At 60.2% G+C, this 54782-nt stretch carries 54 protein-coding genes and 2 pseudogenes (1 of these 56 running past the window's edge); 26 read left to right on the forward strand and 30 right to left on the reverse strand.

Translation table 11 applies throughout. The features are described 5' to 3' along the window. Positions 1-1004 carry the 3' portion of a diguanylate cyclase domain-containing protein gene (locus AB4O01_RS08610; protein ID WP_460091360.1) on the forward strand. Its footprint begins 88 nt before the window's first position, so the window shows 1004 of its 1092 coding nt (coding positions 89-1092); its start codon lies off the left edge, out of view; its stop codon occupies positions 1002-1004. Here AB4O01_RS08610 and AB4O01_RS08615 read toward each other — a convergent pair. Further along, complete coding sequence (locus tag AB4O01_RS08615; protein ID WP_242209642.1) at positions 1001-1306, reverse strand: RcnB family protein; 306 nt, start codon at positions 1304-1306, stop codon at positions 1001-1003. The two genes, AB4O01_RS08610 and AB4O01_RS08615, sit on opposite strands and share 4 nt — an antisense overlap. 578 nt (positions 1307-1884) lie before the next feature. Between AB4O01_RS08615 and tcuC the strand changes: the two genes are divergently transcribed. Next, entirely contained in the window at positions 1885-3177 is a 1293-nt protein-coding gene (gene tcuC / locus AB4O01_RS08620) for an MFS transporter (protein ID WP_108226972.1), read from the forward strand. 12 nt (positions 3178-3189) lie between these two features. Next, a complete protein-coding gene (locus AB4O01_RS08625) occupies positions 3190-3960 on the forward strand; it encodes a substrate-binding domain-containing protein (RefSeq protein ID WP_099756596.1) in 771 nt (256 codons plus the stop codon). Here AB4O01_RS08625 and AB4O01_RS08630 read toward each other — a convergent pair. Continuing rightward, positions 3950-4864 (reverse strand): LysR family transcriptional regulator, encoded by a 915-nt coding sequence (locus AB4O01_RS08630; RefSeq protein ID WP_150693967.1) that lies wholly within the window; start codon positions 4862-4864, stop codon positions 3950-3952. The two genes, AB4O01_RS08625 and AB4O01_RS08630, sit on opposite strands and share 11 nt — an antisense overlap. A gap of 251 nt (positions 4865-5115) precedes the next feature. Here AB4O01_RS08630 and AB4O01_RS08635 point away from each other — a divergent pair, with 251 nt between their 5' ends. After that, positions 5116-6924 carry a monovalent cation:proton antiporter-2 (CPA2) family protein gene (locus AB4O01_RS08635; RefSeq protein WP_460091362.1) on the forward strand — a complete coding sequence of 603 codons (1809 nt, stop codon included), beginning with the start codon at positions 5116-5118 and terminating at the stop codon, positions 6922-6924. 135 nt (positions 6925-7059) lie between these two features. Here AB4O01_RS08635 and hcnC read toward each other — a convergent pair whose 3' ends face one another. The 4 genes from hcnC to AB4O01_RS08655 all read right to left on the reverse strand — a co-directional run bounded on the left by hcnC (position 7060) and on the right by AB4O01_RS08655 (position 10815). Then, a complete protein-coding gene (gene hcnC, locus AB4O01_RS08640; RefSeq protein WP_093441061.1) occupies positions 7060-8319 on the reverse strand; it encodes a cyanide-forming glycine dehydrogenase subunit HcnC in 1260 nt (419 codons plus the stop codon). Further along, entirely contained in the window at positions 8312-9721 is a 1410-nt protein-coding gene (gene hcnB, locus AB4O01_RS08645; protein WP_460091363.1) for a cyanide-forming glycine dehydrogenase subunit HcnB, read from the reverse strand. Before hcnB ends, hcnC begins: the two co-directional genes overlap by 8 nt. Beyond that, positions 9718-10035 (reverse strand): cyanide-forming glycine dehydrogenase subunit HcnA, encoded by a 318-nt coding sequence (gene hcnA / locus AB4O01_RS08650; RefSeq protein ID WP_257355479.1) that lies wholly within the window; start codon positions 10033-10035, stop codon positions 9718-9720. Before hcnA ends, hcnB begins: the two co-directional genes overlap by 4 nt. 240 nt (positions 10036-10275) lie before the next feature. After that, positions 10276-10815, reverse strand: a complete 540-nt coding sequence (locus AB4O01_RS08655; protein WP_116254982.1) for a hypothetical protein — start codon at positions 10813-10815, stop codon at positions 10276-10278. On the opposite strand from AB4O01_RS08655, the gene AB4O01_RS08660 reads away from it, so the two are divergent. Further along, positions 10808-11017 (forward strand): hypothetical protein, encoded by a 210-nt coding sequence (locus tag AB4O01_RS08660; protein WP_147307379.1) that lies wholly within the window; start codon positions 10808-10810, stop codon positions 11015-11017. The two genes, AB4O01_RS08655 and AB4O01_RS08660, sit on opposite strands and share 8 nt — an antisense overlap. Before the next feature lie 24 nt (positions 11018-11041). Here AB4O01_RS08660 and AB4O01_RS08665 read toward each other — a convergent pair whose 3' ends face one another. After that, on the reverse strand, positions 11042-11971 hold the full coding sequence (locus AB4O01_RS08665; protein ID WP_460091364.1) for a hypothetical protein: 930 nt from the start codon (positions 11969-11971) through the stop codon (positions 11042-11044). Between the two features lie 307 nt (positions 11972-12278). Here AB4O01_RS08665 and AB4O01_RS08670 point away from each other — a divergent pair, with 307 nt between their 5' ends. After that, positions 12279-12962 carry a response regulator transcription factor gene (locus AB4O01_RS08670; protein WP_007914996.1) on the forward strand — a complete coding sequence of 228 codons (684 nt, stop codon included), beginning with the start codon at positions 12279-12281 and terminating at the stop codon, positions 12960-12962. Further along, positions 12940-14334 carry a sensor histidine kinase gene (locus AB4O01_RS08675; protein ID WP_460091367.1) on the forward strand — a complete coding sequence of 465 codons (1395 nt, stop codon included), beginning with the start codon at positions 12940-12942 and terminating at the stop codon, positions 14332-14334. The genes AB4O01_RS08670 and AB4O01_RS08675 overlap by 23 nt, the downstream gene beginning before the upstream one ends. A gap of 129 nt (positions 14335-14463) precedes the next feature. Here the strand turns inward: AB4O01_RS08675 and AB4O01_RS08680 are convergent, their stop codons facing one another. Genes AB4O01_RS08680 through AB4O01_RS08690 form a run of 3 tightly spaced genes read right to left on the reverse strand, consistent with a single transcriptional unit; the run spans position 14464 to position 16712 of the window. After that, on the reverse strand, positions 14464-14874 hold the full coding sequence (locus AB4O01_RS08680) for an SRPBCC family protein (RefSeq protein WP_034156162.1): 411 nt from the start codon (positions 14872-14874) through the stop codon (positions 14464-14466). Positions 14875-14895: 21 nt separating this feature from the next. Beyond that, entirely contained in the window at positions 14896-15693 is a 798-nt protein-coding gene (locus AB4O01_RS08685) for an SDR family NAD(P)-dependent oxidoreductase (protein WP_099756603.1), read from the reverse strand. After that, positions 15690-16712: an aldo/keto reductase gene (locus AB4O01_RS08690; protein WP_460091369.1), complete on the reverse strand. Its 1023-nt coding sequence runs from the start codon at positions 16710-16712 to the stop codon at positions 15690-15692. Before AB4O01_RS08690 ends, AB4O01_RS08685 begins: the two co-directional genes overlap by 4 nt. A 112-nt stretch (positions 16713-16824) precedes the next feature. On the opposite strand from AB4O01_RS08690, the gene AB4O01_RS08695 reads away from it, so the two are divergent. Together AB4O01_RS08695 and AB4O01_RS08700 are read left to right on the forward strand one after the other, a co-directional pair. Then, complete coding sequence (locus tag AB4O01_RS08695; RefSeq protein WP_186625289.1) at positions 16825-17721, forward strand: LysR substrate-binding domain-containing protein; 897 nt, start codon at positions 16825-16827, stop codon at positions 17719-17721. Positions 17722-17939: 218 nt separating this feature from the next. Beyond that, positions 17940-18599: a methyltransferase family protein gene (locus tag AB4O01_RS08700; protein WP_460091371.1), complete on the forward strand. Its 660-nt coding sequence runs from the start codon at positions 17940-17942 to the stop codon at positions 18597-18599. Positions 18600-18725: 126 nt separating this feature from the next. Here AB4O01_RS08700 and AB4O01_RS08705 read toward each other — a convergent pair whose 3' ends face one another. Then, positions 18726-19394: an HAD family hydrolase gene (locus AB4O01_RS08705; protein WP_460091372.1), complete on the reverse strand. Its 669-nt coding sequence runs from the start codon at positions 19392-19394 to the stop codon at positions 18726-18728. 78 nt (positions 19395-19472) lie between these two features. After that, entirely contained in the window at positions 19473-19886 is a 414-nt protein-coding gene (locus AB4O01_RS08710; protein ID WP_093441112.1) for a response regulator, read from the reverse strand. Between the two features lie 199 nt (positions 19887-20085). On the opposite strand from AB4O01_RS08710, the gene AB4O01_RS08715 reads away from it, so the two are divergent. After that, complete coding sequence (locus AB4O01_RS08715; RefSeq protein WP_460091374.1) at positions 20086-21027, forward strand: class I SAM-dependent methyltransferase; 942 nt, start codon at positions 20086-20088, stop codon at positions 21025-21027. Between the two features lie 149 nt (positions 21028-21176). Here AB4O01_RS08715 and AB4O01_RS08720 read toward each other — a convergent pair whose 3' ends face one another. After that, complete coding sequence (locus AB4O01_RS08720) at positions 21177-21950, reverse strand: helix-turn-helix transcriptional regulator (protein WP_093441120.1); 774 nt, start codon at positions 21948-21950, stop codon at positions 21177-21179. A 110-nt stretch (positions 21951-22060) separates the two neighbouring features. On the opposite strand from AB4O01_RS08720, the gene AB4O01_RS08725 reads away from it, so the two are divergent. Continuing rightward, positions 22061-23176: an extracellular solute-binding protein gene (locus tag AB4O01_RS08725; RefSeq protein ID WP_460091375.1), complete on the forward strand. Its 1116-nt coding sequence runs from the start codon at positions 22061-22063 to the stop codon at positions 23174-23176. Between the two features lie 159 nt (positions 23177-23335). Beyond that, on the forward strand, positions 23336-24454 hold the full coding sequence (locus tag AB4O01_RS08730; RefSeq protein WP_460091378.1) for a DmpA family aminopeptidase: 1119 nt from the start codon (positions 23336-23338) through the stop codon (positions 24452-24454). A gap of 349 nt (positions 24455-24803) precedes the next feature. On the opposite strand, the gene AB4O01_RS08735 is transcribed toward AB4O01_RS08730, so the two are convergent. Then, complete coding sequence (locus AB4O01_RS08735; RefSeq protein WP_099756610.1) at positions 24804-25436, reverse strand: TetR/AcrR family transcriptional regulator; 633 nt, start codon at positions 25434-25436, stop codon at positions 24804-24806. A 163-nt stretch (positions 25437-25599) separates the two neighbouring features. Here AB4O01_RS08735 and AB4O01_RS08740 point away from each other — a divergent pair, with 163 nt between their 5' ends. Further along, a complete protein-coding gene (locus tag AB4O01_RS08740; RefSeq protein WP_099756611.1) occupies positions 25600-26040 on the forward strand; it encodes a hotdog fold domain-containing protein in 441 nt (146 codons plus the stop codon). A gap of 64 nt (positions 26041-26104) precedes the next feature. Here AB4O01_RS08740 and AB4O01_RS08745 read toward each other — a convergent pair whose 3' ends face one another. Then, a complete protein-coding gene (locus tag AB4O01_RS08745) occupies positions 26105-26791 on the reverse strand; it encodes a GNAT family N-acetyltransferase (protein ID WP_460091379.1) in 687 nt (228 codons plus the stop codon). Positions 26792-26941: 150 nt separating this feature from the next. Here AB4O01_RS08745 and AB4O01_RS08750 point away from each other — a divergent pair, with 150 nt between their 5' ends. The 3 genes from AB4O01_RS08750 to AB4O01_RS08760 all read left to right on the forward strand — a co-directional run bounded on the left by AB4O01_RS08750 (position 26942) and on the right by AB4O01_RS08760 (position 28187). Beyond that, entirely contained in the window at positions 26942-27427 is a 486-nt protein-coding gene (locus AB4O01_RS08750; RefSeq protein WP_186625274.1) for a DUF3592 domain-containing protein, read from the forward strand. 181 nt (positions 27428-27608) lie between these two features. After that, positions 27609-27932: a YXWGXW repeat-containing protein gene (locus AB4O01_RS08755; protein WP_007908150.1), complete on the forward strand. Its 324-nt coding sequence runs from the start codon at positions 27609-27611 to the stop codon at positions 27930-27932. Positions 27933-27974: 42 nt separating this feature from the next. Further along, complete coding sequence (locus tag AB4O01_RS08760) at positions 27975-28187, forward strand: YXWGXW repeat-containing protein (RefSeq protein WP_007908149.1); 213 nt, start codon at positions 27975-27977, stop codon at positions 28185-28187. Between the two features lie 15 nt (positions 28188-28202). Here the strand turns inward: AB4O01_RS08760 and AB4O01_RS08765 are convergent, their stop codons facing one another. Then, positions 28203-28760, reverse strand: coding sequence for a YceI family protein (locus AB4O01_RS08765; RefSeq protein WP_093441142.1), 558 nt, complete (start codon positions 28758-28760; stop codon positions 28203-28205). Between the two features lie 74 nt (positions 28761-28834). Further along, on the reverse strand, positions 28835-30190 hold the full coding sequence (locus AB4O01_RS08770) for an MATE family efflux transporter (RefSeq protein WP_460091383.1): 1356 nt from the start codon (positions 30188-30190) through the stop codon (positions 28835-28837). Between the two features lie 199 nt (positions 30191-30389). Here AB4O01_RS08770 and AB4O01_RS08775 point away from each other — a divergent pair, with 199 nt between their 5' ends. The 3 genes from AB4O01_RS08775 to AB4O01_RS08785 all read left to right on the forward strand — a co-directional run bounded on the left by AB4O01_RS08775 (position 30390) and on the right by AB4O01_RS08785 (position 33348). Next, positions 30390-30953 (forward strand): chorismate mutase, encoded by a 564-nt coding sequence (locus tag AB4O01_RS08775; RefSeq protein WP_093441152.1) that lies wholly within the window; start codon positions 30390-30392, stop codon positions 30951-30953. A 166-nt stretch (positions 30954-31119) separates the two neighbouring features. Next, positions 31120-31560, forward strand: a complete 441-nt coding sequence (locus AB4O01_RS08780; RefSeq protein ID WP_460091386.1) for a phage infection protein — start codon at positions 31120-31122, stop codon at positions 31558-31560. A 147-nt stretch (positions 31561-31707) separates the two neighbouring features. Further along, a complete protein-coding gene (locus AB4O01_RS08785; protein ID WP_460091387.1) occupies positions 31708-33348 on the forward strand; it encodes a sensor domain-containing diguanylate cyclase in 1641 nt (546 codons plus the stop codon). Here AB4O01_RS08785 and AB4O01_RS08790 read toward each other — a convergent pair whose 3' ends face one another. The 4 genes from AB4O01_RS08790 to AB4O01_RS08805 form a co-directional block, all read right to left on the reverse strand. Then, positions 33349-33642, reverse strand: a complete 294-nt coding sequence (locus AB4O01_RS08790) for a hypothetical protein (protein ID WP_099756616.1) — start codon at positions 33640-33642, stop codon at positions 33349-33351. It abuts the gene before it with no gap. A 112-nt stretch (positions 33643-33754) separates the two neighbouring features. Next, complete coding sequence (locus tag AB4O01_RS08795; RefSeq protein ID WP_093441166.1) at positions 33755-34450, reverse strand: hypothetical protein; 696 nt, start codon at positions 34448-34450, stop codon at positions 33755-33757. A 197-nt stretch (positions 34451-34647) separates the two neighbouring features. Then, entirely contained in the window at positions 34648-35034 is a 387-nt protein-coding gene (locus tag AB4O01_RS08800; RefSeq protein ID WP_093441176.1) for a c-type cytochrome, read from the reverse strand. Positions 35035-35086: 52 nt separating this feature from the next. Beyond that, on the reverse strand, positions 35087-36418 hold the full coding sequence (locus AB4O01_RS08805) for an aminotransferase-like domain-containing protein (protein WP_460092241.1): 1332 nt from the start codon (positions 36416-36418) through the stop codon (positions 35087-35089). A gap of 89 nt (positions 36419-36507) precedes the next feature. On the opposite strand from AB4O01_RS08805, the gene AB4O01_RS08810 reads away from it, so the two are divergent. Further along, entirely contained in the window at positions 36508-37401 is an 894-nt protein-coding gene (locus AB4O01_RS08810; RefSeq protein WP_320337612.1) for a DMT family transporter, read from the forward strand. 3 nt (positions 37402-37404) lie between these two features. On the opposite strand, the pseudogene AB4O01_RS08815 reads toward AB4O01_RS08810, so the two are convergent. Next, a pseudogene (locus tag AB4O01_RS08815) lies at positions 37405-38219 on the reverse strand (cupin domain-containing protein). Between the two features lie 131 nt (positions 38220-38350). On the opposite strand from AB4O01_RS08815, the gene AB4O01_RS08820 reads away from it, so the two are divergent. After that, on the forward strand, positions 38351-38863 hold the full coding sequence (locus AB4O01_RS08820) for a carboxymuconolactone decarboxylase family protein (protein ID WP_116254999.1): 513 nt from the start codon (positions 38351-38353) through the stop codon (positions 38861-38863). 568 nt (positions 38864-39431) lie between these two features. Here AB4O01_RS08820 and AB4O01_RS08825 read toward each other — a convergent pair. After that, positions 39432-40877, reverse strand: a complete 1446-nt coding sequence (locus tag AB4O01_RS08825; RefSeq protein ID WP_093441205.1) for a SulP family inorganic anion transporter — start codon at positions 40875-40877, stop codon at positions 39432-39434. 156 nt (positions 40878-41033) lie between these two features. On the opposite strand from AB4O01_RS08825, the gene AB4O01_RS08830 reads away from it, so the two are divergent. Further along, positions 41034-41342 carry a DUF7693 family protein gene (locus AB4O01_RS08830; RefSeq protein ID WP_320337610.1) on the forward strand — a complete coding sequence of 103 codons (309 nt, stop codon included), beginning with the start codon at positions 41034-41036 and terminating at the stop codon, positions 41340-41342. On the opposite strand, the gene AB4O01_RS08835 is transcribed toward AB4O01_RS08830, so the two are convergent. Beyond that, positions 41333-41791, reverse strand: coding sequence for an N-acetyltransferase family protein (locus AB4O01_RS08835; protein ID WP_460091392.1), 459 nt, complete (start codon positions 41789-41791; stop codon positions 41333-41335). The genes AB4O01_RS08830 and AB4O01_RS08835 overlap by 10 nt on opposite strands. A 143-nt stretch (positions 41792-41934) precedes the next feature. Between AB4O01_RS08835 and AB4O01_RS08840 the strand changes: the two genes are divergently transcribed. After that, the gene (locus AB4O01_RS08840) at positions 41935-42579 is read left to right on the forward strand and encodes a TetR family transcriptional regulator C-terminal domain-containing protein (protein WP_460091394.1); all 645 of its coding nucleotides are present in this window, start codon (positions 41935-41937) and stop codon (positions 42577-42579) included. Between the two features lie 19 nt (positions 42580-42598). Here the strand turns inward: AB4O01_RS08840 and AB4O01_RS08845 are convergent, their stop codons facing one another. The 3 genes from AB4O01_RS08845 to ggt all read right to left on the reverse strand — a co-directional run bounded on the left by AB4O01_RS08845 (position 42599) and on the right by ggt (position 46136). Then, entirely contained in the window at positions 42599-43612 is a 1014-nt protein-coding gene (locus tag AB4O01_RS08845) for a lysozyme inhibitor LprI family protein (RefSeq protein WP_460091396.1), read from the reverse strand. A gap of 196 nt (positions 43613-43808) precedes the next feature. Further along, positions 43809-44342 carry a cysteine hydrolase family protein gene (locus AB4O01_RS08850; RefSeq protein WP_460091397.1) on the reverse strand — a complete coding sequence of 178 codons (534 nt, stop codon included), beginning with the start codon at positions 44340-44342 and terminating at the stop codon, positions 43809-43811. Positions 44343-44408: 66 nt separating this feature from the next. Further along, positions 44409-46136, reverse strand: a complete 1728-nt coding sequence (gene ggt, locus AB4O01_RS08855) for a gamma-glutamyltransferase (RefSeq protein ID WP_093441230.1) — start codon at positions 46134-46136, stop codon at positions 44409-44411. 153 nt (positions 46137-46289) lie between these two features. Here ggt and AB4O01_RS08860 point away from each other — a divergent pair, with 153 nt between their 5' ends. Beyond that, on the forward strand, positions 46290-46805 hold the full coding sequence (locus tag AB4O01_RS08860; RefSeq protein WP_460091399.1) for a methylated-DNA--[protein]-cysteine S-methyltransferase: 516 nt from the start codon (positions 46290-46292) through the stop codon (positions 46803-46805). A 1-nt stretch (position 46806) separates the two neighbouring features. On the opposite strand, the gene AB4O01_RS08865 is transcribed toward AB4O01_RS08860, so the two are convergent. Next, positions 46807-47397: an NUDIX domain-containing protein gene (locus tag AB4O01_RS08865; RefSeq protein WP_460091402.1), complete on the reverse strand. Its 591-nt coding sequence runs from the start codon at positions 47395-47397 to the stop codon at positions 46807-46809. 195 nt (positions 47398-47592) lie between these two features. Between AB4O01_RS08865 and AB4O01_RS08870 the strand changes: the two genes are divergently transcribed. Then, positions 47593-52371: an RHS repeat-associated core domain-containing protein gene (locus tag AB4O01_RS08870; protein WP_460091403.1), complete on the forward strand. Its 4779-nt coding sequence runs from the start codon at positions 47593-47595 to the stop codon at positions 52369-52371. 124 nt (positions 52372-52495) lie between these two features. Continuing rightward, on the forward strand, positions 52496-52786 hold the full coding sequence (locus AB4O01_RS08875; protein ID WP_460092242.1) for a DUF6896 domain-containing protein: 291 nt from the start codon (positions 52496-52498) through the stop codon (positions 52784-52786). A gap of 126 nt (positions 52787-52912) precedes the next feature. Here AB4O01_RS08875 and AB4O01_RS08880 read toward each other — a convergent pair. Then, positions 52913-53914, reverse strand: a pseudogene (locus tag AB4O01_RS08880) (chitinase); the annotation flags it as partial. A 43-nt stretch (positions 53915-53957) separates the two neighbouring features. Further along, positions 53958-54593: a lytic polysaccharide monooxygenase auxiliary activity family 9 protein gene (locus AB4O01_RS08885; RefSeq protein WP_099756632.1), complete on the reverse strand. Its 636-nt coding sequence runs from the start codon at positions 54591-54593 to the stop codon at positions 53958-53960. Positions 54594-54782: the final 189 nt, after the last annotated feature.

The raw sequence follows: 54782 nt of genomic DNA on the forward strand, positions 1-54782 counted from the left end.
GGCAGCTTGCGCAGTACCGGGATTTGCTGACGCGGGCCGCCGATGGCCAACGCATTCAGCAGGACGGCGACGTCGAGCGTTTCAAACGCAGCCAGTACTTTGCGCGCATCGGCACTTGGGATTGGGAAGTCGACACGGATCGGCTGTACTGGTCGGACGCGATTTACGGCATGTTCGGGTTCAAGATCGGCGAGATTACGCCGTCCTATGCGCTGTTCTGCTCCTGCGTCCATCCGGACGACCGCACCAAAGTGCGCGAAGGTGAGTTGCGCTGTCTTGAAACCGGCGAAAACCATGATGAGGAATACCGCGTGGTCTGGCCCGACGGCACGATTCGCTGGCTGCGGGAAACCGGCAACGTGGTGCACAACGACCACGACGCTGTGGTGAAAATGATGGGTGTGGTGCGCGACATCACCGAAGAAAAAGCCTCGGCCAGCTACCTGCAACACCTCGCTCACTTCGATCCGCTGACCGGCCTGCCCAATCGTCTGGTGCTGGAACAACGCTTGTCGGAAGCGCTGGATCACGCGCGGCAGACCGAGACCCGCGTCGCACTGGTATTCATCGACCTCAACGGTTTCAAAACCATCAACGACCGCTACGGCCATGCCGCCGGCGACCGCGTGCTGATCACCACGGCCACGCGGCTGAAACGCATCCTGCGCGCCACCGATACGGTCGCGCGCATTGGCGGCGATGAGTTTGTGGTGATCCTGCAAGACCTGGCGCCGAGCCTGAGTTTGCAGGACGAAGCGCGCAGCATTTGCCAGAAAATCTTCATCGAACTGTCGCCCCCGATCAGCATCGGCAACGACCAGCGCCACATCGGCACCAGCCTTGGCGTGGCGGTGTTTCCGGACCATGCGACAGCCATGGATCGCTTGCTGCACGTCGCAGATCTGGCGATGTATGAGGCCAAGCGCAGTGGCAATAATCAGTATCGGTTGGGTGGAGAAAGCCCCGCGCGTGTGCAGGCGCAGGGCTTTGAGATCCGCTCTTAACGCTCGACCGGTTTCATCTCGACAATCGTCCCGTTGGTGATCATCACCATGACGTACTGGTCATTGATCTGTACCCACTGCGCCTGCTCAACAGGTTTTTTCAGGCCCTTGGTTTTCCAGTCGATGGCTTTTTCACTGCGCTGATAAATATCCGGGGCGCGGTCGTTGACCTTCAGTTCGCGGTCGCTGGTCGGGGATTGAACGGCCTGTTCATTTGAGGTTTGCGCCGCTTGAACAAGTGGGCTGATCCCGGCAATGCCGGCGACGAGGGCCAGGCTGGCGATTAGGGTTTTGCTGTTCATCGGTGAACCTCCTGAGATGTGTGCTACCTGAACTCGGACTGCCGGGTTCGGGAATCATTCCTTTTTTTGCCGGGATGGGCGCTAGAGGTCATTGGAGTTTGGGTGTCCTGTAAACAAAAGCAAAATCAAGAGCCCCTCACCCTAGCCCTCTCCCGGAGGGAGAGGGGACTGACCGAGGTGTTTGGCAGAAGTGCGCCGATGTGCGATACCGAGTCGAATGCACGTTTCAAAACCAACCGAAATCGGCTCCCTCTCCCTCGGGAGAGGGCTGGGGTGAGGGGTAGCCACCTCACCAAACCAAAGCCATGCGCCCGCTTTTAACCACTCATTACAATGAGCGCCAGCTCGAGTGCCCTTGATCTTTTCTCACCGGCGACGTCGCCGTCAGTCGAAACCATAAGCAGCCGTTACCGCTGCAATGGATTTGTACCCCAAAAAACCATTGATCCGCCCTGAACATCAATCCATGCCAATAATGCAATTAACATCCTGTTACACCTGCGCCACCATCCACCTCAATAAAAACCGTGCGCCGCCCTCCCGTCGCGCACGTCATAAAAGCGGTGGAGTACTTTTCTATGACAGCCTCAATCCCTCACAACGGCTCGCGGGCCGGCGCCATTTTCCGGGTGACCTCGGGCAACTTCCTCGAACAGTTCGACTTCTTCCTGTTCGGCTTCTATGCCACGCAGATCGCGGCGGTGTTCTTTCCGGCGAGCAGTGAGTTCGCCTCCCTGATGATGACCTTTGCGGTGTTCGGCGCAGGCTTTTTGATGCGTCCGCTGGGCGCCATCGTGCTCGGTGCATACATCGATGATGTCGGTCGGCGTAAAGGTTTGATCGTCACCCTGTCGATCATGGCCAGCGGCACGATATTGATCGTGCTGGTGCCCGGTTACGAAAGCATCGGCCTATTTGCGCCGGCACTGGTGTTGATCGGGCGCTTGCTGCAGGGCTTCTCGGCTGGGGCGGAATTGGGCGGTGTGTCGGTGTATCTCGCCGAAATCGCCACGCCGGGCCGCAAAGGTTTCTTCACCGCTTGGCAGTCGGCCAGTCAGCAAGTGGCGATCATCGTCGCCGCCGCTTTGGGCTATGCGCTGAACGCGTGGATGGCGCCGGATGTGATTGCCGATTGGGGCTGGCGGATTCCGTTTTTCGTCGGTTGCATGATCGTGCCGTTTATCTTTTTCCTGCGCCGTAACCTGGCGGAAACCGAAGAGTTCGCCGCACGCAAACACCGCCCGAGCATGGGCGAAGTGTTCCGCACCCTCGGCCAGAACTGGGGCGTGGTACTCGGCGGCATGTTGATGGTCGCGCTGACCACCACCGCGTTTTACCTGATCACCGTGTACGCGCCGACCTTCGGCAAAACCGTGCTGCACCTGAGCACCTCCGATGCACTGTTGGTGACGCTGCTGGTCGGTGTGTCGAACTTCTTCTGGTTGCCGATTGGCGGCCTGTTGTCCGACCGTATCGGCCGTCGTCCGGTGCTGATCGCCATGTCGCTGCTGGCCCTGGCCACGACCTATCCGGCGCTGTCGTACCTGGTGCAGGCGCCGAGCTTCAGCCACATGTTGCTGTCGCTGTTGTGGCTGTCGTTTATCTACGGCTTGTACAACGGCGCAATGATTCCGGCGCTGACCGAGATCATGCCAGTTGAGGTGCGCGTTGCCGGTTTCTCTCTCGCCTACAGCCTGGCCACCGCCATTTTCGGCGGTTTCACCCCGGCGATGTCGACCTTCCTGATTCAGTACACCGGCGACAAAGCCGCGCCGGGTTACTGGATGAGCATCGGTGCGCTATGTGCCTTGTGCGCCACTCTTTATCTGTACCGCCGTGCCGGTGGTCGTCTGCAACCTGTCGCGGCCTGAGGAAAACTCGCCATGAAAAAACTGTTTACTGTCACCGCCCTGCTCGCCGGTCTCGCGTTCAACCTCGCGGCGCAGGCCGAAGAATTGAGCGTGATGACCTCCGGCGGCTTCACTGCCGCCTACAAGATTCTCGGGCCGAAATTCGCTGCCGCCAGCGGCAACACCCTGACCACCAGCCTCGGCCCGTCGATGGGCAAAGCCCCCGAAGCGATCCCCAATCGCCTCGCCCGCGGTGAACACGCCGACGTGGTGATCATGGTCGGCTATGCCCTCGATGACCTGATCAAGCAAGGCAAAGTCGACCCGGCCTCGCGCGTTGAGCTGGCCGATTCGCGGATCGGCCTGGTGGTGCGCGAAGGCGCGCCGAAACCGGACATCAGCAGTGTCGACGGCCTGAAGAAAACCCTGCTCGACGCGCAGTCAGTGGCCTACTCCGACAGCGCCAGCGGCGTCTACATCGAGCAGCAGTTGTTCAAGAAACTGGGGATCGAAGATCAGCTGAAGCCGAAGGCAAAAATGATCCCGAAAATCCCGGTCGGCTCGGTGGTTGCCACTGGCGACTATCAACTGGGCTTCCAGCAGGTCAGCGAATTGCTGCCGGTGCCGGGCGTGAGTTTCGTGGCGAAGATTCCGGAATCGGTACAGTCGGTGACGCGTTTTGCCGCCGGGATTCCGGTCGGCGCACAGCATCCTGAAGAAGCCAAAGCCCTGCTCGCCTACCTCGCCGCGCCGGCCGCACAAGCTGACGTGCAGGCCACCGGACTGGACTCGGTCAAGCGCTGACAATTGGCGGCTGGACTTTCATTTCCACCACCAGCCGCTCCAGTTCCAGTGCCGCCGGGGTCAGCGTACGACCCCGGCGCTTGATGATGCCGACACTGCGCATCACTTGCGGGTCGGTCAACGGCACCCGCGTCAGGATCGGATGATCCGGCCCCGGCATCGCCATGAGCGGCACCGCCGCCACCCCCAACCCCGCCTCCACCAGACCGATCATCGTTGTCACATGACGGGTTTCGCAGATGCTCGAACGCTGCGGCACTACGCTGCTCAACGCCTGATCGAGCAGAAAGCGGTTGCCGGAGGTCTTGTCGAGCGAGATGTAATCCTGCTGATAGAACTCGTCCCAGCTCACACTGCTGCGCCCAGCCAGCGGGTGATCGCGGCGACAAGCGACGACGTAGCACTCCTGCACAAGCGGTTCGAACTCGACTTTGGCATCCTGCGTGCCGAGGAAACTCAAGCCGAAATCCGCCTCGCCGTTGACCACCGCACTCAAGACATCGTGCGCACTGGAGTCGAGCACTTTGACTTTGATCCGTGGGAATTGCTGGTGATAGCGCGCAACCACGCGGGGCATGAAGTAGTACGCCGCCGAAGGCACGCAGGCGACGGTGACATGGCCCAAACGGGTCGATGCGACTTCGCTGATGCCCAATAAAGCCACGTCGAGATCATCGAGCAAACGCTCGACACTAGGCATGAATCCGCGCCCGGCCTGGGTCAGGCTGACCTTGCGTGTGGTGCGTTCGAAGAGTTTCACGCCGAGGGCGTCTTCGAGCTTTTCGATGCGCCGGCTTAGCGCCGGTTGCGACAGGCGCACGGTGTCGGCGGCCTTGCGAAAACTGCCCTGCTCGACCACGGCGCGAAAGGCTTGCAGGTCGTTGAGGTCGAAGTTGATGGCCATGGCGGGACTCGGGGGATTGATTCGTAGAGGTTATGAATGTAACCAATTGATGCCAATTATTATAGAAACGATGAAAATCCCCTGTGGGAGCGAGCTTGCTCGCGAATGCGATCTACCAGTGACAAACCTGTTGACTGACACTTCGCTTTCGCGAGCAAGCTCGCTCCCACATTGGATCTCCAGTGGCCTATAGGTCTTGGTAGCCCTTATCCTTGTCACCCCCGCCTTACCGTTGTCAGGAGTAACCCCCCATGCCCCATGAAGGCAATCTGTTGCAAGCCGCTGTCGTCTTTCTGTTCGCGGCCGTGCTCACCGTGCCTTTGGCCAAACGTCTGCAACTGGGCGCCGTGCTCGGTTATCTGTTTGCCGGGGTGATCATCGGCCCGTCGGTTTTGGGTCTGATCGGCAACCCGCAAAGCGTCGCGCATATTTCCGAACTGGGCGTGGTGTTGCTGCTGTTCATCATTGGGCTTGAGCTGTCGCCGCGACGCTTGTGGGTGATGCGCAAATCGGTGTTCGGCGTTGGTCTGGCGCAGGTGTTGCTGACGGCTTCGGTGATCGGCGTGCTGGCGCTGTCGGTGTTTGGCCAACCGCTGAACAGTGCGATCGTCCTCGGCCTTGGTCTGGCGCTGTCCTCGACGGCATTCGGTCTGCAAAGTCTGGCCGAGCGCAAGGAACTGACCAGCCCCCATGGGCGACTGGCGTTTGCGATTCTGTTGTTCCAGGACATCGCCGCGATCCCGTTGATCGCACTGGTGCCGATGCTGGCGGGTGGTGCTCACGACACCAGCAACGCCGAGAGTCTGAACCATGCGTTGCAGGTGCTCGGCGGTATCGCCGTGGTCGTGGTTGGTGGGCGTTATCTGTTGCGTCCGGTGTTCCGCGTGGTGGCGAAAACCGGTCTGCCGGAAGTGTCGACGGCTACGGCGTTGCTGGTGGTGATCGGCACGGCGTGGTTGATGGATCTGGTCGGTGTGTCGATGGCGCTGGGGGCGTTTCTCGCCGGTTTGCTGTTGGCGGATTCGGAATATCGCCATGAGCTGGAAGCGCAGATCGAGCCGTTCAAAGGTCTGCTGCTCGGGCTGTTTTTCATCAGTGTCGGCATGGGCGCCAACCTCAGCTTGCTGCTCAGCGCGCCGATCACCGTGTTGGGGCTGACGCTGCTGTTGATCGGGCTGAAATTACCGCTGCTGTTCATCGTCGGACGCCTGGCCGGGGGCTTGAACAAGGTCAGTGCGATTCGCCTCGGTATCGTCTTGGCGGCGGGTGGTGAATTCGCCTTTGTGGTGTTCAAGATCGGTCGCGATCAGGGCCTGTTTGAGCCGCGCCTGTACGACCTGCTGGTGCTGACCATCACCCTGTCGATGGCGGTGACGCCGTTGTTGCTGTTGATCTGCGCGCGGCTGGTCAGCCCGAAAGTGCAGCCGGTGGAAGTGCCGGAAAAATACCGCGAGATCGACACCGACACTCCGCGTGTGGTGATCGCCGGCATGGGCCGGATGGGCCAGATCGTCGCGCGGATTCTGCGGGCGCAGAACATCAAGTTCGTTGCGCTGGACACCTCGGTGGAGACCATTGAACTGTCGCGCAGCTTCGGCGGTGTGCCGGTGTTCTACGGCGACCCGATGCGCCCGGAAATTCTCAATGCGGCCAAGGTGGGCGAGGCGGAGTATTTCGTGATTGCCACGGACGATCCGGAGACCAACATCAAGACCGCCGAGGTGGTGCGCAAGCTGTATCCGCACATGAAGATCATCGCTCGGGCACGTAACCGTCAGCACGTGCACCGCTTGGTCGATGTTGGCGCGGAGGCGATTCGAGAGACGTATTACTCAAGTCTGGAGATGAGTCGGCGCACATTGGTCGGACTTGGTTTGACTCAGGCCCAGGCCGATGCGCGGATCAAACGCTTCAAGCATCACGACGAACAGGTGCTGGAGGCGCAACACGCGATCTACGACGACGCAGCGAAAGTTCTGCAAACCGCCCAGGAAGCCCGGGCGGAACTGGCGCGGTTGTTCGAATCCGACCAGCTGGAAGAAGAATCCCGCAACACCTGAGCCACACCCGATTGTTCCCACGCTCCGCGTGGGAATACAGCCCGGGACGCTCTGCGTTCCAATTCGCGAGCTGGAACGCGGAGCGTCCCTTGAGGCATTCCCACGCGGAGCGTGGGAACGATCATCTTGCCAAGGTCAGACCAGTTCCAGTTCCAGCACTTGCTTGACCGGCGCCACCTCAAACCGGTCCGCCAGAAACGGCGTGATATCCAACGGCAGCGGTTCATCGTTGACCAGTTTGTCCAGCAGCACGCCGGTAATCGCCGAGGTCAGAATCCCGGTACGGAAGTGGCCGCAGGCATTCAAATACCCTTCCACCCCGCGCATCGGCCCGAGAATCGGCAACTCATCCGGCGAACCCGGACGCAAACCCGCCCAGGTGCGTTTCAGATTGACGTCCTTGAGTTCCGGCAGGCAGCGCACCGCCCCCTGCACCAGCCCGGCGATTTCCGGGTAGGTGGTGGTGACGTCAAAACCTTTGTCTTCGGTGGTGCTGCCAATCAGGATCTCGCCGTTGTCCTTCTGCGCCACGTAGCAGTCGCTGGTGGTCAGGCAGCCGTTGAGAATCTTCGGCATGCGCTCGGTGAGCAGAATCTGGCCCTTCACCGGTTTCACCGGGATGCGAATACCCGTGGCCCATTCGCTCAAGTCCGCCGCCCAGGCACCGCCGGCGTTGATCAGCGTCTTGCAGTGGAACACGCCCTCCTCGGCCGTTTGCACACCGGTGACGCGACTGCCGTGATGCAACACACCGGTGACGTTGGTGTTGACGAAGATGTCGACGCCGTTCTGCCGTGCACCTTCCATGTAGGCATCGGCGAGGCGGAACGGGCTGACCTGATGGTCGCAGAGAAACTCCAGCGCCCCGCGTGCTTCGTGGCTGACGCTCGGTTCAGACTCGCGTAGCGCCGCTTGGTCGAGCCAGCGCACCTGATCGGCCAGGTGCGGAATGCAGCCGACGATGTGCTCGGCGTAGAGCCGGTCTTCATCGTCGTAAATGACGAATTTCAACCCGGTCTTTTCGAACTTGAAATCCATCCCGTGGTTGTCTTTCAGCTCTCGGTGCAATGCCGGGTACAGCGCGTTGGACTGCAGGGCAAAATCGAAGAAAGACTCCGGCAGAATGTGCGGCGTGCTCGCGTCCACCGCCACCGCCGCGCCTTGGGTTTCGCGCTTGCGGTTGGCCGACATCATGCGGAAGAAAATCACCCCGCAGCCGAGGCCGACCGACTCACCGATCGCCCACAAACCGCCGGCCGAAGCACGGGTAGCGTTGCCAGGGCGCTTGGCATCGATCAGCGCCACTTTGAGGTTTTTGCGCTTGGACAATTGATAGGCGCAGGACGCCCCGATCACGCCGCCGCCGGCAATGATCACGTCGTAGAACTTACTCATGGGCAGCGGCCTCCGTGCCGACAGACTGGAACGCGGAAAAAGGAATCGGATCAATCGGGAATCGCGGGCGCAGCCAACCGACTTCCTTGCGCCCGGTCGCCTGACGCAAGCGATCGCTGCAGTAGCCGACGCACATCCGGCCCTGACAATCGCCCATGCTCACGCGGGTGCGCATTTTCAGGCTGGCGATGTCTTGCACGCCCTGCTCCAGCGCCAGGTCGATGTCGGCGCGGGTCGCGTGTTCACAGCGACAGATCACCGTGTCAGCGGCGGGCAATGCGGTCTGGCCGACGCCGCGTTCGGTGTAACGATCGACGGCAGCGCGAAAGCGCACGATGGCTTTGAGTTTGCTCAAGTAACGGTCGCGGCGCACACGCGCCAATTCCTCTTCGAGCACGCCGCGTTGCAGCAGAATCGAGGTCGCCGCGATCTTGCCAGCGAGCATCGCCGCTTCTCCACCGCGAATCCCGCCCATGTCACCGGCCAGGTGCACGTGCGGTTCGTTGCTTTGCTGCCAGACGTTGGCGTTGGCGCGCAGGTAACCGTCGTCGCTGAAGCCGTGATCCAGGCCCATCTGCTGGCTCAGTTGGGTGCGCGGAATGAAACCGTAACCGACCGCGAGGGTCTTGGCTTCGAAGCGCTCGACGCGGCTCATGTCCGGTTCCCACGTGGCCGAGTAAGGCGCGACGCTGACGCTTTTCAGCTCGCCCTCGCCATGCGCCTCGACCACGCCCCAACCGTAGTTCATCGAGATACCGTGCAGTTTCAGGTAGGCGAGCATGCTCAAACCGTCGAGGAACAATTGCGGCTTGTTCAGCAGCGCCAGACTTTCGCGGGCAATCTTGCCGAACGCACACGCCTCATACACGCCCGCGACGCTGACGCCCGACGCATGCAACTGCGTCGCCACCAGCGGCAGCAACGGCCCGGTGCCGGCGATGATCACCGGCCCTTGCGGCTTGACCACGCCACTTTTGATTTGCAGTTGCAGACCGCCGAGCATGATCACCCCCGGCAAGGTCCAGCCGGGAAACGGCACGCTGCGTTCATGACAACCGGCAGCCAGGAGCAATTGCGGATACTCGATTTCGTGTAACTGCTCGTCGCCATCGAGCACCACCAGCGCGCGGGTGCCTTCGGCGCCGACCACGCGATGGTTGAGGCGCACGTCGATCAGCCCGGCCTGCTCCTGAAAATCACCGTGCAGTTTGCCCAGTGCTTCGGAGTAACGCGGGCCGAGATAATCCAGTTGCACGCCATCACGCAACGGCCCGCGATAGACCACACCGCCGAGGCGCGAAGCTTCTTCGAGCAAGGTGCAGCGCACGCCGTGGCGCGCCAGTTCGATGGCCGCCGCCATCCCCGCCGGGCCGCCGCCGACGATGACCGGTTGCTGGCTCATACGATCACCTCTTGCGTGGTGATGCGGTTGACCTGGGTTTCAATCTCCATGCCGTCGCGCACCACGGTCTGACAGGCACGGCGTTTGTGCCGGCCATTGATTTTCACCAGGCAGCACTGGCACACGCCCATGCCGCAATAGGCGCCGGTGATCTGGTCGTGATCGTTGCGCGCGATCTGGCGAACGCCGAGTGATTGAATAACGCTGAGGACGGTTTCGCCGATGGCGGCGGTGACCGCTTGACCGTTGATGTGGACGGTCATATCCGCCTGCGCCAACGGCTGAATATCGAAGGTTCTTTCTTGGCAGTGCATTGCTATGTTCATCCGTGAGAGTTCGGTTGAGGTGGTGTCAGCTCCTTGCTGCACTACACCGGGTCGACGCGTTTATTGTGGCTGTGAGGGGCGTCGACGCAGCTACTTCGTCAGCGCAACAAGGTGCGCGTGAAGCACTGTAGTTCATGCCTCAGCAAAGGCCTGGATCATTTACGTTAGGCGATATCGCCCGGCGAAATATTGATCCAGGCCAGTGAAAGCGGCTGGATTGTCGAACGATCAGTTGGAGAAGACGTACTGCCCTTTGATCTTCCTTGTACCGACCAAAGCGAGGTCCGGAAACAGCAGCGATTTGACCCAGGCGGCGTAGAACACCATGGCCAGAATGAACGCCACGCCGAGCAGAGTCGACACGGGTTCTTCACTGAAGCCGTAGAATTCACGAGGAATCTGGCTGATCGTGAAGGTGACATAGATTGTGTAAACCACCGCGATGCCCTTGTAAAAGCCCCACGCAAACAAGAGCGGAATCACGCCAATAATCAAGACCATGGTCAATGCCATAGCGGTGCCACCGTCATTGATTTGAAGCAGCCCGGCTATCGCCCCGAGAAGTCCCCAGATACCCATCAGTGCGACCAGAATGTTGACTTTAACGGCGTGTCGTTTTCTCAGGGCGGGATCCGGATGCGCCCCGATCCAGCCCGCCAGCACTCGATCCTTGACCTTGCCACCCGAAAGCGCCTTGAAGGTTGCGGCCCTGGAATGCCCGCTATCGAGCATTTCGACGACTTTTCGTTTGATTGCTTGCTTGTTCAACGTATTCATCCTTAAACGTGCGCGCAACGGCCGCCCCGTTGCCGATGCGGATTCTCCCCTTGTTCCCCGTCAGAAAGCAAAAAGCCGCTTCCACCCGAAGGTGGAAGCGGCCGAGGCATACGCCTCAATCAAGCAATCAGTGCACGAACAGGGCGATCAGGATGATGATCGGGATTGGCACGCCGAGGAAAAACAGCAGTAATGAGCGCATGGTGATGCTCCTTGTTTAACGGACTGGAGTGGTCGTGGTGTAGGTGTCGACTTCTATGTACTCGACGGCATCACGACGACGACCGCCGTAAGTAGCCGCGAGGCTGGCGAAGAACGCACCGGCCAACAGCGAAATGAACATCCACAGCGAGGTCCAGGCAGCGACTTTCGCAGCGGTGTCGGCGGCTTGTTGAGCTTTGACTTTGGCGTCGGCGAGGGCTTTCTGAGTGCGCGCATAAATCTCGTCAACGCGACGTTCGGCATCGGCCTGAGTCAGGTTGGTCCGTTGTGCGACCAGTTGTGCGAGGTAAGTACGGTCTTCAGCACTCAGCTGACCGTTGGCCAGGCTTTGCGCGAAGATCCGTGCCACAGCGCCATGAGCGGCGTCATCGCTGACAGAGGCCGGACGGTCATCGCGGAACAGGCTGTCGATGTAGTAGCCGTACTGGTTGCTGTCGGTGTTGGCCGCCGCAGAACCGGCTGCTTGAGTCATGGCGCTGGCAGCACCGCCAGCCACACTGGCACCGGCCTGCACACCACCACTGATGACGCTGCTGACCGAACCGACCACCAGCACTGCAGTGACCAATGTAGCCACGCACCAGGCCAGGAAGCCGTGCGCGGTGTCGCGGAAATACACTTCGTCACCGTGCATGTTCGCCCACTTCACCCGCAGGCGACCGGCGATGTAGCCACCCATGCCGGAAGCGATGATTTGCGTCGCCGCCAGCCAGACTATCGTGGAAATGCCCAGGCCCTTGGCGCTGACGCCCTCTCCGGCCCACGGTGAAACGGCAGAGAAACCCAAACCGAAACCGAGCAACACCAAAATCATCGACAGTGCAGCGGCAGCCGCGGCACCGGCGAAGATCGCGCCCCAGGACACGCCCGAAACGCTGCTCGACTCTTCAACGGCAGGATAAAACCCATCAGAGGATCTATTCATTGTTGTTCTGCTCCAGGCATGAAAAATGGTGTTACAACTCGTCAGCAGAGGAATTGCAGTGACCGTGCCAGTCGCGGAAATTAGATAAATCTATTAATTTCAATCAGTTAGAAAGAGTGAACTTACGCAAACCTTGCAAATTGCAATAATTGCCGGATAACAGCGGGTTTTATGCATTGGCCTCAAGTATCAATAGCGCTCCAAATCTGCGTTTGTGACAGGTCAACATGAAAGTTAATTTAAAGCGCCAGCGCAATTTCTTGGCAAAATGCTGCCATTCCGTTTGAACCGATCAGCAGGCCTGCCTATGACTCGTATCTTGACCATCGAAGACGACGCCGTGACCGCTCGGGAAATCGTCGCCGAACTGAGCAGCCACGGGCTGGAAGTCGACTGGGTCGACAATGGCCGCGAAGGGCTCGACCGCGCCGTGAGCGGCAACTACGACCTGATCACCCTCGACCGCATGCTGCCCGAACTCGATGGCCTGGCCATCGTCACCACGCTGCGCACCATGGGCGTGGCCACGCCGATCCTGATGATCAGCGCCCTCTCCGATGTCGACGAACGCGTACGCGGCTTGCGCGCCGGCGGCGATGATTACCTGACCAAACCGTTCGCCACCGATGAAATGGCCGCGCGGGTGGAGGTGTTGCTGCGTCGGCAGAACAGCGGCGCCACTCAGGCAACGACGTTGCAGGTGGCCGACCTCGAACTCGATTTGATCAGCCATGAAGCGCGCCGCGCCGAACAAGTGCTGACGCTGCTGCCGACCGAATACAAGCTGCTCGAATTCCTCATGCGCAACAGTGGCCAGATCCTTTCGCGGATGATGATTTTCGAAGAGGTCTGGGGCTATCACTTCGACCCCGGCACCAACCTGATCGACGTGCACATCGGCCGTCTGCGCAAGAAGATCGACGCCGCCGGCCATGTGCCGCTGATCCGCACGGTACGGGGCTCGGGTTATGTCATTGCCGAACCCGTCTGACGGCTGGCGCTCCTCCAGCAGCCGCTTGCTGGCGCTGTACAGCTCGCTGTTCGTGGCCTGGAGCGCGATCCTCATGGGGGTCATGTATTACGAGGTCTCCGGCTACCTCGACAACCTCGCCAAACACTCGTTGATGCAACGTCAGCACCTGTTTTCGCACTTTCGCGGCGAACAACTCGAAGACGCCCTCGCCGCCAGCATGACCTTCGACATTCGCGGCATCGACGCTTATGGCCTGTTCGATGCGCAAGGCGTGTACCTTGGCGGCGCACTCCAGCAGATCCCCGAAGGCCTGCCGCTGGACGGCAAGATCCACATGCTCGCCGACTGCGCCGACTCCGATGACCCGACCCTGCCCAATGACAGCTGCGACGCGGTGGCCACGCAAACCCGCGATGGGCGCTGGCTGGTATTGCTGCGCGATAACGGCTCGCTGTTCGCCGTCACGCGGATCATTTTGCATGCGTTGTTCTGGGGCGTGTCGCTGACGATTCTGCCGGGCATTGCCGGTTGGCATTTACTGCGGCGTCGGCCGTTGCGGCGCATCCGGGCGATTCAGGCCAGCGCTCAGGCGATTGTTGCCGGCGACCTGACGCGGCGCCTGCCCTTGTCCAATCGCCGCGATGAACTGGACATGCTCGCGGCCATCGTCAACGCGATGCTGGAGCGCATCGAGCGCTTGATGAATGAAGTCAAAGGCGTCTGCGACAACATCGCCCATGATCTGCGCACGCCACTGACGCGCCTGCGCGCGCAGCTGTATCGCATGCAGCAGCAGGCTGGTGAAGGTTCGCAGGAAGCGGCGCAACTGGATCTGGTGCTCGCCGAAGCGGACACGCTGATGGCGCGGTTTCGCGGGTTGTTGCGGATTTCCGAGCTTGAGGATCGCCAGCGCCGTTCAGGTTTTGTCGAGCTCGATCCAGTGCAATTGCTGGAAGAACTGCACGAGTTTTATTTGCCATTGGCCGAGGAAGGCGAGCTGCGTTTCGAGCTGAACATGCCGGAGACGCTGCCGCCACTCAATGGTGATCGGGCGTTGCTGTTCGAGGCCTTGGCCAATCTGCTGAGTAACTCGATCAAGTTCACACCACCGGGCGGCACAGTGATGCTGCGTGGGGTGAACGCGGGTGGGCAGACGCGGATTGAGGTGCACGATTCCGGACCGGGAATTCCCGAGGCTGAGCGCGAGGCGGTGTTCCAGCGCTTCTATCGCGCCGAGGGTGGACAACCGCAGGGTGGCTTTGGCCTCGGATTGTCGATTGTGGCGGCGATTGTCAGCTTGCATGGCTTCAGTCTTGAAGTCGGCAGCAGTGATCTGGGCGGGGCGAAACTGGTGCTCGATTGCCGGCAGAGCCTGATCGAAAATTCCTGACTACTGACATGATCGTTCCCACGCTCTGCGTGGGAATGCCTCAAGGGACGCTCCGCGTTCCAGCTTGCGAAAGGGACGCGGAGCGTCCCGGGCTGCATTCCCACGCAGAGCGTGGGAACGATCATCAACTCAGGTTGGGTAATTGGCTCGCAGTGCCTCGAGGCCACCCTGATAGATGCCACTGAACAGCGCCACCACTTCCTCATCACTCACGCCTTTGGCGTTGAAACGCCCCGACCACGTCACGCGTGCGCCCTGCCCCTGGGCTTCAACCTTGATCGTCGCCAGGTAATCAGTCGCCGGGAACGGTGCCTGTTCGATCGAATAGCTGTAAGTCTTCGCGGCGTTGTCGAACGCTTGCAGGCGCTCGATTACCACAGCGCCGTCAGCGGTTTGCAAGGTGCGCACACGGCCACCGTCGCTCAGTTCACTGTTGGGAATAAAGGGCAGCCAATCGGGCAGCGTGTTGAAGCCGCCGATCAATTGCCAGACCTGATCGGCCGAGGCCGGAATGTCGATGGTTGCGGATGCTGTTGGCATAGATAAACGTCTCTCCAGAATTCAGATAGTCAGGCTGTCGACCACGCCGCCATCGACGCGCAACGCGGCGCCGGTGGTGGCCGAGGACAGCGGCGAAGCAATGTAGGTCACCAGGTGCGCGACTTCTTCGACATCCGCCACGCGCTGGATGATCGAGGTCGGGCGGGCCTTGAGCACAAAGGCATCGGCCTCATCGCGCAGGTTGCGCCCGGATTCGGCGGCGGCATCCTTGAGCATGTCTTGCAGGCCGTCGGTGAAGGTCGGCCCCGGCAGGATCGCATTGACCGTCACCCCGGTGCCAGCCAGACGTTTGGCCAGACCGTGGGACACCGCCAGATTGGCGCTTTTGGTCACGCCGTAGTTGATCATGTCCGCTGGCGTGGCCACGCCGGATTCCGAGGACAGGAAGATCACCCGGCCCCAGCCCTGCTCGACCATCGCCGGCACGTAGTGCCGCGCCAGGCGCACGCCGGAAATCACGTTGACCTCATAGAAACGCGTCCACTCGCTGTCCGGCGCTTCGAAGAAATCCACGGCGTCGAAGATGCCGAGATTGTTCACCAGAATGTCCGCACGCGGTTCAGCGGCGAACAGTTTCTGCGCGCCCTCCGCAGTGCCCAGATCGGCAGCCAGACCACGCAACTGCGCACCCGGGACTTTCTCGCGAATACTCGCCAACGCCTGTTCAACTTTGCCCGTGTCGCGGCCGATCACCACCACCGTGGCGCCAGCTTCGGCCAGCGACTGGCTGATGCCCAAGCCGATACCAGCAGTGCTGCCGCTGACAATGGCCAGTTTTCCACTCAGATCAATCTTCATGCTTTCACCTCATCGATTGGCAATGGTGCACGTTCGGAAACCAGTTGGGCGTCGCGCATCGCCTGCCAGAAACCGGCAGGAATGCTGGCCGACAATGCCGCGACATCTTCGGCGATGCGTTGCGGTTTGCTTGCGCCGGGAATCACCGCCGCAACAGCGGGATTGGCCAGCGAGAACTGTAGCGCAGCGGCTTTGATATCGACGTTGTAAGCGGCGGCGATGCGTTTGATCTGCTCGACCTTGGCGATGACTTCAGGGCTGGCCTTCTGGTATTCGAAGTGCGAGCCGCCGGCGAGAATGCCTGAGCTGTAAGGGCCACCGACAACGATTTCAACGTTCTGCGCCCGAGCCGCATCCATCAAGCGCTGCAGCGGGCGTTCGTGATCAAGCAGCGTGTAGCGACCGGCCAACAGAAAACCGTCCGGCTGCGCTTCGCTGAGATCAAGGGTCAGTTCGCACGGCTCGACTTTATTCACGCCCAGGCCCCAGCCTTTGATTACGCCTTCTTCGCGCAACCGGGTGAGCACTTTGAATGCGCCAGTGCGGGCCTGATTGAAGTACTCCAGCCATTGATCGCCGTAGAAGTCTTGAGCGATGTCGTGCACCCAGACGATGTCGAGGCGATCGGTTTGCAGACGCTTGAGGCTGTCTTCTATCGAACGCATAGTCGCGTCGGCTCTGTAGTCGTTGACGATCTTGTTCGGCCGACCGTGTTCGAACACCCCGCTCTTCTCGCCGAGATCGCGGGTGGCGGCGTCTTCGATTTCATCGAGAATCACCCGGCCGACCTTGCTGCTCAGCACGTAATCGTCGCGCTTGTATTGCTTGAGTGCCTCACCGAGGCGGATTTCCGACAGACCGGAGCCGTAAAACGGCGCAGTGTCGAAGTAGCGCACACCGGCATCCCAGGCAGCATGCACGGTGGCCTGCGCTTCTTCTTCGGGGATGGCGCGAAACATGTTGCCCAGCGGCGCGGTGCCGAAGCCCAGTTGCCCGGGCAGTTTGTCTTTCAAGCTCATTGGATTGTCCTTATACATTCTTGGTCGGTGTGACCGTTGAGCAGATCCTAGATTGCGACACCGAGACCGTCCAAGACATAATCTGCAGCACTTGAGTCCCTATAGGTCTGACATGATCGACATCCGCCAATTGCGCTATTTCGTTGTAGTCGCCGAGGAAGAACACGTCGGCCGCGCCGCCGAACGGCTGCATATTTCCCAGTCGCCGCTGAGCCGGCAGATCGCCCAGCTCGAAGAACGTCTGGGCCTGACGTTGTTCGAGCGCAGTCAGCAACGCATTCGCCTGACCCGTGATGGCCAGACCTTCCTCGCCGAAACCCGCGCCCTGCTCACCCACGCCAATCGCCTGGAATCCCTCGGCAAGCGCCTTGGTCGTGGCGAAGAAGGCGGTTTGTGCATCGGCTATATCGAAAATGCCATGCACGCCGGCGTCTTGCCCAATGCCTTGCGCGTGTTACGCGTGGACCGGCCGAATGTGCATGTCGCGTTGTACAACCTCAGTTCTGCCGAGCAATTGGAAGGCTTGCGACAGCGTAGTCTCGATATCGCGTTGGTGAGCGAGCCGCCGACCGATGACGATCCGGATCTGCTGGGTTTCCAGGTGCTCGATGACCCGATGCTGCTGGCGTTACCGGAACAGCATCCGCTGGCGCAGCGAGCTGCGTTGAACCCGGAGGATCTGGCCAATCAGGAATGGATCGGCGTGCAGCCGCGTCAGGACGCCAACGATGAGTTCGTCAGCGCCTGCATCCGCGCGGGATTCACCCCGGATGTGCGCATGCAGGCGACCGAACCGTTTACCGCGCTGGGTCTGGTGGCGTCGGGGTTGGGGATTGCGATGATTCAAAAAGGCCTGAGCCATAACGCACCGCCGGGCGTAGTGCTGCGGGAGCTGCCGTGGCTGACCTTGACCACGCCATTGTGGGCGGCGTGGCACCGGATCAATTTGCGGCCATTGGTCGAGACCTTCCGCAAAGTCCTGACTGACGGTGAGATAGCCGCTGACTGACAGGGCCTCTTCGCGAGCAAGCTCGCTCCCACAGGTTCAGAAGTGATCTCGCATTCTCTGTACGAGGCAGATCCCTGTGGGAGCGAGCCTGCTCGCGAAGGGGCCGGCACATCCAACATCGAATGTGACTGACCCAACGCTTTCGCGAGCAGGCTCGCTCCCACAGGTTTTGCGGTGGATCTACACTCAACGGATCAGCATCCAGCCGTGAGTTGACCATGAGAATGTCCGCACAAATGACCGTCGTTGCGGTACTCGCCACCCTCGCCTACCTCGGCCTGGCGGTGTGGGGCATTGGTGGTGTGGCGATGTTCTTTTCCCACGGTTCGCTGGTGATCGTCGCACTGGCGACGGTGGCCATGGTGATTGCTTCGCTGTTCAGTGAGGTCAACCTCAGCTCTGGCGAACGTGAAGACCGCGCCAATCGCTGGGTGATTCCGGCGTTTGGGGTGATCGGGCTGCTCAGTGGTTTTCTGCCGGCCTATTGCGACCGGGTGAATTTCTGGACGCTGGGCGGTGAAGGCGTGCGTTGGCTCGGTGCTCTGTTGTTTATCGTCGGCGGCACACTGCGGTTGTGGCCGGTGTTTGTGCTGGGACGACGTTTCAGCGGACTGGTGGCGATTCAACCGGGGCACCGATTGGTCACCGATGGCATTTACCAACGGCTGCGCAATCCGAGTTATCTGGGGTTGGTGATCAATGCCGTGGGCTGGGCATTGGCGTTTCGTTCGGTGGTCGGGTTGATGCTGGCGGCGCTGACGTTGATCCCGTTGATTGCCCGGATTCATTCGGAAGAAGCCCTGCTGCGGGCGCAGTTTGGGGCGGAGTATGACCATTACTGTGCGCGGAGTTGGCGGTTGGTGCCGGGGGTTTATTGATTTTCGAACTCACTCAGGATCCTGTGGGAGCGAGCTTGCTCGCGAAGACGGCGGCACAGTCACTATTGATGGTGGCTGACCCATCGCTTTCGCGAGCAAGCTCGCTCCCACAGGGATTTCGGGGTGTCAGTTTTTTTGCAGGTGGAGTTGACCGGCGCTGTCGATTTTGACCTGAACAGCAGCATAACTGGCCAACGTCGCATGGGTGGTTTCCAGCGGATGCTGATGCGTGGTGGTGATGATCATCAGCGGCGCACCGGCGGCTTCAGCAGCCTGAATGCCGACCGTGGCGTCTTCGAAAATCAGGCAATCACGCGCGTCCAGGCCAAGACGTTGGGCCGCCAGTAAATAGCCGGCCGGGTCGGGCTTACCCGCTTTGACGTCCTCAGCTGTGATCATCACCGCAGGCTCTGGTATTCCCGCCGCCGCCATGCGCCGCAACGCCAGATCCCGTGGCGCCGACGTCACCATCGCCCAGCGATCTTTGGGCAGGCTATTGAGAAATTTCGCCGCGCCGGGTATCTCGACAATGCCTTCAACGTCTTCGATTTCCGCCTCGGTGATGAACGCCGCTTGCGCCTCGGCATCCACCCCCGGCAGGTTGAGCCGAGTGATGGTGTCGATCGCGCGCACACCATGAATGGTCGGCAAAAACGTTTCCACATCGACGCCATGGCGCACGGCCCAGGCTGCCCAGATCCGCTCGGCGGCGGCAATGGAATTGAGGACGGTGCCGTCCATGTCGAACAGAAACGCGGCGAACGCGCGATCGAAGACGTTATCGTGAGCAGACAAAAGATCGCATCCTTTGAAAAGACTGGGCGGATTGGCCGGGCAATGTAGCATTTTTGCGCGGCGATTCGTCCCGGCATCTCAGTGCAGGCGCGGAGCCTTGGACTTGAACGCGCTATCCACGCAGTCGAGTAACTGACCGATGGCCCACGGCTTCTTGATGAACGCCACCGGGTGCTTGACCCCCGATGTCTCCGGGGTTTCATAGCCGGACATGACCATGACCGGCTTGTCCGGCCAGCGTTCGCCGACCAGATTGGCCAACCCGGCGCCATTGATTTCGCCGGGCATGGTGATGTCGGTCAGCAGCAAGGCCACTTCCGGCGCGTGCTCTTCCAGATACAGCTTGGCGTCGTCCGCGCTGGTACGTGGCTCGACTTTGAAACCTTCCTCCTGAAGAATTTCGCAGAGAAACTCCAGAATCAACGGATCATCCTCAACCACCAGAATCAATCCGTCAGGAAGGTGCGCGCTCGCCGTAGGTGTTGGGCACATGGAACTGCACTCCCTGAATTGCATTAACGATTTAGCGGCTTGAATCCGCTGCTTAACTGGTATGAGCAGCGGGCTCTGCAGAAATTCATTTTTGATACAGGTCTTTTGCGAAACGCCGTTTTTGCCCGTCGCCGGCAATCGTTCGTGACGGCGTATTTGTGGTTAAAATGCCGGCCCTTTTGCTTGCCGATCCTGACCGATGAACCCTGAAGCCCTCGCTACCCTCCATGCCCATCTGCTGCCGGCCCTCGCGGCTGCACCGAGCGAAAGCCGTCGCCTGTTCCACGGGCGCGGACGCTGCTGGGCCGGGCTGGAGCAGTTGACGGTGGACTGGCTGCAAGGCGTGGTGCTGGTGTCGCTGTTCAAGGAGCCGGCGCCTGAGCAACTGGACGATCTCAAGGCGTTGCTGATGAAACTCACCGGTTCCGCCGAATGGAAACAGTCCGGCGCCCACACGTTGCTGATCCAGCATCGCTATTTGCCGCAGAGCACTGCCGAGTGGCTGCTGGGTGAAGAGATCGACGAAATGAGCATCGTCGAGGGCGGCTTGCAGTACCGCGTCGATCTGGGCCGCAAGCAGAACGCCGGGCTGTTTCTCGACATGCGTTACGGGCGCAACTGGGTGCGCGAGCAGGCCAACGGCAAACGTGTGCTCAATCTGTTTGCCTACACCTGCGGTTTTTCCGTGGCGGCCATCGAGGGCGGCGCCAGTCATGTGGTCAACCTGGACATGTCCCGCGCGGCCCTGAGCCGTGGCCGCGACAATCATCGCTTGAACGGCCATGACCTGAGCAAAGTCAGTTTCCTCGGCCACGACCTGTTCAAGTCCTGGGGCAAGGTGATCAACAGCGGCCCGTATGATCTGGTGATCATCGATCCGCCGTCGTTCCAGAAAGGCAGTTTCCTGCTGACCAAGGATTACCAGCGCGTGCTGCGCCGCTTGCCGGAATTGCTCACGGCGCAAGGCACAGTGCTGGCGTGCATGAACGACCCGGCGTTTGGTTCGGACTTTTTGATTAATGGCGTGACGCAGGAAGCGCCGAGTCTGCGTTTTGTAGAACGACTGGAGAATCCGCCGGAGTTTCCGGACATAGATCCGCAAAGCGGCCTCAAAGCCCTGGTTTTCCAACGCACCACCTGACACCCCGAAGATCCCCTGAACAACACACATCCCCTGTGGGAGCGAGCTTGCTCGCGAAAGCGTTTTGTCAGTCGCCAGTGAGGTTGACTGATCTACCGCATTCGCGAGCAAGCTCGCTCCCACAGGTTTATGTGTACGACCGATGATCTTTAGTGAGAGCGCAGCACCAGCGCAAACAACTCTCCATGCCCGGTGACATTGAGCTTGTGATACAGATTGCGTCGATGCACCTTGACCGTCTCCGGCGAAATGCCCATCTGCTGGGCCATCGCCTTGCTGGAAAAGCCCTGCAAAATCAGCCGCGCCGTATCGACCTCGCGCACCGTCAGCCGCGCGTCGAAGCGGTCGAGCAACGTCGCCAGATCCCCAACCACCGTTTCCGCCACCGCGCCCTGCGGCGGCAGCAACTGCACATGCCGACGCATTGCCGCCAACACCCAATCGCGCACGCACAACAACCGGCCCTGCTCGGCCATGTCGAACGGCGTCGAACGGCCCAATGACAAACCGAGCACGCCGCCCTCGACGTTGATCATGAACTGCAACTCGTCCTCGCCCACCACCGAACGAAAGTAACTCTGGTAGTACTCGCTGTGCAGAAACTGGTCCGGCGCCACCGAGGCGAGGCTGTGCAAACCATCAGCAATGCCGGTCGAGGCGCTCTGGTAAAACGGATCGAGCAGGTACATCCCGGCACTGTAACCGGCCAGTTCTTCCTGCTCGTCGGGGCGGCCCTTGCTGTCGAAGTCGATCAGCAATTGCGGCGCCTGCCCGGCTTTCATCAACGCCACCAGCGCGTTGTCCAGCGGCACCAGCAGCCGCAACGTGTCCACCAGCGCACGCCAGAAACCGTCCTGACCGACACCGGCAAATACCCGCGCCAGGCTCTGATGCACTGGCAGTTCCTGCAGCAACGCGTCCACGCACTACCCCTTTTGAGTAACCCATGATGGGAATGGGTCAGGCGTGACCAGCCCGATAGGCTGACCACTCCTGTTCATCACCGGCCTGCACAGGCCAGGAGTGCCGCATCATGCGTGGTCACCGTGGCTGTATCAACCTCAGCATTCAACTGGGCCTGCTGGCCGGTATTGGCGCCAGCTCGATCGCCCTGGCCGCTGACGCGCCGAGCGTGCACGTCTACAACTGGTACGACTACATCGGCCCGAACACCCTCCACGACTTCCAGCGCGACAGCGGTATCCAGCCGGTCTACGACACCTTCGACAGTGCCGAAGTCCTCGAAGGCAAATTGATGACCAGTCGCAGCGGCTACGACGTGGTGGTGGCAAGCAACTTCAGCCTGCCGACGCTGATCAAGGCCGGCGCCCTGGCCCCGCTGCCACGCGAGCAACTGGCGGGCTGGAAGAATCTTGATGCCGATTTGTTGGCAAAACTGGCCAACAACGATCCCGGCAATCAATACGCCGTGCCGTATCTGTGGGGCACCAACGGCATCGGCTACAACGTCGACAAAGTACGCGCAGCGCTAGGCGACAAGGCGCCGGTGGATTCGTGGGATCTGGTGTTCAACGAAGCCAACCTCGCCAAACTCGGCCAGTGCGGCGTGGCGATGCTCGATTCGCCGTCGGAGATGCTGCCGGTCGCCCTGCACTATCTCGGCTTGCCACCCAACAGCACCGATCCCGAAGACTATAAAAAAGCCGAAGCGCTACTGCTGAAACTGCGCCCGCACATCGCCTATTTCAACTCGTCGAAATTCATCAGCGACCTGTCCAACGGCAACATCTGCGTGGCAGTCGGTTGGTCGGGCGCGATGCTGGAAGCCAAGACCAATGCCGAGCAGGCCAACAACGGCGTGAAGATCGCCTACAGCCTGCCCAAGGAAGGCGCGCCGGTGTGGTTCGACACGTTGGTGCTGCTCAAGGACGCGCCGAATCGGCCCCAAGGGCTGGCGTTTATCGACTATCTGCTGCGCCCCGAAGTGATCGCGCCGGTCAGTGATCATCTGTCGTACCCCAATGGCAATCGCGCCGCGACAGCGCTGGTGGCCGCCGCCACGCGGGACAACCCGGCGGTTTATCCATCGGCCACGGCGATGGCCACGCTGTACACCCTTGAACCCCTGCCCAAAGCCACCGAACGCGTGCGCACGCGGGTGTGGAGCAAGGTCAAGAACGGCCAGTAACCCCTTTTGAACATTTCACCAAACCCTGTGGGAGCGAGCCTGCTCGCGAAAGCGGTGGGTCAGTCGACATCAATGTTGGATGTCGGATTGCCTTCGCGAGCAAGCTCGCTCCCACAGGGCCGGTGAACAACCCTGCATTTTTTAGAGAGACAACAATCAATGAAACCTCGTGCCCGTGATCTCAACATCCGCATCGGCCAACTGCATCCCGGCCCGCTCAACGCCATCACTGATGTACCCGGCGTACGCGTCGGCCACAGCAATGTGCGCGGCCGCAGCAGCGCCGGACGGGACATCTGCACCGGCGTGACGCTGATCGAACCGCGCGCAGGTTCGACCAATCAGCAACCGTGTTTTGCCGGCGTGCATGTGCTTAACGGCAATGGTGACGCCACCGGACTTGAATGGATTCGCGAGGCGGGTCTGCTGACCAGCCCGATTGCCTTCACCAACACCCACAGCCTCGGTGTGGTGCGCGATGCCTTGGTTGCACTGGATCGCCAGCAGCAACCCGACGACGGCCGTCTCTACTGGAACATGCCAGTGGTGCTGGAGACCTTTGACGGCCTGCTCAACGATATCAACGGTTTTCACGTGCAGCCCGCGCATGTGGCTGAAGCCCTGAAAAACGCGGTCGACGGCCCGGTGGTGGAAGGTGCCGTCGGCGGTGGCAGCGGCATGATCTGCCATGAATTCAAGGGTGGCATCGGTACGTCGTCGCGGCGTTTGAGCAGTGCCCAGGGCGGCTGGACCGTCGGCGCGATCGTGCAGGCCAACCACGGCATTCGCAGCGAACTGCGGGTCGATGGCTACCCGGTCGGGCGTTACATGGAACAGAAAGATTCGCCGTTCTTGCGCGCCTCATTGCCGCATCCGGGCATGGGCTCGATCGTCGTCTGCCTGGCGACCGATGCGCCGCTGTTGCCCCACCAGTGCACACGCCTGGCACAGCGCGCGAGCCTCGGCCTGGCGCGCACCGGCGGCGGCAACGAGGATCACAGCGGCGACATCTTCATCGCCTTCGCCACCGGCAACGCTCATGTGCCACCGGCGGCCTACGAAGGCAAAGGCGCGCCGACCTGTGACGGCTTGCGCATGGTCAACAATGACCATATCAGCGAGTTGTTCCTGGCCGCGACCGAGGCGGTTGAGGAAGCGATCATCAATGCCTTGCTGGCCAGTGACAGCACCGAAGGCAACGGTCACTCGGTGCCGGGACTGGATGCCGAAACCCTGCTCGCGGCCCTCGAAAAATCAGGCTGGCCTGGCTCGCGCTGACAGCGCTTTTCCCCTGTAGGAGTGAGCCTGCTCGCGAGCGCGGTTTGTCAGTCGAAGTAGATTTGACTGACCCACCGCGCTCGCGAGCAGGCTCGCTCCCACAAAGGGTTACATCAATATTTGTGGAAGGCTCCCGCGCCGCCGTTCGGGCGACTGGCGGTACTTGAGCCGTCACTTGCACACTCCTACGATGGAATCACGCAGGGGCTCCGCTCTTCGGGCGCTGCGTAGGCACGGGTGCTCTGAACCCCAATCAAGCCCGTGCCTTGCTTCATGCGCATCTTGAGCCTCGAGGGCTCTACTTCCTCCCCATCAAAGAGCTTTGAGGCTCTTTTTTTGTCTGCGTAAATCAGCAGTCCGGCAGCGCATCGACGCGAATCGAGCGCCAGGCCGCCTGCGCCAGCAACTCGCGATAACCCGCCGGACTGCCCTTCACCCGCCCCGCCAGCCAGGCACGGCAGTAACTGTCGGCCTGACCAATGATCAACGACGGCAACAGCTCGGCGGGCAAGGCCTTGAGTTCGGCAGCGCGCCCCGATTCGGCCAGCCAGTCGCGCAGACGCAGATTGCGGGTTTTGTTGCGCTCGGCCAGTTCGTCTTTGAACGGCCCTTTGGTCACGGCAAACCGCGCGTGGTACTGGAAGCGCGCCCACTCCGGTTGACGTTCGACCCAATCGACGTAGCTGAACACCAGCGCCTGCACACCTTCCTCGGTGGTTTGCGCTGCATCCAGATAGGCATCGCGCAGGCGCGCCTGATCCTCCAGCGCGGTGAAGAACAACGCGGCGACCAAGCCCTCCTTGTTGCCGAAATGGTGATAGATCGCCCCGACGCTGGTATCGCACTCGGCGCGAATCATGTCGATGGTGGTGGCCTCGATCCCCTGCTCGTTGAACAGGCTTAGCGCCTTGCGAAAGATATCGCGCTTGAGTTCGGCGCGGCGGCCGGGGTAGCTGCGTTCCAGTAGATCTGCGGTGTCCATGCGGCTCACTGCCTGAAAATCGGGATTGAAAGGCACACGTCGTGCCCATGAAAAAACACGCACAGGTTGACAGATTTCCCGCAGACCGAATACCGTTCCGTTACAGAATATTATTCTGTAACGGAACATTATTCTGCAAAATCACTTTCCGCGAGGCGTTTCCATGAGTCAGTTTCTCAACATGTTCAACAGCGCAGGCCCGCAAGCGTTCAGCCAGATGGCCTGCCAGGTCGCGCCGTACTTCAGCAGCATCAACCCGCTGGTGACCGAGTTGCGTGCGAACTCGGCGACGGTACAAGTGCCGTTTCGCCGTGAGATCACCAACCACCTCGGCACCGTGCATGCGATTGCCATGTGCAACGCCGCAGAACTCGCCGCCGGGATGATGACCGATGTGTCGATCCCGGCCGGCGCACGCTGGATCCCCAAAGGCATGACCGTGGAATATCTGACCAAGGCAAAAACCGATGTGACGGCGGTGGCCAGTGGTGAAGGCGTGGATTGGCAGAGCGAAGGCGACAAGATCGTCACCGTGGACATTCACGATACCGAGGGCAAAAAAGTGTTCACGGCGCGGATCACCATGAACGTCAAACTCGGCTGAATGACGCGCACAAAAAAGCCCTTGCTGCGGCATTCACAGCAAGGGCTTTTTCAGCGATGTGAGGTCAGTGCACGGTCAGGCGCTGGCGGACAAACTCCTCGACATGGCGAGTGGTCTGATCGAGGTGCCGGTCGCGCTGTTTCTCGGCATCGAGCATCGCCCGTTTGCCATTTTTCTGCAGCAGGTACGTGTGGATCTGCTGTACTTCCAGCGAGCGGTAAATCGGCGTGGTGTCGATAAACCCGCGCAAGCCATTGCTGCGGTAACGCCGGGTGCTCATCAACACCTGGGTTTCACGCTGGCCAATCACCTCAAAGCCCAACGCTTCGAAGTACGGGACTTTGCCGATCGTGCAGGCCAGCTCCGCATGGGGATAACGCCCGACCATCTCACCGATCATCGCCCGCGCCACGCCCTGGCGCCGATGCCCTTCGCGCACCGCCATGTAGGCCACGCTGCAGGCTTCCCAGTCGCCCTGCACCGGCAGGTACAACAGAAAACCGATCACTTGCTCCGGATCATCCTCGTCGGTGGCCACCAGCAACTCCACGTCGATACCCTTCTCGCCATTCAACGCTTCCAGATACAGATGCACCTCATAACCGACCGCGTACTGATAGACGTTGTACAGCAGGTTGCTCGGGCCGAGGCCGACCGCACTGATGTCGGTCAGGTAGTCGACGACCATCTGCAGGATCTGGCTGTTGACGGCCTCGGGGCATGGGGATTTGTAGTGGGTGATGCGTGGCATGACGAACTCCGACGGTAAAAGCGTTGCCGACCGCCGCAGCGGTCGACGAACCGCGACATCATACCGTGACGCACGCGCTCGAAGTCTAAAGTTCCTGTTCCGAGCGCCGATGTAACGGTCTCCTACAAATGTCACCACCAGGGATCGGCCATGTACTACCCGCGCGAAGCTGCCAAGGATCACCTCTACAACCGTATCGTCATGCTGACCGTTGCTTGCTGCGTGGTTTTGCTGCTCGCTGCAATGGCGCACAAGTCGGGCATGCTTTATGGGGCGCTGAGTTTCAACGGTGTGGAAACCCGCGGCAGCGTCACGGCACTGGAAAAGATTCCAATGAACGCCAATGGCAAGGTCATTCACTATCAATACACCGATGCCCAAGGCCAGCCCCATGAAGGGCAACACGCCGACGAACGCTACGTCGAGCATACCCAATATGAAGTCGACGGCCCCATCACCCTGCTGGTGTCGCCGTGGATGCCGGATAAAAGCTGTATCGCCAGCCAGTTGCAGAGTTACCGTACGAGCTTCTACATCATGACCGGCGGTGTGTTGCTCGCACTGCTGTTTCTGCTGATCTCGGGCAGGACGTTCTGGCAGATTCAGGCAATGAAAGAACAAGACCGGTTTTATTGAGTCCAGCCTCACAGGCAACAATCTTCACGCGCGCCGGGCGTCTTGCTGCGGCGCCATCCTGACGTTCTCGCACCGCCCTCCCTGAAAAAAATTTCATCCACCTCAGACGGGATCTTTCGCAAATCAGGCATCCAATTCTGCAGCTGCGTTCAATTTTCGACGCAGGCCTTGAGGAGTTGTCATGAGCGTTTTGCGTTCCCTGTCCAAATGGCGAAAAACCCTGCTGCTGGTGCCGTTGACGCTGGCGGCGCTGAGCAGCGCCCCGGTGTTTGCGCAACCGGTGGTGATCGTCCAGCAAGCCCCACCGCCGATGCGCATGGAAGTGATGCCCGGCGCACGTCCCGGTTATGTCTGGGATCAAGGTCATTGGCGCTGGCAAGGACGCGGTTACGTGTGGATACCCGGCCACTGGCAACCGGTGAGGTACGGCGCGCGCTGGAAACCCGGGCACTGGCAGGCACGCGGACCAAACTGGTTCTGGGTCGAGGGGCATTGGGTGCGATGAATGCGCGACAGCCTGACCATCACTTCTTGCGAGAACACCACCATGTCGAAGACCGTTAAAGCACTGCTGGCCGCCACGCTGGTGGCCGTCACGTTGTCCGGTTGCGTCGTCGAGCCCGCCCGTCCGCATCGGCCTCCGCCGCTGGTCGAAGTCGTTCCGGTGATGCCGGCGCCGGGTTATCACTGGGTTGCCGGGCACTATCGCTGGGGCGGCAACCAATGGCGCTGGGTGCCGGGGCACTGGCGGGCCTATTGATTGCAACGGCGGGCGTCACTGCTGTGGCGCCACCACTTTGAATTTGATGGCGATGTCCTTGGACACCACGGTGTCCGCCCACTCGCCCGCGCCGAGGCCGAACTCGTCACGCTTGAGCACCAGTTCACCGTCGAAAATGCCGATGGCACTGTCCGGTTTCAATTCCACCGGCACCTGCACTTCACGGGTAATGCCTTTTAGGGTGAGCTGGCCGGCAATCAGGTAGTGGTGCTCGGCCACTTGGGTGAAGTGGCTGGACTCGAAAACCGCGACCGGGAATTTTTCAGTGTCGAACCACGCCGGTTTCACCAGTTCGGTGTTGGCGTCTTCGCTGCCGGCATCGATGCTGTTGAGGTCGATGTGCAAGGTGGTACGAGCGTTAGCGAGGTTGTTGGTATCGAAGTCCAGCGTCGCTTCAAACTTTCCAAAGGTGCCGTACATCGGCGAGCCCATCTGGTTGTAGGTAAAACTGATCTGGCTGGCGGTGGTGTTGACCCGCGTGTATTCGACAGCCTGCGCGGTACAGATGACGCACAGCGAACACGCGGCAACCAGCAGCAATCGGATCGACATGGGATTCTCCGGGCGGGGCTAGCCGTCGAGGGCCTCGATTGAATTAAGCAAACATCCGACTGTTACGCCAGCGCCTACACCAGACGCTCGATCTTCTGATGCTGCCAGACCAGTTTGTAATACAACGTCTGCAACACCAGCATGCCCAGATAGGCCACCGGAAACGCCATCCACACACCCTGCAACCCGTACTGCCCGTCCAGCCAGTACGCCGCTGGCAGTTGCACGCCAACCACGCAAATGATCGCAATCGCCACCGGCACCAACACCGTGCCGCTGGCGCGCATGATCCCGCCGATGATGGCCTGGAAGCCAAAGACCAACAGGCTCCACAGCATGATGTGCAGCAGATGCTCAGCCATTGCCCGGGTCGAATCCTCGGTCAGGAACAGCCCCAGCAACCAGTGCGACAGCAGATAGCCGAGCACGATCAAGCCGCCGGTCAGGCACACGTTGATCAACAGCCCGGTGCGCAGAATCGGCCCCATGCGCTCCAGCCGCCCGGCGCCGATGGCCTGCGCACCGAGGATCGACGCGGTGATCGCAATCGACAACGCCGGGAACTGCACATAGTTGACGATCTGCGTCACCGCACCATACGCGGCGGTCGCTTGCGAGCCGTGCTGGTTGACCAGCGCCAGGATCACCAGCTCCGACAGCGACAGCACAATCATCTGCACGCCGGTCGGCAGGCCGATGCGCAAGACCTTGCCGAGAATCGCCCCGTCAAGGCGCAGCGCGGCGAAGAACTCCCGATCCGGCGCCAATGGGTGCCCTTTGCGAATCAGGCGCCACGCCAGCCATGCCATCGCCGCCAGGTTACCGGCCAGCCCGGCGTACGCCGCACTTTGAATACCCAATTGCGGCAAGCCGAACCAGCCGCGAATCAGCGCCGGGGTCAGGGCCAGCCCGACACAGGTCGAGACCATCAGCGCCAGCAATGGCGACAGCGTATCGCTGACCCCGCGCAACAGCTGGGTGAACAACACAAACACCAGCAGCGACGGCAAGATCCACATCATCACATGGGCATACGCGACGGCATCGTCAAGCACATCCGCCGGCGTCCCCAGCCCCGTCAGCGCCTGCCGCGCGAACACGCTGCCCAACACCGCCGCCACCAGACCGATCAACACCCCGAGCAACAGCGTTGCCCCGGCAATCGCCTTGACCATGTGCGGCTCACGCGCGCCCCACGCCTGACCGATCAACACACCGGCGCCCGCGCCGAGGCCGATCACCAGTGCGATAAAGAAGAACACGATGGGAAACATCCCCGACACCGCCGCCAACGCCTGGGTGCCGAGCATCTGGCCGATGTAGATGCTGTTTACCGTGCCCGACATCGATTGCAGAAAGTTCGACAGCACCATCGGCGCAAGGAACAGCAGGTAGGTGTGCCAGAGTGGGCGTTGGGCGACGGCTTGCATTGAATAGAGGTCCATCTCGACGGCGGGAGGGCTGATGGAGGATAGCTTCGGTGAGTTGCACGCGGGGCGCAATTAACATTTCAAATCGGTGTTTATGACCGGTGGCCGCGCCTGTGTAACGGACACGCTTCTGTAGGTGCAAGTTCAGAGCTGTGGTAAACAACTGCCCACTTTCACTTCTCTCATTGAGGCTCTGTTCATGCCGCGCTTTGCCCATCTGCTGACCGCCACCCTCCTCGCCGTGCTCACCACCAGCGCTCACGCCGCCGCGCCTGGCGAAACGTTGAAGCCGTTGCTGGAAACACTCAACGAACGCCTGAACATCGGCGACCTCGTCGCGCTGACCAAATGGGACAGCGGCAAGCCGATTCAGGACAGCCCGCGTGAAGCGCAGGTTATTGCCAATGCCCGCAACCTGGCCACCGAGCGCCAGCTCGACGCGGAAGACGTGGCGCAACTGATCGCCGCGCAAATGGAGGCGAATAAACTGGTGCAGTACGGCTTGCTCGCACAATGGCAAGCGTCCGGCGCTGCGCCGGACACCCCGCGCCCCGACCTGGCTAAACAGATTCGCCCGCGTCTGGATGAGCTGCAAACCCGCCTGCTGCAGCAATACGCCGATTTCGCGCCGTATCGCCATGATGCGAATTGCCCGGTGTGGCTGGCCAAGGCGCGCATCGGTCTGGCCCACGACGCGCTGCATGAACTGGCCCTGACACGGGCGACCGGTGAGTTGTGTGTGCGGGCGGCGAACTCGCGCTGAGAAACGGCCAGATCAAAAGATCGCAGCCTGCGGCAGCTCCTACAGGGGGGATTGGTGAACCATCATTGCGGTCGATGTTCACCATCACGGCAATGAAGTTCTCATAAAAATTCCACGGCGTAACATCAGCTCCATACCAACCAACAACACCCCGGAGCACACGATCATGAAACGCCAGACCCTTCTCAGCATCGCTTTCTCGGTTTTCGCCATTAACGCTTTTGCCGCCACCCCGGCACACACCCAAGTCGCAGAAGGCGGCTCGGACAAGTTGATTGAAAGTCGTGTTGCTGAGGGCGGTTCTGATCGTCTGATCGAACGCCGCGTTGCCGAAGGTGGCTCCGATCGCCTGATCGAACGCCGCGTTGCTGAAGGTGGCGCTGATCGTCTGATCGAACGCCGTGTTGCTGAGGGCGGTTCTGATCGTCTGATCGAACGCCGTGTTGCCGAAGGTGGCGCTGATCGCCTGATCGAACGCCGCGTTGCTGAAGGTGGCGCTGATCGCCTGATCGAACGCCGCGTTGCTGAAGGTGGCGCTGATCGCCTGATCGAACGCCGCGTTGCTGAAGGTGGCGCTGATCGTCTGATCGAACGCCGCGTCGCATAACTCTGCGGCTTCATCGCAATCACAATGAAAGCCCGGCCTGATCAGCCGGGCTTTTTCACGTCCGGCGCCATCCATTCCCCGACTGGCCACCCACCGCCCATTGCGCATACCATGCGGCCACAACTCCAAAACAGACCTCGACTGCCCATGCTCAAAGCCAGTCTGCGTAGCCACCTCACCCTTTGGTTTGCCGGTTTATCCCTGCTGACGCTGCTGAGCGTGGGCTTCTATGTCGGCCATATCGCCACAGAACAAATGAAGCAGGCCAGCGGCAATGCGTTGCTCAACACCGCGCGCTCGGCTGCATCGTTGTTGGGTGAACGACTGCGCGAACGCCAGTTGGAGGTGTATCTGCTCAGCCGTGCGCCGCATCTGGAGCGTGGTGATCTGGATAACCCGGCGATTCTGAAATCGATGCAACTGCGCACCCAGGCCCGCACCGAGTATGCGTGGATGGGCGTCACCGATGCCGAGGGCAAGGTGCATCAGGCGGTGAACGACTTGCTGGTCGGCCAATCGGTGCAGCAACGGCCCTGGTTCCAGGCCGGGTTGCGCGGCGAGTACACCGGCGATCCTCATGAGGCGGTGTTGCTGGCGAAAATGCTGCCGGCCCTGCCGAACGGTGAACCGCTGCGCTTCATCGATTTCGCCGCACCGATCCGCAACGCAGACGGCCAGGTGATTGGTGTTCTTGGCGCCCACGCACACTGGAGCTGGGTGACCCGCATTGTTGAGTCGGCGGCGCTTTCGCATAAAAACTCAACGCCGGATATCGAAGCGTTGATCATCGATCACGATGGCAAAGTGCTCTACCCGGAAGCGCTGATGGGTCAGCAACTGGCAATTGACACCAAAAGGCAAGGCTGGACGGCGGGCAACGGATTCCTCACCAGCGTGGTCACCGTACCGACGTCATCGAGTACGGTGCTGTCATGGTCGATTGCCGTGCGCCAGCCATTGGAAACCGCACTGCAACCGGCGCGCCTGCTGATGTACAAATTGCTGATCCTGGGTGTGGTCGCGGCGGTGCTGTTCGGCTTGGTGGCTTACTACCTGGCGCTGTACCTGAGCCGACCGATCGAACAGCTCGCGCGCTCGGCGCGGCAAGTGCAAAACCAACAGCCCGGTGCGCAATTCCCGCTGCAGCACCCGGTGCTGGAAATTGCCCAGCTCGGCCAGTCCATTGATGCCATGACGCAATCGCTGCTCGGCAAAGAGCGCGAGCTGCAAGAGGCCAATGCCTCGCTGGAAGCAACCGTCGCGCAACGCACCGCTGCGCTGACGCAGGCCAATGCCGAATTGCTCAGCCTGGCGACCCACGACAGTTTGACCGGCGTTTACAACCGTCGCCGTTTCGACGAGAAACTCACCGAATACACACTGCTGTTCCGCCGCACCGGACGTCCGTTCTCCCTGCTGCTGATCGATGCCGATCACTTCAAGCGCATCAATGATTCCCACGGCCACGCAGTGGGTGATGATGTGCTGCAACAATTGGCGCAGTTGATTCAGAGCAGTTTGCGCACCACGGACTTCGTCGCCCGTTACGGCGGCGAAGAGTTCGCTGTGCTGTTGCCGGAAATCGCCAAACCCGACACCCCGGAAGTTGTCGCCGAGAAGATCCGCGTGGCGGTAGCCGAAGCTCACTTCCCGGTGATCGGGCAGGTGACGGTCAGCATCGGCATCGGCCTGGCGGACCCGGCCGATAACAACCACAACGCACTGATCAAACGCGCCGATCAGCAGTTGTATCAGGCCAAGGCGGCAGGTCGTAATCAGGTGGCGTGATCAGCCCTTCTTCACTTCGCAAATCCCGTTGGCCCGGTTCTTCCCGGTGTACGACACCGCAGGCGAACCGTCGGGATTGATGCTCAGGGAAATGGTCACGCCCGCGCCTTTGGCTTCGAAGTAGTTCTCGTTGAATTTCTTCAACTGGCCTTCCTTGCCATTGATATAGATCGGCCCGCCTTCATCGGCGTGCACTTCGATCTTGCCCGGGCACGTCGCGTTGAGCATAGGGATGCCGGCATGGGCGATTGCGCTGACAAGCAACAGCGGGGCTGCCAGTAGCAGAAATTTCATGGTGAGCTCCTTGAGTGCAACGGTGTGCCGGACGATAGGGAAATGCCGCACAAGTACCCTATCGACCCGTGACCGACCGCAGCGTTCCGCGAACACGATCGCCTTGTGCCGATTACTGTTTCAAGTGATCGACCAGCTTGTTGACCACCAGATCGGACACATGGCTGAACGCTTTGCGCAACGCCTCGGGATCCGTGGCGTACTGCTCCGGTGTATAGGCGATGGTGTTGGCATCGTTGGATACAGAGATCGTGTCGAAATTACGCCATACCGCTGAGCCGTTGCGCTTGATTTGCGCCGTGGCACCGATGACGGGATACAACACGGTGCTGAAGTTCTTCAGGCAGAGGCCCCATTGCGAGACCAGAATTTCGACCTCGGCATCGGCTCGCTCACCCTCGCCCACCACGGTAAACAGATGTTCCTGCTGTACGCGTTTTTCGAAGCTTTGCCGGATCAACTGGCTCAGGTCGATGCCATTGGCCTTCATGTTGTTGCGAATCGCCAGAGTGATATCGCCGGTGGCCACGTCCGCCGCTTTCGTCCCTGCCACAGAGCCCGCCCCCGTTAACGCACCGGCGCCAGAAGTCGAAGCACCTGAGGCCATACCTGCCGCTGCGCCGGCTCCAGCACCCAGGCCGGCGCCCCAGGCCTGCGTCATGCTGGTGTATTGAAAGTTATCGACGGCAACAAACACCGGCAGCACTTTCACGGTTTTGATCTGCTGGCGGTCTTCAACGCTGAGATCTTTGGTCACGCAACCCGTCAGCAAAACGAGGGCAGCAACAGCGACGAGTAGCTTTTTCATGTCATTTTTCAATCAGGGACTTGGGTGTCCGGCATATCGCCCGAACACCGCAATACTTGAGTCGCGAAGAAGACGTAGTGGTGACGGTCATGACCCTGGCGGCGGAATCAATCGAGCGTGATGGAGGGGGTTGCCACAGAGAGCATCAACCGACATCGCTGCACCTCAAAAACACGCACGCCCTGTAGGAGCTGCCGTTATTGCGTGAAGGTCTGGAGGTACGCCAGCAAATTGTCGAGTTTTTCTTCGTCGCTCAAGCCCCAGAAAATCATCCGCGTACCCGGCACCACGCCTTTCGGATCCTTCAGATAGGCGATCAGCGTTTCGCGATCCCAGGTCACTCCCGAGTTCTTCATCGCCTCTGAATACACGTAATTCGCTGACGTACCGGCGGGCCGACCGATGATGCCATTGAGTTGCGGACCGAATCCGGGGCGGGCCGATTCGCCGACCTGATGGCAGCCGCCGCACAGACGCGGAAAGATTTTCGCGCCGGCTTCGGGGTCGCCTGCGGCGAGGGTGAACGTACTGGACAGGCCAGTGGCGAGCATCAGGGCGAGTGACAGTGCAGCGGTGTTTTTCATCGAGGGTTCCGGATCGGTCTGCATCGGGCGACGCAAGGGTAGCATTATGTTTTTACAGGTAAGCGCCAATGATCTTTCTGACTTTGCTCAACGCCTGACGCAACACGTCCATCTCTACCGAGCCCAACGCCAGGCGAATCGCATGCGGCACATGACCCGCCACCGAAAACGGTTCAGCCGTGGTGACGGAAATCTGCTCGTGCATCAGCTCGACGACAATCTGATCGGCGCGCACGTCTTCCGGCAGCGGTAGCCACAGGAAATACGACGCCGGATGGCCAATGCTTGGCAGTCCTTTCAACACTTCGGTGGCCAGTGCCTGCCGCACCTTGGCGTCGTTGCGCTTCTGTTCCTCAAGCACCGTCACCGTGCCGTCGTCGAGCCAGCCACAGGCGATGGCAGTCATGACGCCTGGGGTGTTCCAGGTCGTGGCGCGGATGATGCGTTCCAGTGCTGGCACCACGTCGGTCGGGGCGGCGATGAAACCGACACGCAGGCCTGTGGCGATGTTTTTCGACAGGCCCGAGACGTAAACCGTGCGCTCCGGCGCCAGATCGATCAGCGTACGCGGTGGGTTTTCAACCAAAAAGGCGTAGGCCGCGTCTTCGATTATTGTCAGATCATGACGCCGGGCAATCGCCACCAACTGCTCGCGCTGCGCCAGCGGCATCACCCAACCCAACGGGTTGTGCAACGTCGGCATGCTGTACACGGCGCGCACCGAGCGGCTGCGACAGAGTTTGTCCAGCGCGGCGAGATCCGGCCCTTGATCACCGAGCGCAATGGCTACGACTTCCAGATGCAGCGCTTCGGCCAGCACCTTGAACCCGGAATAGGTCAGCGCGTCGGCGGCGATCACATCGCCGGGTTTGAGCAGCGCCATCAGCGTGACGGCCAGGCCTTGCTGGGCACCGTTGACGATCAGCACTTGCTCGGCCTCGACCCTCACCCCGCGCGTCAGCAGGTGCCGCGCGACCGATGCACGCTCGTGGCCGCGCCCGGCGTGCGGTTGATAACGCAGCAACGCCTCCAGATCGCCGGACAACGCCAATTGGCGCAGCGCTGTGCGCAACAAATCCGCCTGACCGGGCAACGACGGGTAATTGAAATTGAGGTCGATCATGCCTACCGCCACGTCTTTCTGATCGATGCCCTGCCCCGGCGACAACGACGTTTCGCGGACAAACGTGCCGCGCCCGGTCTCGCCGCTGATCAGGCCCATGGCCTCCAGCTCCGCGTACACCCGCGAAGCCGTGACCAGCGCCAACCCTTCCTGAGCCGCCAGTTGCCGGTGGGTCGGCAACCGTGTACCCGGCGGCAACATCCCCGAGCGAATGTCCGCCGCGTAGGCGTCAACCAGTGTCTTGTAGCGCGAACGTGGCATGCCGGATGTATCCATGACAATTCTTTGATTGTGCTGATTCTCGGTTCTAGCATGACCGCAATGCAACCCACTTCCGAGCGTGAACGGTGATGGAAAGGACTTCGAATCTGACGACCCCGGCACTGGAAAAAACCAGTGGCTGGATCAACGGTTTTATCGGCGTGGTGATCTTCAGCGGTTCGCTGCCGGCCACGCGTATGGCGGTGCTGGAGTTCGATCCGGTGTTTCTCACGGTGGTCCGCGCCGCCATCGCCGGGGTGTTGGCGGTGGCGCTGTTGTGGCTGTTTCGCGAGCGGCGCCCGGCGCGCAATCAGTGGTTGTCGCTGTTGATTGTAGCGATGGGCGTGGTGCTTGGCTTTCCACTGTTGACCGCACTGGCGTTGCAACATGTGACGTCGGCGCATTCGATTGTGTTTGTCGGCTTGCTGCCACTGGCCACAGCGATTTTTGCTGTGCTGCGCGGCGGTGAGCGGCCGCGACCGGTGTTCTGGATTTTCTCGATGCTCGGCAGCGCGCTGGTGGTCGGCTTCGCGCTGGCACAAGGTCTGACTGCCTCGCCCACTGGCGATCTGCTGATGCTCGCGGCGATTCTGGCCTGTGGTCTCGGTTATGCCGAAGGCGCGAAGTTGTCGCGCACTCTCGGCGGCTGGCAGGTGATTTGCTGGGCGCTGGTGCTTTCGCTGCCACTCATGGCGGTGTTGAGTGTGTGGCTGGCGCCCGCCTCGTTCAACACAATCAGTCTGTCGGCGTGGCTATGTCTGGGCTACGTGTCGCTGTTCAGCATGCTGATCGGTTTTGTGTTCTGGTATCGCGGTCTGGCTCAGGGCGGGATTGCCGCGGTCGGTCAGCTGCAATTACTGCAGCCGTTTTTCGGTCTGGCGCTGGCGGCGACGCTGCTGCATGAACAGGTCAGCCTCGGCATGCTCGCCGTGACGTTTGGCGTGATCCTGTGTGTCGCCGGGGCGAAGAAATTCGCCAAATGATCCTCAGGCACCCGCCTTCCACTCGCGTGGGCTGAGCCCGGTCTTGCGCCGAAACGCCCGGGCCAGCGCCGAAGGACTTTCGTAACCGACCTCTTCGGCAATCAGCGCAATCGGTCTGCCTTCGCGCAGGCGTTTCTGCGCCAGACTGACGCGCCAGCTCAGCAGGTAATCGGCCGGCGTTTGCCCGACAACCCGGCGAAACTGCTCGGCAAACCCGGCGCGGGACAGGTTGGCGACAGCGGCCAGATCCGCCACGCTCCAAGGTTTTGCGGTTGCTCGTGCATCAGGTTCAAGGCACGGGACAGGCGTGGATCGGCCAGACCGGCGATCATCCCCGGTTGTTGCTCCCGACTGCTGATCAAGTGCCGCAGCAACAGAATCACCAGCAGTTCGAACAGGCGATCCATCACCGCCACCCGCCCGCAATGACCTTCGAACGCTTCCTTGAACAGCCATTCCACGGTGTTGCCCAGTTCCGGGATGTCCGTCAGTTTCAGCACCAGATAATCCGGCAGCGCCGCCGCCAGGGCATTGCCGGAGCCGCCATCAAACGTCAACGTGGCGCAGACCAATCGGGTGTCCATGGCTTCATCGGCAAACATGCGATGGGTAAAGGGTCGGGGGAAGAAGATCAGCGACGGTTCGCTCAGACGAATCTCACGCTCGTTGCCCGGTTTGAGCAGCAATTCACCGGCCTGCAAAAGATGCACATGCCCCACCGGCTCGTTGTCATGAACGCTGACGCCGCAAAACGCGCCGCTGTGGAACGTACCGGCATTCACGCCGAAATGGCTGAGCAATGTTGAAAGGCGATCCATGGACGACTCCGAGGGCATATCTGGACGATCTGCCGCATATCCTCGACGATTTGCCGCCAACCCACCAGCCCGGCTCAATAACATGACCTCCATCCCCGGCGCACTTCGCACCGGACTTTCGGAGAATCACCATGAGCCGCATCCACGCTATCAGCCTCGAAACCGCCGCCGACGCCAGCCGCCCTGTGCTGGAAGGCGTGAAGAAGAAAATCGGTTTCCTGCCCAACGTCTTCACCACCCTGGCCAAAGCACCGGTGGCCCTCGAAACCTACGTGCAAGCCTCGGCCATCCTCGGCAAGACCTCGCTGAACGCCCAGGAAAAAGAAGCCGTGTACCTCGCCACCTCACAGGTCAACGGTTGCGACTACTGCCTGGCGGCACACACCTTGTTTGCCGGCAAAGCCGGGCTCTCGGCGCAGGACATCGTCGCCGCACGCCAGGGCGAACTCAACGCCTACGCCACCCTCGCCCGTCAGCTGACCGAAAGCCGCGGCCATTTGACTGATGAACAGATCGCCGCCGCCCGCACTGCCGGCATCGACGACGTGAAGATCATTGAAGTGATTGCACTGGTGGCCGTGCAGAGCCTGACCAACTACCTGAACAACGCGGCACTGACCGATATCGACTTCCCGGCCATCTGAAGTCTGGCCACACAACAACACCAGTGGGAGCGAATCTGCAAGCGCTAGCGGCGTGTCATTCAAAGCATCTTTGACCGACCCGACGCCATCGCGAGCAGGCTCGCTCCTACATTGGGACTGAGTACATCCGATAGAAAATTGGTCGGCTGCCAGGCCGCCTTCGCGAGCAAGCTCGCTCCCACAGAAAAAAAGCACTTCCCACCTCGCACCGCATCGCTTCTAACCACTCAACAGGATGAGCGTTAGCTCGGCTGCCGCTCTTGATCTTGATCTTGATCCACGAGCGACGTCGGAAGGCTGAGTGGAGGGATTCATCCGGGCGTGGGAGCGCAGCGACCGTTTGGCGCAGCCAAACACATCGAGAGGAGGTGCAGCGAAGCAAACCGTAGGCGATGCGCCCGGATGGAGCCCGGAGCAAAGGAACCCCGAGCCCCAGCGAGCGGGCCGCACGTAAGAGCAAGCCTTTTTGGTTACTTTTTCGGCGTCTGGAAAAAGTGACCCGCCGTAAGGGCGGAACCCTAATCAGCAACACCCGCAGCAACGGATATATACCCAGTCAGCCAGACAATCAGTGATGCACCTCACCCGCCCGCTTCAACAATTTCTTGCACCGCTCAGACAAATGAAACACCTGCAAATGCTTACCCGCTTTGGCATAGCGCTCGCGCAGAGTCCTCAAAGCCGCAATCGCCGAATAATCAACAAAACTCAAATGCCGACAATCCAAAGTCACCCGGGCCGGATCATTAGCCGGATCAAACTGATTGAGAAACGGCGTAGTCGAAGCAAAAAACAACGTGCCATGCAAACGATAAAGCTTGCTGCCGTCAGCCTCCAGATGCTCATCGGCATACAACTCACGCGCCTGCTGCCAGGCAAAGTTGAGCGCAGCGATGATGATGCCGCACAACACCGCGGTGGCCAGATCAGTGAACACAGTGATGGTAGTCACAGCAATGATCACCAGCACATCATTGAGCGGCACTTTGTTCACCACCCGCAACGACGCCCAGGCAAAAGTCTGCTGCGACACCACAAACATCACACCCACCAGCGCCGCCAGCGGAATACGCTCGATCAGCGGCGACAGAAACAGAATGAACAACAGAATCAGCACCCCAGCGACCACGCCAGACAAGCGCCCGCGCCCACCGGAGCTGAGATTGATCACGGTCTGGCCGATCATCGCGCAACCGCCCATGCCACCGAATGCGCCCGAGACCATATTGGCCGCACCGAGCGCCACGCACTCGCGATCCGGGTAGCCACGGGTTTCGGTGATTTCGTCGGTCAGGTTCAACGTCAGCAGGGTTTCCAGCAGACCGACCAGCGCCATCAGAATCGCGTAAGGCGCGATGATGCGCAGGGTTTCAAGATTCCACGGGATGTCCGGCAAAGCGAACGTCGGCAAGCCGCCGGCAATGTGCGCCATGTCGCCGAGGGTGCGGGTCGGCAGACCGAACAGATAGACCAGCAGACCGACGCCGAGGATCGCCACCAGTGCCGGCGGCACCGCTTTCGTCAGACGCGGCAGGATATAGACGATGGCCATGGTCAGCGCCACCAGCCCGGCCATCAGGTACAACGGCGTACCGCTGAGCCAGTCCTCACCGTTCTTGAAATGTTCCAGTTGCGCCAGCGCAATGATGATCGCCAGGCCGTTGACGAAGCCGAGCATCACCGGGTGCGGCACCATGCGCACCAGTTTGCCCAGGCGCAGCAAACCGAACGCCATCATGATCAAACCGCCAAGCAACACCGTCGCCAGCAAATACTGCACACCGTGCTGCACCACCAGCGCAACGATGACCACGGCCATCGAACCGGCCGCGCCGGAGACCATGCCCGGCCGGCCGCCGAACAACGCCGTCAGCGTGCAAATGATGAACGCGCCATACAGGCCCATCAGCGGATTGAGGTGCGCCACCAGTGCGAACGCAATGCATTCGGGCAACAGGGCAAACGAGGTGGTGAGTCCGGCCAGGACATCGGCGCGCAGACGAATCGGTTTCATGGCTTACCTATCGAGCAGCCACCGAGCGCGGCTGCAGGTGTTCGGGAAAAAGAGGGTTGCGGATGTTACGGAATTGTCGCGGATCGGGCCAGTGAACGCTGACACTTGTCGACTCGGGCTTTATGCTGGCCCGCTCATCTGGTCATTGAGTTCGACATGTCTGCATTTCTGAGCGCCCGCGAGGTGTGTCAGCGTTTGCGTGAAGCGGCGTTGGGCGTGCTCGCTTTGAAAATCTGCGAGCGGCCTACCAAGGCCGGGCTGGTCACGGTCGATATCGAAGGCTGGCAGTTGCGGCTGGATGTTGAAGGTGGGCGGTTACACCACTGTGAATTTGCCCGCAGCGACGATGGGCAAGAAGGTGCGCTGGAGAGCTGGCAGCGTTACGGCACCGATCCGGTGAGTTTGCTCAGTACCTGGGAATTGGCGCAGATCGAGCTAATGCTGATGGCGGCCGTTCAGCCCTGACGCAAGTCGAGCAAATAGGTGTAGTAACCCGTATCGCGGACATAACCCAATGATTCATACAGCCCCTGCGCAGTGAAGTTGTCGGTAGCGGTTTCCAGTACCAGGCCTTTGGCACCGGTCGCCAAGGCAAAGTCACGCGCCGTGTTCATCAACAAGCGGCCAACCCCACGCCCACGGGCGGCGGGCGTGGTGAACAGGTCGCTGAGCAGCCAGGTGCGGTGGGCATCGATGGACGAGAACGTCGGATACAACTGCACGAAACCCAGCGCCTCGCCCTTTTCATCCTGAACCAGAAAAATCGCGGATTCATCGTCGGCCATGCGCGCGGCGATGAAGGTTCGTGATTGCTCGAGGTTCGACGGCTGCTGGTAAAAGACTCGGTAAGCGTCGAACAACTGCGCCACCGCATCCAGGTGTGTCGCGTCGGCCCGCAGTGCCTGAAGGGTCATGTGCCAGCTCCGTTTCCAGTCAATGATCGAAACAGCATAGCGCCGCCCTTCGAGTGTGCTGGCCTCATCGCTATATAGTTTTGTATATTGCGAAACCGAAATCGCCAGAATCTTTCCATGCCGTCCAGCCAACCTTTATTGCCATGAGTGCCATCCGCGTACGCAACGAGCAGTTGATCCTCGCCGCTGCCAGCGAGGAATTCGCCGCCAACGGCTTCAACGCCACCCAGACCCGCGATATCGCGGCGCGTGCCGGGGTGCCCAAAGCCAATCTGTATTACTACTTCCAGAGCAAGGAAAACCTCTACAGCAAAGTGCTGCTGGGGTTTGTCGAGCCGCTGCTGGAAGCCTCGGCGGTGCTGCGTGAAAGTGATGATCCGCTGACGGGACTGCGCGCCTACGTGGCCGCACGCATTCGCATCGCCCGCGAACATCCGGCGATTGCCAAGGTCTTCAGTGGCGAGTTGCTATTGGGCGGTCGCCAGTTGCCGGATGAGTGCCGCGATCTGTTGCAGGCCGAAGCGCGGCGCAACGTTGAATGTCTGCGCAGCTGGATCGAGCGCGGTTTGCTCGCGTCGGTGGATCCGGAGCATTTGATGCTGTTCATATGGTCGGCGACGCGCACGTACACCAATATCGGCTGGCAGATGGGCCGGATCATGGGGCGCGAAGTGCCGCCGGATGAGGATTATCAAACGGCGGCACAGACGATCACGCGCATGGTGCTGGAGGGCGTGGTCGTAGCGCCGCGGGTGGGCGAGATTCGTGGGGTGTTGTTTGCGACGTGATGGCGCAATGCTGCGCAGATCAGGGCATGAAGTCTACGGGGAGTTCCAGATGATCTTTCATGCGCTCGTTCCAGTCGTGCAAGGCGCCGGGTAGGCGTTTTTTCCATTTCGCAACGTCGGTGTAATAGCGCAGGCGCGAGTGACCGGTGTTGTCATCGGTAACCAACAAGACCCAGAAATGGCCATCGGCTGACCGCATCACGATGCCGGAGCCACCCAGGCCGCGCATCCACATCTCCCAGACCTGACTACCCGGCACATCAGCGGAAGGTTCAGCGGTCATCAACGAGCCGGACTTTTCCACCAGCGTCTGATAATCAGTCTTGAGCAACGTGTGCAGTGCCTGGTTTTCTTCCGGTGTTTGCGCCAGGCCCAGGCTGAGCATGTCGTAATCCAGCGTCAGCGGTTGCTGCGAAGCGACAAAACGACCGGTGTAGTAGACGCCCAACCCGGCACTGCAATATCCGCCTGCACCGACGATAGAAATATCCAGCACACCATTGATGGGGGTGAACAACAGGGTGCACTGGTCTTCCGAGTAAACGGCTTTACCGTCCTTGAGTGTGGCAACGCCATCCAGATCACCGGAGTTGGCGCCCTCAGCCGCCGTGATGTCGATGCTGATGTGCGTGGGATCGCGGCGCTGGGTTATGACTGTCGCCGAGGTTGAGGTCCCTGGCGGAATGAGCTGCCAGGTCGCATCCCAACTGAAGGGCTGGGTGGCGTGTTCAAGTTCGGTCAGGCGCATTAAATACTGCCGACGCAAACAGGCTGTCTGATCGCCACAGGCGTTGCGGTTTTTCAGCCACTGCCGCTGGTCTGCCTTGAGGGCTTTGGCATCGGGGACATCAGCCGATGTCGAGTGCCAGAGCTTGCCCAGCTTCTCATCGAGCAGCGAAATCTGCGGGTCGCCACATATGGCTTTTTCAGTTTTGCTGGCGGCACTGGTGCAATCAAAACTGCTGGCGTGGGTGATAGAGGCAAACGCAAGGCACATCAGCGCCAAGGCATGACGCCGGGAGATAGCGAACATCGAGAGATTCCATTCTTCGGACGGCGCGCAGTATGCCAGTGCTGCCAGCGGAAATCCCTGATGTACATAGCAATCAGGATTTCGCAATCACTGTAGGAGTGAGCCTGCTCGCGATAGCGTTCGGTCAGACGATGTTGCATCAAATGCCACACCGCTATCGCGAGCAGGCTCACTCCTACAGGTTTTGTGTGGATAGTCAGAACGTAATGTCGGCTGCGGGTTTGACGTCGATACGCGCCACCGAGCCAGTCAGATTCGCTAGATCCTTGTTGTGCTCGGCGATGATGTCTTCGGCGCTCATATTGCCGTTGTCGACGGTGGAATGCGCGTCGGCGGCAAGCACTACGTCATAACCCAGCTCATGGGCCCGGCGTACGGTCGCATTGACACAGTAATCGGTCTGCAGACCGCAAATAACCAGTCGTTCGAAGTCTTCACTTGGCAAAAATTTACCCAGGTCAGTCTGGTAAAACGAGTCCCGGGTGGTCTTGCGTACGCGCAGGTCTTTAGGCGATGTCTCAAGCCCTTCGGCCAGTTGCCAGCCTTCGGCACCATGGGCCAACGGGCTGTCCTTTTCTTCATGCTGGATCAGCACCACGGGCACGCCAGCCTTGCGTGCGCGAGCACTGAGACCGTTGATGGTGTCGAGCACGCGCTGAATGTCGTAGCACTGATATTCGCCCGAGCAGAGGGCGCGCTGGACGTCGATGATCAGTAATGCGGTGGTCATGATGAGCCTTCCTTGATCAGTCCTTGAGACAGGGGCGGACCTGAGCCCGCCTCCTTTTTACGCTCCTCAGTAACCCAGTGACAAGCCCGTGTTGCGGCGTGGATCGTTGGCGCCGTAGAAACGGTTTTTGCCGACCGGCTTACCGCCCAGCGAAGGTGCACCCACCAGAATCGCGGCGATGTGGTTGGCGTCCTGCGGGCCGGCAAACTTGTGACCCCAGCTCTCAAGGAGCTTCTTCGTGTCGGGGCTGGCGGCGAAGTCTTCGAGGTTGGTTTCCTCCGGCATCCACTGCTGGTGGAAACGTGGCGCATCGACCGCTTCCTGCAGGCCCATGCCGTAGTCGATGACATTGAGCATGGTCAGCAAAGTCGCCGTGATAATACGGCTGCCGCCCGGTGTACCGACCACCATCACCACTTTGCCATCCTTGGTGACAATGGTCGGGCTCATCGACGACAGCGGTGCCTTGCCCGGAGCAATCGCATTGGCTTCGCCCTGCACCAAGCCGTACATGTTCGGCACGCCGACCTTGGAGGTGAAGTCGTCCATTTCATCGTTGAGGATCACCCCGGTCTTGCTCGCCATCACGCCCGCGCCGAACCAGTCATTGAGGGTGTAAGTGACCGACACCGCATTGCCCCACTTGTCGACGATCGAGTAGTGAGTGGTGTTGCTGCCCTCATGGGGGGCTACGCCGGGTTTGAGTTCGGCCGACACGCCGGCCTTTTGCGGCTGGATGGCGTCGCGCAGTTTGGTCGCGTAGTTCTTGTCCAGCAGATGCTCGATCGGGTTTTTGACGAAATCCGGATCGCCCAGGTAGCTGTTGCGATCAACATAGGCGTGGCGCATGGCTTCGATCTGATAGTGCATGCCTTGGGCCGAATGGAAGCCCAGATCCTTCATCGGATAGCCTTCGAGGATGTTCATGATCTGGCAGATCACTACCCCGCCAGAGCTTGGCGGCGGCGCCGAGACCACGTGATAACCACGGTAGTCGCATTCCACCGGAGCCAGTTCGCGGGTCTTGTATTTATCGAGGTCAGCCTGGGTGATGATGCCTTTGTTGGCCTGGCTGGAGGTGACGATGGCGTCGGCAACCCAGCCTTTATAGAAGCCGTCGGCGCCTTTTTCGGAAATGGTCCGCAGGGTTTTGCCGAGATCCTTCTGCACCAGTTTCTGCCCGACCTGCATCGGCTCGCCGTTATGCAGGAAGATCGAACCGGAGTCGCGCATGTCCTTCTTGAACACGTCGGTGGCGTACTCCAGCAACTCGACGTCACCCTGCTCCAGCGCAAAACCGTCTTCCGCCAGTTTGATCGCCGGCGCAATCATTTCCTTGCGCGGTTTGGTCCCGTATTTGCTCAGCGCCAGCTCCATGCCGGACACGGTGCCCGGCACGCCCACCGCCAGGTGGCCACGGGTACTCAAGTCGGGAATGACGTTGCCTTCCTTGTCGAGGTACATGTTGGCAGTGGCCGCCAGTGGTGCTTTCTCACGAAAATCGAGGAAGGTCTTGCGCCCGTCTGCCAGTTGAATGGTCATGAAGCCGCCTCCGCCCAGGTTGCCTGCTGCGGGATAGACCACCGCCAGCGCGTAACCCACGGCGACCGCCGCATCGACGGCATTACCGCCACTTTTCAATACGTCGACGCCAACATGGGTGGCCAGATGTTGCGCGGTGACCACCATGCCGTTTTCTGCGGCAACCGGTGCCACCGACGCCGCGTGAGCCATGAGACAGCTGAGTGCCAGTGAGGTCGCTATCAGCGATTTGGCCAAAGGTTCGTACTTCATGAGTCGATCTCTTTTTTGTTTTCAGGGTCTGTGCAGAACAGAGAGGGATACGCTGCAAGAGCACCAAGCAGTATGGTCGGCTTTGCGTATTGCGCCTCCCCGATCAGGCAGTATGCTGGGCGCTGTTGCCACCCTGCTCCGGAGTCTGTCGTCATGTCTTATACGTTCATCACCCTGCCCTCGCCCGTCGGCGAGCTGAAGCTGGTCGCGAACGGCTCACGACTGGCGGCCATCCTCTGGGAAAACGATAAACCGAACCGCGTGCGCCTCGGGCCGATGAGCGAGGCACACGACAATCCGATCCTGATTCGAACGGCTCGACAACTTGAAGAATATTTTTCCGGGGCGCGTGACTGTTTTGATCTGGAACTGGATTTCGCTGGCACCGATTTTCAGAAAAAGGTCTGGGCGGCGCTGCTGACCATTCCTTTTGGCCAGACGCGCACCTACAGCCAGATTGCCAGACAGATTGGCAATCCCAGCGCTGTACGGGCAGTGGGCGCAGCGAACGGACGCAACCCGATCTCCATTGTCGCGCCGTGTCATCGGGTGATCGGCGCGTCGGGGAAGCTGACCGGGTTTGCCGGTGGGCTTGAGGCGAAAGAGCACTTGCTGAGCCTGGAGGGTGGGCAGTGGTCGCAAATTGGCAAAACCGGCGAGCTGTTCTGAATCAAGCGCCGAACAGATTATTCATCGCCCCATACTGCAACAGCATGATGGTCTTGGCGTCGCAGATCTCACCGCGCTGAAACGCTGCCAACGCCTCGTCGAACCCCCACTCCAGCACTTCCAGCTCTTCGGTCTCTTCTTCCAGTCCACCACCCTCGCCAACCTTCGATGCCGAATCGTATTCGGCAATGAAAAAGTGCAGCTTCTCGGTCACTGAACCCGGACTCATGTAAGCCTCGAACACCTTCTTCACATCGTGCACGCGATAACCGGTCTCTTCCTCGGCTTCGTCGCGGATACGCTGCTCCGGTGCCGCGCCTTCGAGCAACCCGGCCGCCACCTCGATCAGCAAGCCATCATGGCCATTGACGAACACCGGCAGGCGGAACTGCCGGGTCAGCACCACCGTGCGTTTTTCACGGTTGAACAGCAGAATCGCTGCGCCGTTACCACGGTCGTAGACCTCACGGGTCTGACGCTGCCACTCACCGTTGTTGCGGTGATAGTCGAAGGTGATTTTCTTCAGCAGGTACCAGTCGTGGGACAACACCTGAGTGTCGACGATGCTGACCCGCTCGGCTGTGTTGGACATGACGCTTGATCCTTTTGTCATTGAAGGCTTCCGGGTAGGTAAAGGCCCTTAGTTGTGAACGAGAATACGAAACCCTATACCGCCCTACAAATCATGTCGAAACATCCTACAGATAACGCCTACTCGCCCGACTTCTTTCCTGATTGATCCCCCGCAAAGTCCCCGCACCTTTTTGACGTGCGCGAGAGACTGCGAATGCTTCCAACCGATCGGCTTCTGGCCCTGAACAACAGCATCGGCCTGCTCGTTGTTGCCGCCCTGAATCCCGATGAGCCGGACTTCGAACACCTGATCCGCGAATTCCGCCTGTGCCTGAACAACTACGAGGCCTGGGCCGAGCAGTTCTGGACAGGCACCGCGCTGGATGTCGAGCAAATTTTTACGGTCGGCAACGACGTGCGCCTCAGCGCGCCGATCAAGTCGCGCCAACCGCTCAGTTCATCGGTGGTCATGTGCTCGGCCAGCGGGTCGCTGACGCTGGTACACATGTTCGAGGCCGCGCGGTTTGTGCCGATTGGCAACACCCCGGTAACCCTCGAACCGGTGCTTGCCGATGTCGGCGGCGTGCTGACTTTCGGTGAGCCGCTGCATTACACCATCGGCCCCAGCGGCATTCTGCAAGTGACCGACTGCGATCGGGGCCAGCGTTATCGCATCACCTTCTTTCCCGATGTGTCCACGGACCATGTGCAGACGTTGTACGCCTCCTATCAGGGCATCATCGATGGCCTGGAGGGCTGGTTGCGCGGGGAATGGAGTGAATTTCAGCCGCAGTGGAAGGAATTTTCCAGCGCCGGATTTCTTGAGCGTTACGGTCAGTTGCAACAGGCCGACTGGCGTGGATTCGAGAAAGCCCTGAATGGTGTTTGGGATGACATCCACCAGGTATTCGCCCTGCTCGCCGACTTGCAGGCCAACAGTGAAAAGTTGCTGGAATACCTCAGCGAGGCCGAGCTTGAGGCGTTATTGAATGCCTCCAGCGACGCCATTGCCAACGGTCTGTTGATCCTCAGTGACGAGCCGCTGCTGTTCATTCAGCTGGCCGCGTTTACCAGTTGGCTGAAGATGCTGCCGCCGCAGTATCTGGCTGAAGTGGTGGCCGAGGTGCGGGTCGAATTGCTGATCAGCTTCCTGTTGATGGGCGTGTCGGGTGGCATGGGCGTGCCGCTGCGTTTGAGCAGCAAGGTGCTGGCGAAGATCAAGTCGCCGCGCGCGCGGGAGTGGCTGGCGGCCTCGGCGTTGCGCTTGGCCGAACTGACGTCCTCGGCGGATTTGACGCGGCATGCCAGCGTTTTGAAGCCGCTGATGCTCAATGTGCGTGACGTTGAGTTGAAACCGACACCGTCGATACCGCTGAACATTCGTCAGGCCGATTCTGTGGTGTTGACGGTGCCGAATCCGGCGCCTGTTGTGCGGGACAAGTCTGGTGCTTCGAGCCGGTTGGAACGGCATGAGCCTCACGACGATTCGCCGGATCAGGCGAAAAACCCCAACGGCGACAGCGCCGATTGTGTGCCGCGCACCTGCACCAACGGCTGCCCGGTGTCGATGGTCACCGGCGAAGAACTGTTGACCTTGAGCGATGCGGTGCTCGATGGCGTGTTGCCGTTTGAGTTCGCCCGCCTGTATCGCTCCAGCGCCGCCGAAATCGATGTTGGGTTGGGGTTTGGCTGGAGTCATTCGCTGGCGCATCGGCTGGAGTTTGCCGGCGACGAGGTTGTTTGGGTCGATCACGAAAACCGTCGCACCCGTTTCCCGCTGCCGAGCGTTGAGCGGCCGGCGATTCACAACAGTTTGTCGCGGGCGGCGATTTTTCTGGGCGATGAGCCGGAAGAGCTGATCCTCGCGCTGGCCGGGGACACGGCGCGCTTTTATCACTTTCGTGCAGGACGGCTGACGGCGATCAGCGATGCCTATGGCAACCGTCTGACGGTGCAACGCGATCGCTCTGACCGGGTGCAGCGCCTGGACAACGGGGCCGGGCGTTCGCTGCTGTTGCGCTATGAGCAGGCGCAGTTGGTCGGGGTCGATTACCAGGTGTTTCGCGACGGTGCCTGGAGCACTGAACAAGCGCTGGTCAGCTACCGCTACGACGCCTATCAGCACCTGATCGAAGCGACCAATGCCGTCGGTGACAGCGAGCGTTACGACTACGACGACGCTCACGTGATTCTGCAGCGGCAACTGGCCGGCGGCGCGAGCTTCTTCTGGGAGTGGGAGCGCTCAGGGAAATCGGCGCGCTGCGTGCGTCACTGGGCGTCGTTCTCGCAGATGGACACGCGCTACGTCTGGAACGATGACGGCAGTGTCGCGGTGCATTACGTCGATGGCACCGAAGAGACCTACGTTCACGACGAGCGTGCGCGACTAGTGCGTCAAGTCTCGGCGGATGGTGGCGAGCAGCTCAAGGCCTATGACGATGCCGGGCGCTTGATCGCCGAGCAGGATGCCTTGGGCGCTGTCACCGAATACCGCTACGACGAAGTCGGACGGCTCATCGCGCTGATTCCACCGGATGAGGCGCCTACGTCCTACGAGTATCGCAACGGTTTCCTGCATCGGCGTTCGCGTGGCGAGGCGGTGTGGATCTACCGGCGCAATGCCGAGGGCAATGTCACCGAAGCGGTCGACCCCGACGGTCAGGTCACCCATTACTACTACGACACCCGGGGGCAATTGCTGTCGATCCGCTACCCGGACAGCAGCCGGCATCGCTTGGTCTGGAATAGCCTCGGCCAGTTGACCGAAGAGACCTTGCCCGACGGTGGCGTACGGCGTTTTTCCTACGACGCGCTGGGGCGACGGACCACGACTGCGGACGAACACGGTGCAGTCACCCGTCAGCACTGGGACGCCGTTGGCCGACTGATTCAGACGACATTTCCTGGCGGCAGCACCCGCGCCTACAGCTACGGCGCCTACGGCCAGGTCACTGCCGAGCGCGATGAACTCGGGCGTATCACCCGCTACGAATACGACGATGACCTGCATCTGGTCTCGCGGCGAATCAACCCCGACGGCACGCGGGTGCAGTACCGCTACGACCATGCGCAACTGTTGCTCACCGAGATCGAAAACGAGTCCGGGGAAAAGTATCGCTTGGATTACACGCCGACCGGGCTGATTCGTCAGGAAGTCGGTTTTGATGGTCAGCGCACCGCGTATGCCTACGACCTCAACGGGCATCTGCTGGAGAAGACCGAGTTCGGTGATGACGGCTCTTGTTTGCTCACCGCTTATGAACGCGATACCGCCGGGCGTTTGCTGGTCAAAACCCTGCCGGACGGGATCAAGGTCAGTTACCAGTACGACCGACTCGGTCGTTTGATCAGTGTCGACGACGGCCAGCAACACCCGCTGGCCTTCGAGTACGACCGTCAGGACCGGCTGATCACCGAGCATCAGGGCTGGGGCACCCTGCGTTACCGCTACGACGCCTGCGGCCAGCTCAAGCGCATGCGCCTGCCGGACAGCAGCGTGCTCGACTACCGCCACGCCAAGGGCGGCGCGCTGAACGGGATTGACCTCAACGGCACGCCGCTGACCCGCCATGTCTACCAGTCCGGTCGCGAACTGCAACGCCAACAAGGTCTGCTGCTCAGCGAATACTCCTACGATGATCAGGGACGATTACTCGCCCACGCCGTAGGCCATCAGCGCGATGCGTTGTACCGCCGCGATTATGCCTACAGCGCCAACGGCAATCTCGCGCACATCGCCGACAGCCGCCACGGCCAGCGCACCTACGGCTACGACGCCCTCGACCGGCTGATCCGCGTCCGTCACTCACGCGACGAGCTGCCGGAATCCTTCGCCCACGACCCGGCCGGCAACCTGCTGATGCAGGACCGCCCCGGCCCCAGCCAGATCCAGGGCAATCGCTTGCTGATGCAAGGCGATCGTCATTACGACTACGACGCCTTCGGCAACCTGATCCGCGAACGTCGCGGCCGCGCACAGACACTCGTCACTGAATACCGCTACGACTGCCAGCACCGCCTGATCGGCCTGACCCGCCCCGACGGCCAGACCGCCAGTTACCAATACGACGCCTTCGGCCGGCGTATCCGCAAAACCGTCAACGGCGAGATCACCGAATTCTTCTGGCAAGGCGACCACCTCGTCGCCGAAAGCAGCGAACACGAATACCGCAGCTACGTCTACGAACCCGGCACCTTCCGCCCGCTGGCACTGCTCGACGGCAAAGGCCCGAAAAAAGCCTGCCCCTTCTACTACCAACTCGACCACCTCGGCACCCCGCAGGAACTCACTGACTACAGCGGCGACATCGTCTGGTCCGCGCAATACGACGCCTACGGCAAAGTCGCCGCACTGACCCTGGCCGGCGAGGACTACCTGAACCAGCCGCTGCGTTTTCAGGGGCAGTACTTCGACGGCGAAAGCGGGCTGCATTACAACCGGCACCGGTATTACGACCCGAGGTTGGGACGGTATCTGACGCCGGATCCGATCAAGTTGGCGGGTGGGTTGAATCAGTACCAGTACGTGCCGAATCCGACGGGGTGGGTGGATCCGTTGGGGTTGAACTCCAACTGCCCGCCGCCGAAGAAGCCTGGGTGTGAGGTGCCGGGTGGGATTAGTGGGGCTAAGGTTGATGAGGGTGAGCCACAATTACCGGACTTGATTCATGGCGTTGACCCACATTCAGTGAAGCGAGCGCATGCAATTATGGGAAAAACATCAACTAAACGCGTCGAAAAAATAAGAGATCAAATGCGAGCAGGTGGCTACGATGTCAGCTACCCCATAGACGTAGCAGAGCATCAGGGCAACTTCTATATTCTAGATGGGCATCACCGTGCAGCAGCTGCAAAACAAACAGCAACGCCTATCACTATAAACCTGATCAAAAACATCAGAGAACACAAATGCAACTTTAATACCATTGAAGAAGTAATTGAACCAGCTGAAAATGTCGGACACGACCGATTGGAGCATCACAGAAAAAGATGAAGACAAACGATAAAAATCTTGAGGAGTTAATAAATGACTTTCTTTCAAAAGTAGACTATGGCACGGAGTTACTACAAAAAAATTCGGCACTCGGAATATTTTAAGACTCTGGCGGAGCAAGCAAATCGAACGCTGCGGTGAAATAACTGATGAAATTCAATATGAACTGCACGGTGTAGGGTGCGCCATTCATTTCCCATCAGAATCAGTGGACTTCGATTTCGGTTCGAACAGCAGAATCGACGGCTTTGACGTATGGCGCCTCTACATTTACGCTTTGGACAGGCCGTTTATATATGAAAAATACTGCGACAAGAAAACACTCGAAAAAGAATTCAAAGAGCTTATCTCTTCAAACAGAATCGAAAAAATGTCGATCAATGACAATCTTTATGTCCTGGTTAAAACCGAATAAAAACATACCAGCACGCATTCCAAACCAGCAATGAAGCCCGGCAGCGCTACCGGGCTTCTTTATTTGCAACTAACGAGCGACGTGCGACAGCCTGTCATCGACCCCCGACTCAACGGAACCCACCCCGTGAATCAACGGCCCATAACGCCGGCTGAACTCCCAGTTGTACGGCACGCCATCCTTGCTGGTGCCGTTGTCCCAGTTTACCGACCAGGTCATCAGGCCTTTGATCGGCAGCCCCTTGATCGCCAGACGCTTGAGGACATTCCCGACCACGGTTTTGTCGATCACATAACCGGTGGCAGCCGCATCGTTGTTGGCCGGCAGGCCAATGACGAACTTGTCCGCCGCGATGCGGGTGAAGCCGCGAGTACCGGTCACCAGGCTTTCAGTCAGGTAATAAAGGAAATCCTCTTTCAACGCATCGTTGTTCTGCGCAATCCACGCGCCCGCGCCGTTGTTGGCTTCCGGCACCCAGACCCCGTCGCCACCCTGGTTGTAGAACTGCGGGGCGATGAAGTCGTAGTAGCCTTCCAGCGCCTGCAGATAGCTCAGGTATTTGCCGGTGCTGGTCAGGTATGGAAACTCCGGGGCCATGCTGATGATGAAGTGCTTGCCTTGGCCTGCGTAGTGATCCTTGACCAGTTTCAGTGCGGTCGGCAGGACGGTCTTGTTGGCCGCGAAATCAATCGCGCTCTGTTCAAGATCAATATCCAGGCCGTCGAAGCCGTAGGTTTCCACCAGACGGATGATTTCATTGGCCAGCGGTTGTTCCTGACCGCTGCGCAACTCGATGTGCGCATCGGCGCCACCGAGGGAAATCAACACGGCGCGCCCTTGGCTGTTGAGCACACCGACCTGGCGGCGGAACTCGGCATCGGAAACGTTGAACGGCTTGAAGGTCGGAACGCCGCTGCCTTTCATAAAGGCTACCGCGACGACGTTGTATTCCTTGGGCACCTCTTCCAGCGACAGGCTGGCGAAGCGGCCCTGACGATAACCATCGCTCGGGCCTGCGGGCCAGTTGTGCCAGAAGCCCATGAGGATCTTTTTGCCGGCAATGCTCGGCATCAGCGAGGCGGCATCGCTCGCGGCGTTTTGCACTAAAGAGAAATCGATTTTTGACATGTTCTAATCCTTCAGAACGTGTGGGTTTGGCGACGCAGCGCCGTTATTTGAAGTCGACGTCGAAGGCCTGATAGAAAGCGTTGCCGGTGTTGGCGACGATCCACATCAGCACGATCACGTGATGGCCTTTTTTGTTGGCCGGCAGTTTCACCGCGTGATTGACCTTGGCCTTCAGCTCATTCGGGTAGCTGTAATACGGCACCTGAGTGTAGAAGTCCTCGAAGAACGGTTGGCTTTCCAGTTGCGCACGGGTGATGCGCTGCTTCGGATCCCAGCCGTCCTTGGTGATCAGCCAGCGATAGCCGCGAGTGGTGTGCGGTGCGGTGTATTCCCACTTGATTTCGAGGGTTTGTCCCGGGGTGACATTGAGCAGCGGCCAGGTGAATGGACGACCGAGTTTCTTGCTCATTTCTTCATGGGTGAAGTTAACGCAGTCGCGGGCATCACTCTTGCCACCGCTGAGGATGTAGCCGTCGGCCGGTGGCGTGACACTGTCCGAGTCGCTCTGGTATGGCGCCGGAAACGGCCCCGCTGCCAGCGCCGGGAAATTTTTCCCGCCTTCCATTTCATTGACCTGCCAGGCACCGAGCAGTCCTTGCTCAATGGCCACCGCACCGCGGCTGGCAGGAGAGATGACGCGACCATGTCGCAGTTGGGTTTGTGCTTGTGGTTGATTCATGTTTTTCACTCCGTTGATTTAAGAACTCTCCTTTCCGAGGAGAGGCCTTCAAGCTAACGGAGGCGAATTTTTTGTCCATCGGCGGTTTTGTCGCAGTCAGCGGATGAAGGCCAGCAAAACACCGCAAATACTGGATGCATATACAGTCTTTTACGATAATACCCACCCGAGATGACGCCAAAAGATTAC

Source organism: Pseudomonas sp. S2_E02 (assembly GCF_054668355.1).

What these genes read in the sequence shown, in the direction of transcription:
- AB4O01_RS08615 (WP_242209642.1), bottom strand. Translation starts at nt 1,306, where the DNA reads ATGAACAGCAAAACCCTAATCGCCAGCCTGGCCCTCGTCGCCGGCATT.
- tcuC (WP_108226972.1), top strand. Translation starts at nt 1,885, where the DNA reads ATGACAGCCTCAATCCCTCACAACGGCTCGCGGGCCGGCGCCATTTTC.
- AB4O01_RS08625 (WP_099756596.1), top strand. Translation starts at nt 3,190, where the DNA reads ATGAAAAAACTGTTTACTGTCACCGCCCTGCTCGCCGGTCTCGCGTTC.
- AB4O01_RS08630 (WP_150693967.1), bottom strand. Translation starts at nt 4,864, where the DNA reads ATGGCCATCAACTTCGACCTCAACGACCTGCAAGCCTTTCGCGCCGTG.
- AB4O01_RS08635 (WP_460091362.1), top strand. Translation starts at nt 5,116, where the DNA reads ATGCCCCATGAAGGCAATCTGTTGCAAGCCGCTGTCGTCTTTCTGTTC.
- hcnC (WP_093441061.1), bottom strand. Translation starts at nt 8,319, where the DNA reads ATGAGTAAGTTCTACGACGTGATCATTGCCGGCGGCGGCGTGATCGGG.
- hcnB (WP_460091363.1), bottom strand. Translation starts at nt 9,721, where the DNA reads ATGAGCCAGCAACCGGTCATCGTCGGCGGCGGCCCGGCGGGGATGGCG.
- hcnA (WP_257355479.1), bottom strand. Translation starts at nt 10,035, where the DNA reads ATGCACTGCCAAGAAAGAACCTTCGATATTCAGCCGTTGGCGCAGGCG.
- AB4O01_RS08665 (WP_460091364.1), bottom strand. Translation starts at nt 11,971, where the DNA reads ATGAATAGATCCTCTGATGGGTTTTATCCTGCCGTTGAAGAGTCGAGC.
- AB4O01_RS08670 (WP_007914996.1), top strand. Translation starts at nt 12,279, where the DNA reads ATGACTCGTATCTTGACCATCGAAGACGACGCCGTGACCGCTCGGGAA.
- AB4O01_RS08675 (WP_460091367.1), top strand. Translation starts at nt 12,940, where the DNA reads ATGTCATTGCCGAACCCGTCTGACGGCTGGCGCTCCTCCAGCAGCCGC.
- AB4O01_RS08680 (WP_034156162.1), bottom strand. Translation starts at nt 14,874, where the DNA reads ATGCCAACAGCATCCGCAACCATCGACATTCCGGCCTCGGCCGATCAG.
- AB4O01_RS08685 (WP_099756603.1), bottom strand. Translation starts at nt 15,693, where the DNA reads ATGAAGATTGATCTGAGTGGAAAACTGGCCATTGTCAGCGGCAGCACT.
- AB4O01_RS08690 (WP_460091369.1), bottom strand. Translation starts at nt 16,712, where the DNA reads ATGAGCTTGAAAGACAAACTGCCCGGGCAACTGGGCTTCGGCACCGCG.
- AB4O01_RS08695 (WP_186625289.1), top strand. Translation starts at nt 16,825, where the DNA reads ATGATCGACATCCGCCAATTGCGCTATTTCGTTGTAGTCGCCGAGGAA.
- AB4O01_RS08700 (WP_460091371.1), top strand. Translation starts at nt 17,940, where the DNA reads ATGAGAATGTCCGCACAAATGACCGTCGTTGCGGTACTCGCCACCCTC.
- AB4O01_RS08710 (WP_093441112.1), bottom strand. Translation starts at nt 19,886, where the DNA reads ATGTGCCCAACACCTACGGCGAGCGCGCACCTTCCTGACGGATTGATT.
- AB4O01_RS08715 (WP_460091374.1), top strand. Translation starts at nt 20,086, where the DNA reads ATGAACCCTGAAGCCCTCGCTACCCTCCATGCCCATCTGCTGCCGGCC.
- AB4O01_RS08725 (WP_460091375.1), top strand. Translation starts at nt 22,061, where the DNA reads ATGCGTGGTCACCGTGGCTGTATCAACCTCAGCATTCAACTGGGCCTG.
- AB4O01_RS08730 (WP_460091378.1), top strand. Translation starts at nt 23,336, where the DNA reads ATGAAACCTCGTGCCCGTGATCTCAACATCCGCATCGGCCAACTGCAT.
- AB4O01_RS08735 (WP_099756610.1), bottom strand. Translation starts at nt 25,436, where the DNA reads ATGGACACCGCAGATCTACTGGAACGCAGCTACCCCGGCCGCCGCGCC.
- AB4O01_RS08740 (WP_099756611.1), top strand. Translation starts at nt 25,600, where the DNA reads ATGAGTCAGTTTCTCAACATGTTCAACAGCGCAGGCCCGCAAGCGTTC.
- AB4O01_RS08745 (WP_460091379.1), bottom strand. Translation starts at nt 26,791, where the DNA reads ATGCCACGCATCACCCACTACAAATCCCCATGCCCCGAGGCCGTCAAC.
- AB4O01_RS08750 (WP_186625274.1), top strand. Translation starts at nt 26,942, where the DNA reads ATGTACTACCCGCGCGAAGCTGCCAAGGATCACCTCTACAACCGTATC.
- AB4O01_RS08755 (WP_007908150.1), top strand. Translation starts at nt 27,609, where the DNA reads ATGAGCGTTTTGCGTTCCCTGTCCAAATGGCGAAAAACCCTGCTGCTG.
- AB4O01_RS08760 (WP_007908149.1), top strand. Translation starts at nt 27,975, where the DNA reads ATGTCGAAGACCGTTAAAGCACTGCTGGCCGCCACGCTGGTGGCCGTC.
- AB4O01_RS08765 (WP_093441142.1), bottom strand. Translation starts at nt 28,760, where the DNA reads ATGTCGATCCGATTGCTGCTGGTTGCCGCGTGTTCGCTGTGCGTCATC.
- AB4O01_RS08770 (WP_460091383.1), bottom strand. Translation starts at nt 30,190, where the DNA reads ATGCAAGCCGTCGCCCAACGCCCACTCTGGCACACCTACCTGCTGTTC.
- AB4O01_RS08775 (WP_093441152.1), top strand. Translation starts at nt 30,390, where the DNA reads ATGCCGCGCTTTGCCCATCTGCTGACCGCCACCCTCCTCGCCGTGCTC.
- AB4O01_RS08780 (WP_460091386.1), top strand. Translation starts at nt 31,120, where the DNA reads ATGAAACGCCAGACCCTTCTCAGCATCGCTTTCTCGGTTTTCGCCATT.
- AB4O01_RS08785 (WP_460091387.1), top strand. Translation starts at nt 31,708, where the DNA reads ATGCTCAAAGCCAGTCTGCGTAGCCACCTCACCCTTTGGTTTGCCGGT.
- AB4O01_RS08790 (WP_099756616.1), bottom strand. Translation starts at nt 33,642, where the DNA reads ATGAAATTTCTGCTACTGGCAGCCCCGCTGTTGCTTGTCAGCGCAATC.
- AB4O01_RS08795 (WP_093441166.1), bottom strand. Translation starts at nt 34,450, where the DNA reads ATGAAAAAGCTACTCGTCGCTGTTGCTGCCCTCGTTTTGCTGACGGGT.
- AB4O01_RS08800 (WP_093441176.1), bottom strand. Translation starts at nt 35,034, where the DNA reads ATGAAAAACACCGCTGCACTGTCACTCGCCCTGATGCTCGCCACTGGC.
- AB4O01_RS08805 (WP_460092241.1), bottom strand. Translation starts at nt 36,418, where the DNA reads ATGCCACGTTCGCGCTACAAGACACTGGTTGACGCCTACGCGGCGGAC.
- AB4O01_RS08810 (WP_320337612.1), top strand. Translation starts at nt 36,508, where the DNA reads ATGGAAAGGACTTCGAATCTGACGACCCCGGCACTGGAAAAAACCAGT.
- AB4O01_RS08820 (WP_116254999.1), top strand. Translation starts at nt 38,351, where the DNA reads ATGAGCCGCATCCACGCTATCAGCCTCGAAACCGCCGCCGACGCCAGC.
- AB4O01_RS08825 (WP_093441205.1), bottom strand. Translation starts at nt 40,877, where the DNA reads ATGAAACCGATTCGTCTGCGCGCCGATGTCCTGGCCGGACTCACCACC.
- AB4O01_RS08830 (WP_320337610.1), top strand. Translation starts at nt 41,034, where the DNA reads ATGTCTGCATTTCTGAGCGCCCGCGAGGTGTGTCAGCGTTTGCGTGAA.
- AB4O01_RS08835 (WP_460091392.1), bottom strand. Translation starts at nt 41,791, where the DNA reads ATGACCCTTCAGGCACTGCGGGCCGACGCGACACACCTGGATGCGGTG.
- AB4O01_RS08840 (WP_460091394.1), top strand. Translation starts at nt 41,935, where the DNA reads ATGAGTGCCATCCGCGTACGCAACGAGCAGTTGATCCTCGCCGCTGCC.
- AB4O01_RS08845 (WP_460091396.1), bottom strand. Translation starts at nt 43,612, where the DNA reads ATGTTCGCTATCTCCCGGCGTCATGCCTTGGCGCTGATGTGCCTTGCG.
- AB4O01_RS08850 (WP_460091397.1), bottom strand. Translation starts at nt 44,342, where the DNA reads ATGACCACCGCATTACTGATCATCGACGTCCAGCGCGCCCTCTGCTCG.
- ggt (WP_093441230.1), bottom strand. Translation starts at nt 46,136, where the DNA reads ATGAAGTACGAACCTTTGGCCAAATCGCTGATAGCGACCTCACTGGCA.
- AB4O01_RS08860 (WP_460091399.1), top strand. Translation starts at nt 46,290, where the DNA reads ATGTCTTATACGTTCATCACCCTGCCCTCGCCCGTCGGCGAGCTGAAG.
- AB4O01_RS08865 (WP_460091402.1), bottom strand. Translation starts at nt 47,397, where the DNA reads ATGTCCAACACAGCCGAGCGGGTCAGCATCGTCGACACTCAGGTGTTG.
- AB4O01_RS08870 (WP_460091403.1), top strand. Translation starts at nt 47,593, where the DNA reads ATGCTTCCAACCGATCGGCTTCTGGCCCTGAACAACAGCATCGGCCTG.
- AB4O01_RS08885 (WP_099756632.1), bottom strand. Translation starts at nt 54,593, where the DNA reads ATGAATCAACCACAAGCACAAACCCAACTGCGACATGGTCGCGTCATC.